Below are 57,671 nucleotides of genomic sequence, written 5' to 3' on the forward strand. Positions count from 1 at the left end.
TCCGTCATCTCTCGCTGAAAGCGCGATTTTAGTGCTTATTCACCTTCGCTCCTTTTACTCCCTTTCCTGTAAGCTCCGAAATCAGCCTCTCAGCTTTCAAGTGCCTTCCTCACCGCGACTCTCGCTCATCTTAAGCTCGCTTTCCTACCCTATTTCCGTCACCACTAGCCGAAAGCTCCGTTTCGGTGCTTATTCACCTTCGCTCCCCATCTTCTTCTCCTTATACTTTGAATCACAGTAGCATTGTGCCAACTTCTACGCATATCAATGTCAAAAAAGGCACTCACCCCTTAGAAGGGTAAGCGCCATTGCTCTTAATTTGTTACATTTTTATAGTTTTCACTAAGCGTTTAGCGTCACCGTTAGGTGTTGCAACCACTTCGTACACGTTGATGCTAACATCGGAACTCAATTGTTCGGATTTGATACTGCCGAAATCAATGAATTGAACGCCGGACATGATCTTCTGCTGCCCTGTGAAGGTCATTGTTTTGGAGCTTAACAGTCGCCCTTCCGAGTCAACAACTTCAAATGCAAGTGTTGAGAAGTTCGCATCCGTAATCACTTGTTCCTGCCTCTTCACGTCCAAATCCAAACGTAACCTGTAAGCATAGGATGAATCTTTACTATATGTAGCACTCACAGAGTAATCCTTCAAGTCGATGGTATAAGGGTACAAGGAGATAGCGCCTGTACTTGGTATTGGTTGAATAGCTGTTTTGTATGACCCTACCGCTAGACGATTGGCATCATACACATTAAGTGCAAGCTGGTCGGCTTTCTCACCGGCAGGCAGCATGTAAGAATAACTCATCACATAACTAGTGTTGGGTGCGATGGTTTTCGCTACAGCTGACTGTCGAACGCCAGAGTATGTGTAGCCTTCAGCGCTTGTCAAATCCGTTTGGAAATCCGGAACGGTCAAAGACGTTGTCCCTTTATTCGTCAGCTTATACTTCGCAACAACCGTCTTAAACCCGAAGTCCGAATTCTCACTCATCCCAAACTCCACAAGGGATACATCGACATTCGAATCAATGAGATTACTTGCCGTAAGCTTGAATGGTGTGCCTAAGGTGTATGCTTGAGCAGCTGCGTAAGAGGAAACCTCTCCACCGTTTCCTGCACCGGCAAGTGTCGTAACCGAAACCGGCAAAGTTGCCGCTAGCTTACTGCTGTTTGTGTCCGCATTCCCGGTTCCTGTACTCGGCTGAGTCGTCGTAGAAGCAACCGTCTGCTTCTCAAGTACAACCAACTGCAGTGCATCTGTGTTCAGCCCTGCAGGCAAAATGCCAGAGAAACGGAATGTCGTAGACTCATTCGGAGATAAATACGACGTGCGTACGGCGTTATCACTAGAGGTAACAGCCACACTGCCACGAAGTGCTTGGAACTCCGCCGATAAAGTTGGTATGGTCACAATTCCATCGCTTTGATTTGTTAAGGTCACGTTGGCTTGCAAGTGCAGTCCGTCCGATTGCTTACTTGCCGCTGCCCATGAAGTTGAGATCGCTAGGCCGTTAACATCCAGGTTTGGATACTCTGTCTTGTCACCGATTTTTCCAATGGAAAAAGACTTCGCAACATTCAGTGAACCCAAAACGGTTGTCTTCACCTTGCCTTTTGGAGAGAATATCAACGCCAAATCTTTGGTCTCAAGCGCTGCTGGAACCGCAGCTTGTAAGGTGGCTTTAACAGGCTGCTGAGGAAGCAAGGATTGCCCTTCCACTTTGGCAAACTGGGCACTGTATGTCAGCCCTTTACTGTCCTGGAAATTGTATTCAAGTCCATCTGGCAGCTTAAGCGTTGAACTACTTAGATTTTCAAGCAGCAAGTCGGTATACACCATCCATGCCCCGTCTTTATATACTTTATAGCTTTTGCCTAATTGGGCCGTTAGTAACGCATCATCAGCAAGTGTGGAGTCCAGTTCCTTCAAATTAAGAACCGCTTGTTGAAGCACCGATTGTCCCGACTCCGCCAATGCAGCCTCTACGGACAAAGCGCCAATATCTTCCATCGCGTTATAGTTCCATTCGAAAATATCGACCTTTAACTGGGACGGATTCAAATTCGCAGGAATTTCAGAAGTAAATTTGAACGTGCCGGTTTCTCCCGCTTTCACACGCGCCGTTACTTTCTCACTCAGCTTCGCCGTGTAAGACACACCGTTAGTGTCTATAACTTTGACCCCATAGTTATTGAAATCAACCGGTGAGCTGCTGTTATTGTTTAGGCCTAATGAGAAGCGTAGCGAGCCATCCTCAGCCCCCGCAGACAAGGTAACTTTGTCCAATGTAAAGTAGACGGAATCACTGAGAAACACGCCTTCCTTCCCAGCAAAAGCCGATGTTGCAAAGGGGAATGTTAGGAAGCTTGCTGCGGTTAGCATTAAAGCCGAACGACTGAGCAAGCGTTTCATCTTTCGTTGTTGGTTCACAGGTAGTCCTCCTCAGAGTTTTGCTTTAGCAAAACTGGCATCGTAAGCATAATCTAGAGTTTTCGTAGAAAACTTACTTCGTAAGCATCTACTGAGTTTTGCTTTAGCAAAACTGGCATCGTAAGCACAATCTTGAGTTTTCGTTCAATTAGTGTCTCAAATCAATCAGACCGCAACGCGTCAATTGGACGCAATTTGGACGCTTTGTTCGCCGGATATAAACCAAAAATAACACCGACAAGCACCGAAAATAAAAAGGCATACAAACTAATATCAAAAGATAAACTGGTTGTTTGCTTGGGGCTAAAATAAGGCAGCGCATAGGATAATCCGATTCCAAGCGCAAGTCCGATTAATCCGCCCATACCGCTTATGACGACGGCTTCCACGAGAAATTGCAGCAAAATATTTCTGCGCTTGGCGCCAATCGATTTGCGAATCCCAATTTCACGAGTTCGTTCACTCACCGTAACCAACATAATATTCATGATTCCGATGCCGCCGACGAGAAGAGAGATTAACGCAACAGCCACTAATTGATTCGTAAGTGTATTCGTTGCTTCAGTCCGTGCTTTAAGCAGTTCATCTTGGTTCGTTAAAATGAAGCCTGTATCGCTTTTGAACTTGTACGTCAAATACTGCTTCATTGTCTCTTGAGCAGTATAAATATCATCCTTCGTCGGCGCTTCAACGTAGGTTGTGCGAATTTGCCCCAGCTTGAATTGTCGTCTTGCTGTTTCCAAAGGCATAATCACTGCACTGTCAACAGAAGCCCCGCCGATGTTAGAGCCCTTCTCTTTCAGAGTTCCAATAACATTGAACACGACTCCGTCGATATTGATATCTTCACCTACAGGGTTTAACTGACCAAAGAACGTTTTAGCCACTTCACTACCCAATATTACGACATTCGAGCGAAACTCAAGATCAGCTGGAGCGAGATTGCGCCCCTTGTCAATACTTGCTTTAATTATGTTAAAATAGCGATCGTTCGTTCCAATAACATTGTACTTCTCCTGCGTTCGATCATATTTAATGTTGGATCCGTTCTTCGTCATCGTTGGCGCAATCGACTGGAACTCCGGAAAATTCTCGAAATTCATCAGCTCATCATAATTCAATTGCGTTGCACGTCCGTTACCGGTCGCGGTGACAACAAGCAGATTCGTCCCCATGTTCTCGTATTGCTTGGCGATTTGCTCGGAAGTGCCTTGACCAATCGATACCAAGGTTACGACTGAGCTCACTCCAATAATGACGCCTAGCATGGTTAAAAATGTTCGCAGCGGACTCGATATGATCGTACGAAGTGACATTCGAATGAGTTCACTTAGCTTCATACGCTCACCTCATGCTGTGCAACCATATGAATGTTATTCCGATAGTCATCAATAATGACGCCATCCTTAAGGGAAACGACACGTTTGGCATTGTCGGCAATGTGATGATCATGCGTAATCAATACGATGGTATTTCCTTGAGCATTCAGCTGCAGGATTAACTCCAATACTTCTTCACCCGTTCTGGAGTCCAGCGCACCGGTTGGTTCATCCGCTAAGATGAGCGAAGGTGATATCGCAAGCGCCCGGGCGATGGCTACACGCTGCTGCTGGCCGCCTGATAGCTCACTCGGCTTATGATGACCACGCTCCCCCATCCCGAGCATCTTCAACATATTGTGTGCCCGCTCCCGCCGTTCCTTCCTTGGTATGCCAGCATAGATCATCGGAAGCTCCACATTTTCCATAGCTGACAAACGAGGCAATAAATTAAATTGTTGGAAAATGAAGCCGATCTTCTGGTTTCGCAGTTCAGCAAGGGCATTATCACCCATATTTTCGGTCACAACGCCATCCAACGTATAACTGCCTGTCGTAGGCACATCCAATAAGCCAATCGTGTTCATGAGTGTCGATTTCCCTGATCCACTCGGTCCGATAATGGCGACAAAATCACCCTCGGCAACGGAAAGCGATATGCTGCGCAGAACATGAAGATCTTCTTCCCCGCGTTTATATGTTTTGGTAATCTCTTTCAGTTCAATGATATTCATACCGCAATAACTCCTTTCCCGGCCGTATTATCTGGTACCGCCACCGCCGTTAGTCCGAGTAGCCCCCGTATTGCCCCCAGCACCTCCGTTACCGCCTGCACCTGCTCCACCAGCTCCGCCTTGGAATCCAGCACCAGCGCCTCCAGCGCCACCGTTTTGCTGGAACTGCTGTCTCAAACGATTAATTTCATCTTGGCTTAAATTCTGCTGTCTCTTCACGACAGGGAGAACAACTTTATCGCCTTCTTTAAGACCTTCGGTGATTTCGATTTGCGTTTTGGAGCGAATTCCAATTTTAACCTCGTGTTCATTATCCACCGTACCATCGGCTTTCTTCAGAGAAACAACACGCTTCCCTTTTTGTGATTGCAGCGCTTCTGGCGGTAAATAAATAACGTCTTTTTTATCTTGAATTAAAATTTCGCCAGTTGCCGTCATCCCATATTTCAACATATTGTCTTTATTTTCAGCAGCTAGGACAACATCATAGAAGGTTACGCCATTCGTTGTCGTTCCCACAGAAGAGATTTGAGTTACTTCTGCCGGGAATATGCGTCCAGGGTATGAATCAACCTTGATTTCAGCTTTCATCCCCGTCTTAATATTGGGTAAATCCAGCTCATCCACTTGCACCGGCAGCTGCATTTTCGCTAGGCTAGCAACAGCTCCGAACTGCGTACCATTGGTTACCTTACTTCCGACCCTGAAATTACTCAAAATATCATTTTTCTTATTCACAAAGTCGGTTGAAAATACACCGTCAAAGGGAGCAACGATTTTGAGGGAGTCCACCTTGTCCTTAGCCGAGTCCACTTTAAGCTTCTGCCGTTCAAGAGCAGACTGTTTCGTCAGAATATCATCGGCCAGCGTATCATTCACGAAGGTTGCGATCGTATCGCCTTGATGTACCATGTTCCCCGTTTTGAAAGGTAATACGGATATACTCCCCGTCGTCCCAGCCAAAATCGTCGTCACCTTCAGATACTGCAAGGCACTCTTGCCTTGTGAATCGACGGTTCGACCACCGATGGTAACTGAACCCGACACATTCGTTCCTGCATCCATGGAATTGTCATTCGGGACAGCAACTTCGATGTCGATCAGTTTACCGCCTTTTCCATCCGATTTTGGATCTTTGGAGATACTTTGAATCGATCCTGTTTTCGTGATCATAAATCCATCTAACGTAATATCCACCGGATCTCCCTTATGAAGCTGCGAAGCATCTTCCACAAAGAAAGGAAGCGTTACGGTTAAAGTACTTAAATCACCAATCGTGGCAATTTTGGTCGATTTATTGATTGTCGACCCTAAATCGATGTTATTCGCGTATGTAAGTTTACCGGAAATAGGCGCTTTAACACCCATTAATCCTTCCTGCTGCTGTAAGGCATTCAGATCTTTCTCAAGCTGTTCATATGTCAAAAGCGCATCTTGCAAATCGCTTTCCAAGCTTGTACTCGTTAGTTCAATAAGCACATCTCCAGCTTTAACCGCTTGGTTTCGCGTTAAATTAATTGATTTAATATTCGCATTTTCTGTAGATGAAATCGTTTGTGTATCTTTGGGCTCGAACTGTGCCGTGCCGGAAACGGAGAAGCGGATATTTCCTTTTTTGGCATCGACCGTCACCTCTTTAACGGCAGCAGCTTTTGCTTTCTTCCCTTTTCCACCGAAGTAAGCATACGAACCACCTGCACAAACGCTTACTGCGACAATCACAATGAACCACTTACTGCGATACCATTTCATGAAGTGACTACCCCCCTTAGAATTTACGCCAGAAAACTGGCTTCGAAAGCATATGCTCAACTTTTTTGCTCAACCAAAACTTGCAACGTAAGCTTAAAAGTGTTCTACATCGCTTGCCACTTAAATTTAATCATGTTTGGACGTAAGCAGCTCCATTAGCTGCTGTTCTACACTGATTCCCATACTTCTTTGGTCAAAAAGCTGAAATTCACCGTTTCCACGGTCCGTCATCATACCTGCTTCAACCTGGCGCTCCGCCTTTCTTTTTTGAATAAACGCATTGATTCGCTTTTCCCGTTCTTCTGAGGATACCTCTTCACCCAGATTGTCCATCCGCTCCGCCATACGTTTCTTCATTTGCTTGGATTGTTCATCCAGAAAAGTTCGCTGCGAAAGCGTTAAGCCATTAATGACTTGTTTTTGTTCGGACTCGGTAATGCTTCCTTCATCCATACTTTTGCGAACATAAGGCAGAATAGCCTCAGCCTGCTTGGCCGTAATGGTTAGGGAGTCAAGCCGATCCATTCGAATTAACCCCTGAAACAGCATAACGAGCTGCATCTCTCTAAGGTTTTGGACATCTTCAGCGAGGGGGGCTTCCTGTGGAGTTTTCCCAGATGATGGAGAAGGCGATGTCAATGCCGAAGTGCTGTCAAGCAGAGGCATGTGCCCACTGCAACCACTTAGCAGGAAGGAAATGAGCGTTAAACGCAGCACCATTTTCCGTGTGTATTTCACCTTGCATACACCTCCAAAACAAAAAATCCTGTCCAACAGCAACAGGATACAAAATAATGATGAATTAAGTTAGCTTTAGATGTAAAATTATTGTGAATTATCTACGAAATACGAGGAAAAGTAACACGAAATTCGGTGCCTTCGCCTACCCGACTGCGAACATGTATCGTTCCATTCATTCCAGTAACCAAATGCTTCACAATCGTAAGTCCAAGACCCGTTCCTGTCTTAACGTCTGACCGCGAAGTTCTTGCTTCGTCTGCTTTGTAGAAACGATCCCAAATGCGTTCTAACTCGGAATCTGTCATCCCTTCCCCGGTATCACGAACATACATATGGACCTCGCGCTCCTGCTCTTCTAGAGCTACCGTTATCGTTCCGCCCTTTTGTGTGAATTTCAACGAATTATAGATTAAATTTTGTACAATTTGAGCAAATCGATCAGGGTCTAAGTGAACCTGGGAGGACACCTTGTCTGGCTCAGGAAGAATGAGGTGAAAGTTTATTTCCTTCGCTGCTATCGGTGCCTTCAGCAGTTCCAACGATTCTTCAAGTGTTTCTGCGATGGATACAGGCCTAAGTCGGAACACATCTACCCCATTTTGAATCTGTGCCAAATCTAATAGATCGGTCACAAGACGCTGCAGCCGCTGAACTTCTTGGTCACAGATACGCAGGTAATGCGAATATTTCTCTTCCGGAATGACCTTATCATTCATTGCCACAATAAAACCGCGAAGTGTCGTTAACGGAGAACGAAGCTCATGGGATACATTCGTCAAAAACTCCTGCCTTGTGCCTTCCCATTCCTCCAGCTGTTCGACCATGAAGTTGAAGCTAGCAGCGAGCTGCCCTACCTCATCCTTTGAAGTTACCGGAACCCGTGTAGTGAAATCACCATGCGCAAGCTCGATTGCGGCTCGATTCATCTGTTGAAGCGGTCCTGCAAGTTTGCGAGAAATGAAAAACAGAATGAAACCAACAGCTACCAGTGAAAATAGGAGCGGAACCAGAATGTTAACGCGAACTGCTGAAATGGCTTCACTGATATCTCCAGCTGGAAAATGAAGAATGATGACCATAGGTTGTCCGTTTAGTTGATACGGGGCGTGATACGTAAACAGATTTATGGTTCGTCCATCCGGTGTCGTTAAGCCAACCATGCCATAGCCGGTATGACCGTGAAGACCATCGATAAAGAGCGTATCCATCTGTTTAGGAATAGCTCTCCCTTCACTATCCGAGGAGCCATTCAGAATGTTGCCCTTATCATCAACAAGCCAAACTTGTCCATTAATGCTTCTAGCCAAAATACGTACCGTATATTTCAGCTCTCGAGTTGAGATCGTCCCATCCTGTAAAGAATTCATTAAGCGCGTGACTTCCACATTACGCTTCTCCATCAGTTCGATCTTATCTTTATAAAATAAATCCGTAAAATAGTAGTTCCAGAACAGGAAAAGACCAACAAAAAAAAGCACACAAGTCGCAAGAAAAGACAGGAAAATTTTCAAATATAAGCTGTTGCTCTTTCCCGTCAACCACCGCTTAAACATGCTGAACCACCTCAAAGGAGTAGCCAATTCCCCACAGGGTCTGGATGCACCACATGTCATGCTGCCCTAATTTTTTACGCAAATTTTTCACATGGGCATCAACCGTGCGTGTGCCGCCTGTAAAATCAAAATTCCACACATAGCCAAGAAGATCCTCTCGTGTAAAAACACGGCTTGGATGGCTGGTCAGGAAATACAACAGCTCAATCTCCTTCGGCGTAAGCTCAACCCGTTTCCCACCGACTGTGACCCGATACTGCTCAAGATCAATAACAATATTGCCGATCTCCAGCCATTTACGGGATGTATTCTGGGTTTGAGACAGTTCCATAGGGACTTGAATCGTGCGGCGCAGCACGGCCTTAATACGGGCAATGAGCTCATTCGGATCGAAAGGCTTGACCAAATAATCGTCAACCCCCAGATTAAACCCTCTCAGCTTATCGATGGACTCCCCTTTTGCCGTGAGGAATATGATTGGCGTTTGATGATAGGGGGCCTCCATTTTGCGAATTTGCTCACATAACTCGTAACCGGATATATCAGGGAGCATGATATCCAGTAGAACCAAGTTTGGTTTCTCGTTTATTATCGTACGAAGCACTTCCTGCCCTCGCGGCAATATAATCGCCTCATAGTTGGAATGCTCCAAGTACAGTCTGACGACTTCAGCAATATTCGGTTCGTCATCTACAACTAGAACTTTGCCTTCCGAACTCATCTAGCGCCACCCTTTTCCTTGCGAATCTGCTGCTGCCTTGCTCTTTCATTAATTACCTCTGAACGATCTCTCCGCGTATGTTTTTGGATGAGATGCTCATCTTCCATCAGGCTTGGCGACTGCCATATCAGCCCTCTTCTGTCGCACTCTTTTAAGCAGAAATCTATAAGTTCCGGGTCAGTAATAGGCAAATTAATATCCTCATATAGAAATTCATTTTGCTCTATGGAAGACCAAACCTGGTTAAGAAGCTCTTGAAGCTTATCGGGGTTAAGCCCCAATGAAAGGACATGAGGAGCTTCTGCATTCCTTCCCGCGCTTTGCAGCATTTTCACAGCACCAGTGCGGTTGCCTCTACGAATATGATACATACCTACTGCTATTTGAATAAGAGCGACATAGGTTCTGCTGCGTGCATCCCCAGGATGTTCCTTCCAGAACTCCTCCATCACTTCATGGCATTCAAAATAATCTCGTTGTGCATGGAAATAAAGTAAATAATCGATATATGCCTCCGGATACGGCTTCATGATTCGTTCCCCTCACCTTGTTGTGATCACGGTAATGCCTAATTACTTCTCATGTTACTCGAAAGTTGTGCCATCGTCCAACATCAACGAGGGGTCACTAACTTTCATACATTTTCCAACGCAACCAAACTATCATATCTTACGTCCAATTAAGTAGTTTAGTAGAAAGAGGCGTGATGGATGAAAATTGGGAAATGGATGCTCACAGGCACCCTGATACTATCGATGAGCGTACCAACTGCTGTTCATGCTGCAGGTACGGTTCAATCAAGTCCGGACAAAACAACGAAATACCGCGTCTATCAGTACAATCATGTACTCATGGAATTTGCGGCTTATGGGCAAGCAGAAGCATTTGCAAAAGGTTTTACGAATAGTCATGTTGAAGAAATAAGCACTCGCAAATGGTTGTGGAACAATTTCCCACGCTATCAAGTTTTTCAGTTGGATGTATCATTGCCAGAGTGGCAATTTGCCTCACTGGACGCAGCCATCGCTGAAGCAAAAAAATGGACCAACGCTAGTGTTCGGGACCTGCAATCCTCAGGTTGGGTGTGGAACAATTATCCTAATTTCCAAGTCTACCAAAATGAAATCACGCAGGATTCATGGAAGTTTCTAACGTTGAACGAAGCCGTTGCCGAAGCGAAGAAATGGGGCGGCGCCCATATTATTGATTTAAACAGCAATAAGTGGGTTTGGGACAATATCTCAAATGAGGAAAAGAAATCACTCCGCTCTGGTGAGCTTATTTACAAGGTGTATCAAGGTACATTTTCAGCAGACAACTGGGCCTTTGCATCCTTAGAGGACGCCATTAATGAAGCTCTCAAATGGGGAAATTCAACCGTAGTCAATAAAAATACGAAAAAAACGGTGTATAGCAATCTTAAAATTTATAAAGTATTTCAAAATGACACATTTTTGCAGGACTTTGCTTCCTTGAATGAAGCACAAGATTACGCACACCTATGGGGACACAGCTCTATCTTCCTAGATGGCCGCAAAATTTGGAACAACTACGCCTCTTATCAAGTGTTTCAGAATACAGCTCTCATAGGCGAATTTAAGACGATTCCCGAAGCCTTAAGTTACAGTGTGCAGTACAGTAATTCTTCTGTTCAAACGCTCGATCATCGCTTCCTTTGGGATAACTTCAAAAAGCTCCAGGTATGGGGCTGGAACGGCATGGCCGGTGGTGATGCGATTAAAGCGCATGTGAATAATACAGTCGGACTTGATGTTGATTCTCCAAGCTATTTCGAGCTTGCGGATGCAGCAGGTAATTTGAAGGATCAATCCAATGCCGATACCGTCACATGGCTCCAAAAGAATGGATACACCGTATATCCGCTAGTCAGCAACCAATTTAACTCGACCTTGACAACTCAATTCCTTGCGGATAGCGCTGCCCAAGACAAATTCGTTAAGGCCTTGGTAGACCGCTCTGTGCAGCTTGGAGTTCCGGGAATCAATGTGGATTTCGAAAGCCTGGCTGGTTCGGATCGTAACGCTTTTACAGCCTTCATAGCCAAATTAACCTCATACGCTCACTTGAACAGCCTAGCTGTATCCATTGATCTGCCACGTGGGAGTGTCAAATGGAACCATCTTTCTGCATTCGATCATGAGAAGCTGGGGAGTCTGGTTGATTACGTCGTCATCATGGCCTACGATCAGTTCTGGCGGGGCAGTACTTCTGCTGGGTCTGTAGCCGGACTTCCTTGGACAGATGGCGGTATTCAAGAATTCCTTTCCTATGGCATTCCGCGGGACAAAATCATTCTAGGTATCCCCTACTATGTGCGTGAATGGAAGCTGGATGCAGCCGGAGCCTTGCAAAGTAATCGAACCTTGCTGATGAAAGACATCCCTGCTTTATTAGCTTCCAAATCAACCAAACAAACTTGGGACAAAACCTTCGAACAATATCGGATCGAGTACCAAGAGGATGGCTTCACCTATGTATTCTGGTTGGAAGATGAGGCTACGGTCAAAGCTCGTCTGGACATGGCGAAAAAGTACGACATCGCTGGTGTCGCAGCATGGCGGCTTGGTTATGATCAAGCGGACTTATGGAAATTGATTTTGCAGAATAAATAATAAGAGGAAAAAAGGACTTCCGCCAATGTGGGGAGGTCCTTTTGGTGTCAATGTTATTCTTAACGGAACGACAAGCCGCTAAAGTGGATGAAATGAGCTAAACATTGAATTAGCGGAACGAGAGGGCGTTATTCGATGAAATTTGAGCTATTCGATGCAGATCAGATAAGACCCCATTCGCTAAAAATGGTTTCAGTACCGCAGCCCGAACAATATTTGGCGTCCGGCTTGTTAACTTTATAGCACCCTTTGTGCAATAAGGTTTTCTCTTTGGTACATTTATTCTTAAGCGGCGCTCCACAACGAATGCAGTAGTTATCTTCTTTATCAGCGACATATTTACACCTGACACATTGTTGCAACTCATCCTTAGCCATAGGTTCAACCCCTTGAAGTTTGTAGCTACTCCATTTATATGTGGGTAATCATTGTTAAGGTGAATAATAAACCCTTCCAGCCTATGTATAAAAATAGGCCTCTTTCGCCCACCCTAAATAAGAGAGACTTTGTTCTCCGAACAAAGATCCCTATATTAAATGGAGGAGGCGAAAAAGGCATGGCTAAAGATGTTCTTTGTGAAGTGAATTCCTGCAAATATTGGGCAACCGAAAACAAATGCAATGCAAGCTCGATTTATGTCGTGAGTCACCGCGGCAGTAACCAAGCGCGTAATTCCGAGGAAACGGATTGTAAGACGTTTGAGTCTAAGATTTAGATCGTTAGAGTTAGTGCATTAGAGCTAGAGCGTAACTTTTTGTGCGTAAGAGCTAGAGCGTATGAGCTAAAACGTAACATTTAGAGCATTGAGCTAGAGCCTAACATTTAGAGCGTTGAGCTAGAGCGTACTTTTAGTGCGAAAGAGTTAGAGTGAAAATTCAGAGCGTTAAAAGAGGCCCTGTCGGGGGCCTCTTCTCTTTTTCCTTGCCCTTATTCTCATTGTAACCAATAATGATAATTATTATCAGTGTTTCGAGGAGAGATTTTCAAGCTCCTCCAGATCCTGAGTTGGCGCTTGGCAGGCAAAGTTTTGGCACACGTAGGCTGTTGCCTGCCCTCCAAGCGGCAGCTTGTCTTGCACGAGCGGAATGAGCTTGCGCACTTCTTCGCCCGCCTCTCCCGGCGGATGAAGAATCAGCAGCGCATTCGGCAGATACTGCCGCTGCACCGTGCGCAGCATGTGCTGCGTCTCTGGTTTCGCCGGGTCGCCGGCGATGACAATTTCGCTGGCTTCGCCATAAGCGAAATCGAGCGCGGCCAGCGTGAGCGCATGGCCCGGCGGGTAGGACGCAACAGCTCCGGCGAACGCCTGGAGCTGCACTTCTGCTGCCTGCGACAGCTTCGCGTCGTAGGTCAGCCTGGACAGCCGCAGCAGGTTCAGCGCGGCTGCACCGTTGCCCGACGGCATCGCGCCGTCGTAGATCTCTTTGGGGCGGGTGAGCAGCTGCTCGGCATCGCTGCCGTAGAAGAAGAGCCCGCCCTTCTCTTCGTCTCCGAAGAGGCGAAGCATCTCTGCGTTCAGCTGGACAGCTTCACGGAGATAGCGCAGCTCGAACGTGGTTTCGTACAGCTCGATGAGGCCCCAGACGAGGAACGCGTAGTCGTCCACGTAGCCGAGGAAAGCCGCTTCGCCATCGCGGTAGCGGGCGAGCAACCGCCCGTCCTCGCGGTGCAGCTCGCGCAGGAGGAATTCCGCGGCTTTCGCGGCTGCCTCCGCGTAAGAAGGCTTGTCCAAGGCACGTGCCGCCTTGGACAGCGCAGCTATCATCAGACCGTTCCACGCGGTCAGAATCTTGTCATCCTTGCCCGGATGGATACGCTGCTCGCGATGCGCGAACAGCTTAACGCGGGCAGCCTCAATCCGCTGCTTCAGCTCATCCAATGGGATTTGCTTACGCCTCGCAAAAGATTCCATCGTCGTTCCAATTAAATTCGGGATATTATGCCCCTCAAAATTACCCGACTCCGTAATATCATACAGTTCGGAAAATAGATCGCCTTCTTCAATCCCTAATACGTCCTCCACTTCATCCGGCGTCCAGACATAGAATTTGCCTTCCACACCTTCTGAATCCGCATCCTCAGCGGAATAGAAAGCTCCACCCTCATCTGTCATATCCCGAAGAACGTAAGTAATAATTTGCTCAGCGACCTCTGCATACTTCTCTTTTCCAGTCACTTGGTAGGCCTCTATGTAAGTCATAATTAATAGAGCATTATCGTAAAGCATCTTTTCAAAATGCGGCACTAACCATTTTTCATCCACCGAATACCGGGAAAAACCGAATCCAATGTGGTCAAACATACCTCCACGATGCATGGAATCTAGCGTTTTTTCCACAATCTCAAGCGCACGTGCATTGCCCGTTTTTTGATAGTATCTCAGGAGGAAAGATAAATTGTGAGATGTCGGAAACTTCGGAGAGCTGCCAAATCCGCCATGTTCAGCATCAAAATTACTCTCATATATACGAAAAGCTTCATGAAGCGTTTCCTCTGACACCACTCCGCCTGAGCGATTCTCCAGCAATCGACTGGTCGTTTCCGTGATCACCTGATCAGCAGCCTCGCGAATTCGATCAGGATCTTCCTTCCACTTCCCTGCTAGCTGTGCGATGATCTCAACCATCCCTGCTCGATTATACTTCCGACTGCGTGGGAAATACGTCCCAGCGAAGAAAGGTTTTTTCTCAGGTGTCAAAAACACCGTAAGCGGCCATCCCCCTTGCCCTGTCATCGCCTGACAAACAGCCATATAGATATGGTCGACATCCGGGCGTTCTTCGCGGTCCACTTTGATCGAGATGAAATCTTTATTCAGCATGTCTGCAACGATTTGGTCTTCGAATGACTCGTGTGCCATGACATGACACCAATGGCAACAACTATATCCGATACTAAGAAATATTGGTTTATTCTCTCTTTTAGCAATCTCAAAAGCTTCACTATTCCACGAATGCCAATTGATCGGATTGTATGCGTGTTGAAGTAGATATGGAGATTTTTCGTTTATAAGTAAATTTGGTTTCCGTTCAGGCATTTTACATTTCCTTCCTACTTTTGGATTGTTATTATTATATTTCTAATACAATAGAAAAGAAAAACGCCTTGCAAGGCGTTCAATACAAAAAGAAAGCAATTTCTATGTTAACCTTACCTCAATAGGGGTTGTCCAACTTAATGAAACTTCTCTTTTATTAGTTCTTAGAATCCCAATCTACATGATTTCTCCAATCAATCCAAACTGACTTTAATTTGCTAACCAGCCATTCTCCACCAAACGTTATTGTACCTTCATGGGAAGCATAAATAATCCAGTCCATTTTATCTGAACACCAAAAGCCTTCTCCCCCTATAGCACCATAGTAACCATAGAAAGGATGCAAGTCTGATATTTGTATTCTATACGTCTCACCTGTTTCAAGAAATTCATATATCTGCTCTATTCCATGTTCCTTTAAGACGGTTAGAATAAATTCATGCTTACTCTTATCATCCTCAATATAATCAGCATTAAAAGCAATTAGGTCGCTTCTTTTACATTCGTTTAACGGATACCAGTAGCGTCTATTTATATCCCATACACTTTCCATTTCATTTCTCAATGATAAAGAAACTTCATCATGGATTTGTTCTTTGTCCAATTGATAACCTCCAATCGACTACTTTAATGAAATCCATGTTTTAGCTACTCTCTTGCTCCATATCTTAAATCTTTACCCATCCAATCACTCGCATCACGCCAACTCACTTTTTTTGCAGATAACCAGCTTGACTTCTTTTCTGAATGTTGTTCCGGCTTCCAGCCACCAATATCAGCCCAATAAAACATACTCTCATTATATATAAATGTTGCTTCCCATATTATCGAATCATAGTTTTGAGGACTTGGGATTATGTTAATTTCTGTTACTTCCTCAAACATAAGTTCAATAGCTGACGGACTCGTATCTTGCCTGTGAAAGAGAATACGAACTTTATGGTCTAGTTCGGCAGAAAGATACATCGAAAGGTCTTCATGTACATAATGTTCACTCCACATATGTAATTCTTTCATACAACTGTCATGGAAATATCCAAAAGAAATTAATAATTCATTTACATCTTTCATATTCCTTAATTCTTTCCACTCCATATAGTCACCTGACCTCAAATGAAATTGCTCTTTTAATTAGATGCTATAATAACATCAAAGCGACTTGATAACTTCTTGTATTCATTGCTCCAGCCACTACATATGGATATTTCTTGTATTGAACCTGTTGGGGCAAAAAGAAGTTCTATTTCAGAAATGACTGCATTATCAAGCTGATTAAGTCTTTTAATGTATGTATCCAGTGTAGACAATACTTCTTCTACGGTATTAAATCTCGACCAAGTAATATTAGTATTTGAGGAATTAATCAGATTACTTACTTCCCACAGTATATCAACCAAGAGTTTATAACTTTCCAAGTTTTAATGCACCTTCTTAACAATAAAATCGTGCTTTCATCTAACCTAGCTTGAATTATTATGAGAAATGACTAACAAAAAGATCGTAAAGATAACCGCTTGAGCAATTGCAATAGTTAACTCCTTTTTCCAATAAGTCTTTGACCAAGGACTGAGCAGTCGTAAAATAAGAAAACTACCAATAAAAAAACTGAACCAAGTTACAAATACTGCTTGCATTTATTCACTCCCACTAATAAATCATTCGTTATTATAAATCTATTACTTTATCTATGTGGAAGTTGCAGGGTACTCCATGATAAATAAAGAAATACAATAGCTAAGATACAAAAAAATACAGTATAAAATCGATTAGTTTTTCTTTCTTTAATTGAGTAAGAAATAGAAAAAATAGCCATTGTAAACTGACATAAGCTTCGATAGTATTGGTTTTGTATATGGTACAGTCCAATGATCTGGATGATTACAGTTAGAGCAATGACTATATTAAACCATGCTGGATTATTATTGAATTTAAATTTCAATGTCATTAGCCACCTTTTTTTAATGAACGTGATAAGTTTAAAATATTACCCAATAAAATCATTCTTTTATCAATAATTTAATATTTATGAATTACCATTTTCTTCTTGTTATTATACAACAAAAAAGCCAACTATTAGCTGGCAAATATTTTAGAAAACTGTATTCACTTTTTCCAGAATTCAATAATCTTAATGCTAAAACAAGCTCTTCGGTTGTATATTGAAAACTACAAATAAGCATCCTTTCGGATGCTTATTTGTAGTCAAGAGGAGCTGCGGTAAACCAGGTTGGCACACTAGGCGATTCATCTCAACCCTATCTTAATCTTTTAAAAAACCGATCTGGCGGCAGTATGCCAGCATCCGCGAGATATGAGCCAGCCCGATCATAGGCCACTGAACATTTAATTGATTCATTAGAGCAACCGATTTGTTCGATCGGAGGAATATCGGTGTCGAGGCTTCGAGCTGCGTTGTATGAAACTCCAGCATAACATTCTCCAGATCCTCCCTTGCTTCCGAGGATAACTGCGGCTGTTCGCGGTAAGCAGCCTCGGTCACTCGGAGGAATTCGTGAAGCGGATAAAGCTGAATTCTCTGTTCCCCGCAAGCCTGATTGATGAGATTCGCAAGCATGCGAAAGCTTACCTTGTATGGATTAGCCACGTGAATCACAGCATCCGTTATACGACTCGCAATGAGCTTGGCCGCTGCGTCGCCTGCACGGTCGACGAAAGAGAAATCCAGCGTGCGTCCAGATAAATCCGGCATGATCTTTAACCGGTAAAAGGCGCGGAAGAGCCCGTAAAACGCATTGTCGTCTATATTCTTTTGGAATTTTCCGGTACCGGAGTGGAACAGCACATTGCCAAGCCGTACGATGGTGGCCGGATAGCCCTGCTCGCTGTGCTGTTGAACCATTTTCTCAGCTTCCAGCTTGGTTCTGATATAATAATTGCCTGAAGTCTGACCCGCATCGACGTCATATTCAGAAAATATCGAGAAGAGACGGTCTGGCATAAACCCCGATGCAACGCTTAGGGTGGAAATGTAATAAACGTGCTTACTACGACCTGTAGCGGACAAGCGCAGGACTTCCTCGGTCCCCTTCACGTTCTGCCGCTCGAACTCTTCGATGAAACCGTAATGCTTGGTCTTAGCCGCAGCATGAACGATACAGTCGATATCTGCCGCTAGCCGCCCGTACATCTCTTCGCATAAGCCCAAACGGTCCTCCGTAATGTCTCCGGCGTACACCCGCACTCTGTCCCCTTCGGGAGGAAACGGCTCTTCGAAATAAAAACGCCACATTTCGGCTGCTTTAGTCGCTGCTTTGCCATCGCTTTCGGCGCGCACAAGCAGATGGACGCGGCTGTCCGTGGTCGCAAGCAGTGCGTGTAGGAAATACATACCGAAGTACCCCGTACTACCCGTAAGCAGTATTTCATGGAATGGGACATCAGATTCGTCTACTTCCGTTTTTTCCGAAGAGATTCGACGTTTGTATTCGCGCAGCTCGTGCTTCATATCCGATAAGCTCATGTGTTCCTTGGAAGCGATGTTCTCGTTCATCCTAACGCTTTCGCTTCGGAGTCGAATGTTCGCTTTTAATCGTGCAATGGTGGGATGTTCAAATAAATCGTTGATGCCCAGCTCAAAATGTTCTGTCAATTGAGACATAACCCGAATAGCCTTGATCGAATCCCCGCCGTGCTCGAAAAAATGGTCGTGAACTCCAAGCCGTGACCCAAGCACATCCTGAAAAGCCTCGGCAATGCGCGTTTCGATTCGATCACTCGGCTCCACTATCGTTGCAGCGGTGCTAGGCAAATTTCGCTTTGCTTCTTCCGCCAGCTCCAATAACCGCTTTCGATCTATTTTTCCATTGGTGTTTAACGGAATGGCCTCAACCTTCACAAACATGGAAGGAACCATATATCCGGGCAACCGGGCTGAACAATAAGTAAGCCATTCTTCTCGGGATATCTCCCGATCGGCTAGGTAAAACGCGCACAACGATTTATCGTGCATGTTATCTTCGATATCTAGCACAACCGCCGCGCTTGTTGCCGGATGTTCGATAACAATCCGCTCCACCTCGCCTAATTCGACCCTGTTACCGCGTATTTTCACCTGATTGTCGATCCTGCCGATGTATTCGAGCGTTCCATCGGTTCTCCATCTGGCCAAATCGCCCGTCCGGTACAGCTTTCCGTCTGGGACGAGCGGGTGTGTTACAAATTGCTGTTCCGTAAGTTCAGGCCTATTCCAGTACCCTAAGGCCAGACCTTCTCCGGCGATACACAACTCGCCGGTCAAGCCAGTCGGCAGCAGCTTCCCATGCGGATCCAGGATATAGATCCGGGCGTTTGCTACGGGTTTCCCGATTGGAATGTTCGGCTCGCTTTCCCGCACGAGATGACATGTGGCTACCACGGTGTTTTCCGTCGGACCGTAGTTGTTGTATACCGAATAGCGCTGCGGCGTGAATGAACGGAGCTTATCTCCAGCCGTCAACAGCAGACGCAGCGAACGATTCGGCAAGTTCATAAACGACTCCGCAATCTGTGTCGGCAAAAAACTTACGGTAATGCCGTGCTGCTCGAAGTAGTCGTTTAAACGATACATGTCAAGCTTGATAGGTTCCGGAACGATATGGAGCGTCGCCCCGGCAATGAGATAAGGGAAAATTTCCAGAATCGATGCATCAAAGCCGAGGGAAGCATACTGGGTGCTCCGGTCGTCTTCGACGATCCGGTAAAACCGGCGATGCCATTCCACTGCGTTGGCGAAAGAACGCTCTCCTATCATTACACCCTTCGGAGTTCCCGTGGAGCCCGATGTGAAGATGAGATAAGCCAGGTCGCCACATTGCCGTGAAGACGGCACATCACTGGCGTCCGGTTCATGCAGAAGTTCCGCCATATCGAGAGGCACACCCTTGAATGTCACGGAAGAACGCATATCGGTCGACATGATTGCTGCCACGGCGTTCGACTCCGCCAATATCTGTTCCATACGTTGCGGTGGAATCATACAGTCGATGGGAAGATAGACTGCCCCGCTTTTGAAAATTCCAATCATAGCAATGATCGCCTCAATCGATCTTTCCATGGTCAAAGCCACTACATCGCCGATGCGGATTCCCTTGCTCCTGAGCGCATGGGCAACACGATTGGATTGAATATGGAGCTCGTTGTAACTGAGCCTCCTGCCGTCATAAACAACTGCATGTTTCCCGCTAAACTTGTCGCAGCTTTCTTCTACCATCTGGATAACTGTCTGCCCGTAGTAATAAGAAGATTCCTCCGGATTATCATTCAGAATCGCGGCTTTCTCATCTTCCGTAACGAGTTCAATATCCACCAAACAGATCTGCGGATCGGCGATCGCCGTGCGGACGACATGAAGGAAGTGGGCTGCCATTCTTACGGCTGTCTCATACTCGAACAAATCGGCATCGTATTCCAGATGAAACGTCAAGCTGCCGCCGCTTTCTACCGCTTCAAGCAGCAAATCGAATTTGGCTTTATGCACATCGAGTAGCTCCGGATGAAACTTTCTTGCTCTGTGCAAGTCATTGACACTTTGCATGACGAACATCGTATCGAAAAGCGGATTCCGAATGAACTGCTCTCGTGAGACTGCAGCATGTTTGACAAGCAGCTCCAGCGGATAAGCTTGGTGATCAAGGGCAAGCAGGATGTTCGTCTTCGTTTCTCCCAGAAATTGCTGAAAGCTCATCTTGGGTAGCGGAAAGCTGCGAATCGCCAGTGTATTAACGAACATACCCATTGTTCCTTGAAACTCGGCGTGCCATCTGTCGGAAACGGGCGTGCCGATCACGAGATCTGTTTGGTCTGCATATTTCGACAACCACACACTGTAAAGACTGAACAAAGCCATATAGAGGGTGACCTGATGCTCTTTGGAGAACTGCTGCAGCTTCAAGACTGTTTCCGGATCGGCCTGTATGCTTACCCTATCCCCTTTGCCGGTCGACTTTCCTCGCCTTGGCTTATCGAAAGGCAACTGAAGCAGCTTCACCTGTTCCTTGAACTGCGCTTGCCAATAAGCTTCCTGGTTGCGGAAATCAGGCGAATTCACATAGTACATCTGCCAAACCGCATAGTCTTTCATCTGCCTCACGGGCCAGACCGGGGTCCCCCCCTCGTACAAAACCGTCAATTCATCCATAAATCGTTCGACAGAAACGCCGTCGGAAATGATATGGTGCATATCCAGCAGCAAATATTGCGCCGTCCTATCGGAATCCTCTACATGGACAAGCTTCATTCGCAAAAGCGGAGACTGCGCAAGATCGAACGGCTGCAGGAAGGCATGTACAACTTGCGGCAGTTTATCGAAACCATGAAGTATCTCTTCGTCGATATGCAGATCAACGCTGGGATGGATACATTGTACCGGCTCGCCATCGTGCAAGTGAAAGGAAGTCCGAAACGCTTCATGTCGCCGCACCAGCTCTTGAGCCGCAGCTTCCAGCTTGCCATGATCTAGCTCCGGTTCACAACGCCACAACATCGGCATGTTATAGATACACCCATCCGGATGCTGCCGGTGCTCGATGTAAATATGCCGCTGGGAATAGGCAAGCGGGTACGAATCAGCTTGTTCAACTTCCGGAAGAGCACAGGCTATGGCGGCTGCAGTCTCAATGACAGCCGCAAAATGCCGCAAAATCGGCTGCTCGAATAAAGCGCGAATCGGAAGATCGGTGCCGAAAGATGCGTTCACTGCAGCAATCAATCTCATGGCCGCTAGCGAATGCCCCCCCATTTCAAAGAAATGGTCATCTATGCCCGCGCTGCCGGATTGCAGAACTTCCTGCCATAGCTTCAGCAGCCGCTTCTCCATTTCGCTTTCCGGCGCACCATCCCGCCATTGCTGTTCTTGCTCCATAATATCGCCAGCCTCAGGGTCCGGAAGCGCTCCGCTATCGATTTTGCCATTGATGGTAAGGGGCATCTGCTTCAATTGAATATAATCGCTAGGAAGCATATACTCCGGTAAAGAAGCGCCAAGAAACGCTCTTACTTCCTCTGCCGTCAACCTCGAGCTTGCAGTAAAATAGGCGCAGATGAGTTTCGCGTAACCGCGTTCCCTGACCCGTACAACGGCTTCACGCACCGCTTCATGGCGCAGCAGCACCCGCTCGATTTCCGGCAACTCGATACGATAGCCCCTTATTTTCACCTGATTATCTTTCCGTCCGAGAAACTCTATCGTACCATCTTCAAGCCAAAGAGCCATATCCCCAGTTTTGTAAAGGCGTTCTCCTCGCCTAAACGGACTCTGCATAAATTTATCCGCCGTCAGCTCCGGATTGTTTATATACCCACGCGCAACGCCGTCTCCTCCTACCCACAGTTCGCCTACCTCGCCGACGTCGAGCAGCTGACCATCTTCCCCTACGATATACGCAGTAGAATTGCTGATCGGACGACCGATCGGAATGGATTGCTCAAATGGTTTATCGATCGGAAAAGTGGTAGAAAATGTGGCATTTTCGGTCGGTCCATATACATTGATCAGTTGCACACTGGGGCAGCATTTCACTACATGATCCGCAATTTTCGGAAAGATAACGTCGCCGCCAACTAGCAAACACCGCAGCGAAGCGAACAAATCCGCCTGCTCGATGGCCAATTGATGAAACAGAGGCGATGTCAGGAGAAGCATCGTGATACCGTGGCGATTGAGCAGTCGCTTCAAGCTTACGGCGCTGAGCAGATCGTATTTATCCGTCAGCACAAGTGTACCGCCGTTCAGAAGAGCACCCCATATTTCGAAGGTCGAAGCGTCGAAGCCTAACGCGCCAGCCTGCAGCACCTTATCTTGGCCAGGAACAAATGTAACGTAGTCTGCGCCTCTAACTAGACGTACGACGCCTCTATGCTCGATCATTACGCCCTTCGGCAGTCCGGTAGAGCCGGAGGTGTACATCACATATGCCAAATCAGTCGGACCGCCCCCCTCTTCTAGCTGTGGGTTAAATGCCTGCTCACTAGCGGCTCCCATTTTGACTTCCTCGAGCTGCATCGTTTTCAAATGCATGGACGATAAAGCCATTCGGTCCCTTGAACTGGAGTCAGTAAGAACAACATCCGCCCCCGAATTCTCCAGCATATAACGAATTCGTTCGTCCGGAAGCTCGGGATCCAGGGGTAAATAGGCTCCTCCGGCCTTGAGAACTCCAAGCACACCGGCGATATAATCGATAGATCGTGAGAGCATTACACCGACGACCCTGTCTTTTCTCACCCCGCGATCTCTCAGCTTCATAGCGATTGCCTGCGACCGGCTGTTGAGCTGTTGGTATGAAATCGACTCTTCCCCGCAAATAACCGCTGTATGTTCAGGAAACAGTTTCGCCTGCTCTTCGAAAAGTTCGTTCACCTTTCTATCGCGAGGGTAAACGGTGGCTGTATCATTAAACCTCCGTATGATATCCTTCCGTCCCGATAGACGGGGAAGCACAAACGAATCGACCCGCGTTTCGGGCTCCGACGCAAGCGCCCAATCTATCAGAGCGAAGAAGTCGGACGCCAGGCTTTCGATCGTTTCCGGACGAAATCGATCTTGAAGGTATTCGAATCGAAAGTGCAGCTCACCGGCTGTCTCCTTGCCTTCGAGCAGCAAGTCAAACTTCGCATCTTGCTGCGGCACAAGAACGTCTGAAACGATCATCTGAGGCAGTGTCAGCGTTAATGGATCGGCGTTTTGCCAAACAAAAGCCGTATTGAATAACGGATTGCGGTTGGAATCACGGTGACGCTGCACATAACGGACAAGCTTATCGAAAGGGAACAGTTCGTGCTCAAACGCATCTATCAAGTTATGGTTAATTTGCCGTACCCAGTCCTCCAGTTTGATGCCAGCATCCATTCGGCATCGGACCGCCAATGTGCTGACGAACATGCCGACAACGGACTGCATCTCCACATGCTGCCGGGATGCCGTTACCGTGCCGATTACAAGATCGGTTTGCCCGGAATAGCGGTGCCACAGCAGGTTATAAAGCGCGAACAAGGCAGTAAACATTGTCGTTGAATGTTTGTCTGCCCATCGTTTAAGCCGGGCGCTCCGGGCGACATCGAGCGAGAAGTTGTATTGCCCGGCTTTTGCGGGACGTGCCGAAGTCATTGGAGCATCGTACGGCAGTCGAATAGGAACGAACGGTTCGCGGTATAGCTCCTTCCAGTATAATTCGTGCTTCTGGCCTTCCGGCGATTCCAAATAGAGCCGCTCCCATTCCGCGTAATCCGTAACTGTAAACTGAGGAGCGGGAAGTCGGTCGTTGTTATATAAAAACGATAAATCGCTCAATATCACAGACAGCGAGGTACCGTCACATACGATATGATGGACGTCCAGCAGCAGCATCCAAGCAGATTCGCCGGTGCGTACAACTGCGGCGCGTAAGAGCGGTGCCTTCGCCAAATCAAACGAGCGAATAAAGTTATGTATACTTGGTTGATAGTCCAGACCTTGCCCCCGCTCCTGACCGGAAATATCTCCGTGCACCAGTTCCACCTCTACCCGCTCGAGTACCTGCTGCATCGGTTGCCCGTCAAACAGCACGAAAAAAGTGCGCAGCGAAGCATGCCGTTCAACCAGCTTCTGCAGTGCTGCCCGGAGGCGATCCACTTCGAGAAGCCCTTCGATATGCCAGCACATAGGGATATTGTACGCCGTACTGGACGGTTCAAAGTGCTGCTCCATAAACATGCGGGTTTGCGCTGAAGACAGTGAATGCCACTCTTTTCTGCCGACAAGCTGCAACTGCGGCACTTCGGCCGAGGCTTGCGCCAGCTGTTGTTCCAGCAAGCAGGCGGCAGACTCCACGGTAGGATGCATATATAAAGCTTTGATCGAGAATGGTACGGCGAATGATTTTTTGATACGGGCGATCAACGCCATCGCTTTGATCGAATGACCACCACAAGCGAAGAAATTATCCTTCGTTCCGATGTGTTCGTTTTGAAGCGTGCTTCTCCAAAGTTCAAGCAAAGCTTCCTCCACTTTATTTCCCGTCCCCGTTTCTCTTCCGGACGGCAAGTCGGTTCTTACTCTGCGGACCGGCTCCGGAAGCATGGAGCGGTCTATTTTTCCGTTAGCGCCCAGCGGCAATTTATCCAATTTCACAAATAAGTCCGGGACCATATAATCCGGCAGTACTCGGCTTAAACTGGATTTCACTTCTTCTGCCGTCAAATCGGGTCCTGAGCAGTAATAAGCGCATAATTGTTTATCTGCCTCCTGCCCGCGAAGCAGCACGGCGACCTCTTTGATCCCGCCCAGCCGCAACAAATGCTGTTCGATCTCGGCTATCTCGATCCGGTATCCGCGAATCTTGATCTGACTATCCACACGGCCAAGGAATTCGATTTTGCCGTCCGAACGGCGTCGAGCAAGGTCTCCCGTTCGGTACAGCCGCTCTCCCTGCCGAAACGGGCTGGAAATGAACTTCTCCACCGTCAGCTCTTGCCGGTGAATGTAACCTCGGGCAACGCCATCGCCGCCTACCCACAGCTCGCCGGCTTCGTCGTCCGGCCTAAGATTTCCCACTTCATCCACAATATAAGCTGTGGAGTTGCTGATAGGCAGTCCGATTGGAATCGTGTTTTCGTCATCCCGATCGATTACGTGATACGTCGAGAATGTCGTATTCTCCGTTGGACCGTAGCCATTTATCAGCTTTACCAGAGGACAATGTTTCCTGACGCTGTTGATGATCTTTGGTTGGAGTACGTCTCCGCCGATGATCATTTGGTTCAGCGGGGCAAACATTCCCGGCCGCTCCAGTGCGAGCTGGTGAAACAGCGGAGCGGTAAGCCATAGGATCGTGATGCCGTGATGAGTCAGCAAGCTCTCTAGACGCTCCGCATCTAGCACGTCGTGTTTATCTTCCACTACCAAGGCGGCGCCGTTAAGGAGTGCGCCCCAAATTTCAAACGTGGAGGCATCGAAGCCGAGAGCGCCCGTTTGCAGAATCCGGTCCGTACCGGAATGAAACTTGATATAGTTCGTGTTCTTGACTAACCGAATGATACCCTTATGCTCCACCATAACGCCTTTGGGCTGCCCTGTAGAGCCGGATGTATACATTACATAAGCGAGACTAGAAGAAGACCGCTCCCCATTCCCCGAAATCGAAGGGAAGGAGGTTTCAAGGAACGCCTCTTGCCCGGTTAACACTGCCTCGGATTCCCAGCCTGGCATTTGATCGTCGATAAATACCATTTTGCCGGCAAAGAAAGTCAAATTACGGGAGAGTTGGCGTGTCGTCACGACAACTGAAGTGCCGCTATCCTGCAGCAGTAATCGAATACGTTCATCCGGAAGATCCGCATCAAGCGGAAGATAAGCGCCGCCAGCTTGCAAAACCGAAAGCAGGCAAGCCGTAAAGTCGAAGGAACGATCGAGCAATATCCCGACGAGCTGTTCAGACTGCAAGCCCTGTTTGCGCAGCTCCTTCTCTAGGGCGAGCGCACGTTCGTTCAATTCCTCGTAGGTGTACACCTGTCCTCTATCCACAACAGCCGGAAATTCGGCGTACTGCTCCAACTGCATCCCGAACAATTCCGGTATCGTAGCCTCGTGAGGATACTCCGATGTCGTATCATTCCACCGGCTTACTTCATTATTATCCATCCATCCGTCCCTCAGCGGGGTCGACCGATCATTCATGATAAACACCTCTTATGTTAAATCTCATTTGCAGGTATCAAGGAATGTCCGCAAGAACGTTAGCGTATCTATCCTTTGGATATTATCTGGAAACGAGTTCCTCTTTCCGCAAACGGCGATCTGATAATCCTCTATCCCCTCATAGGAGCGAATAAACCAACTATTGGCTCCGGTGACCATTTCATCAAGTACGGAAAACGTATGCAACGAGTCGGAAAGCCCTGCGCCTATCGTCTTGATGTAGCTCTCCTTCCTTGTCCAGAGCCTGTAAAAAAGCAAGCGGCGCTCTTCCCTGCTTGCCTCCCGAAGAAACTGACGTTCTTCCCCGGAGAACACCAGTGCGGCAACGTCCATATCTGCCTCCTGAATCAATTCAATATCACATCCGACAGCATTGTCGGCTACGGCGCATAATACGAATCGACCGGAATGGGAGCAATTGAAATGAAAAGGAGCTGCCATGGACAAAAACGGCTTACCCATGGAACCGATCCCAAAACGGATTTCCTGATTCCGTAATCCGAACCGGCGAATTGCGGCTTCACGGATAAAAATATCCGCAATTAAGCTTCTATCGACATCGTCGGGTTGGCGAAATCGAAGTAGACGTTGTCGTTTCTCCGTATCGATACAAGCTAGCAAGTGCTCTCTAAATTCCTCCATGCTGGCTGGGAGGGGTAACAGGTAAATATCCATCGGAATACTCCCATCTATTTTTAGACCCTTTTATTGTGATATAAACTCGTTCGCCAAAAAAATGTCGAATACTGTAGAATATTATACTTTTCATTGCGAAATTTTTCCAAGTTATTTTATTTGAAAAATGCAACCCACAGTTGTCACATCCGTTAACCCGTGATGGTAGAAAAACCTAGATGAAATCGATATTCTATAATCAAGAGGTGTAGAGCATGAAATTTCAAGATAAACTGCAAATCTTGCGGCTCTTCGCTTAATTTGATGTTAGCTTAATTTTATCTGTCGTCAAAAAACACATACCAGAGGGGCATGTGTTCACTAAAACTATTATTCATTGTTAAATCTTTTACCAGAAATCCAAAAGACCGTTACAACAATTGTCAGTACAATCCATATAAGTACCACTAAAACATTCCATATTACACTGGGGTTAACTGCTCCTGTAATTAAAACTTCCATGGCTTGTTTACTCATACTTGCTGGATTCAAATAATCTGTAAGAGAACTCAAACCTAGTACAATTCTACAACCCAGAAGGAATACAATTGAAATTAATGCAATAATGCCTTGGCTATTAAAAATAGTACTTATCATCGTAGTGAAGGATACCATAAACAGAACCCATAACAAATAAAACAACGAAGCTATTATCGCATCCACAAAATTAACATTTGTAAACAACAAATTAACATATACATACGAAATCAAGTAACCTAACACTACAGAACAAGCAACAAATATGTAATTGGCAATTATTTTCCCACCTATGTACGATACTACTGTAACCGGTCTTGTAAGAATAAAAGCCAACATACCGTTAACTTTATCTGTCTGTAAGACCCCCATCATCGAAATTGCAATAATGATAACCCCTAACTGATCAAATTGAGCAGCTAAAGTACTTGCGAGTACTTCCCCACCTTGCTGAGCAGCCATACTAGGATCAATTGTGATACCTTGTGCTCCACCGAGTGCTTTTAATATGGAGGGTAAATAATGGCTAACAACGGGTTGAGTTATTCCTAAAAATATAAAAACTAGCGGCAGCCAAATAACTTTAAATTCACGTACCATTTGTACAAATTCTTTTTTCATTAGCACATTAAAATTATTCATTTTTCCACCACCAATTTCATGAATATCTCTTCTAATGTATCGCTATTGATTTCAAACTTTACGAGGTCAACCTGATGTTCCAGAGCACTTCTTAGTAGCTTATTCTTGTTCAAGCCTATATTTTCAACTTGTATTTTTATTTTATTTCCTACTGCCTCTACATCCTTTACATAGTTCAAATTTTTCAAAACTTCCATCCATTCTTGATCAATAGAAGTAACTTCAAAAATCAATTTATTTTGGCTATTGCTGTTTAACAAGTCGGAGATGGTTGTATCTTCAATTTTTTGCCCATTTTTGATGATAATGAATCTTTCACATATTTCTTCTGCATCACTTAAAATATGCGTCGACAATAAAATCGTCGTCTCTCTCTTGATTTCTTCGATTAGATTCAGTACTTCTCTTCGACCAATTGGGTCTAATGCCGATACCGGCTCATCCATTACAATCAATGATGGCTTGTGTAACAACGCCTGTGCAATGCCAAGTCTCTGTTTCATTCCACCTGAAAATGTTCCAACTTTTGAATTCTCTTCTCCACTTAACCCTACTTTCGATAATATCTCTGGGATCGCCTTTGTTAATTCTTCTTTTCCTAATCCTGATAGTTCCCCCATGAAAGCAAGAGTTTCTTGTGCAGTCATCCAATGATAAAAGTTAGGGTACTGTGGTAAGTAGCCAATTTCCTTTTTCATTTGCGAAATTTTCTTTCCGTTAAGCAATACTTCTCCCATTGTAGGATTAATAATATCTGAAATAACTTTGATGAGTGTCGATTTACCAGCCCCATTCGGCCCTATCAATCCCACACATTCTCCAGATTGCAGAACCATTGAAAAGTTATGTACAGCCGTTTTTTCTTTATATGTTTTAGTAATATTTTTGACTTCTAATTTCATGTTCTTTCACGGTCCTTTCTGCCAATAACAAAGTATAGAATCGGACCAAACGTGTTTAGAAAAATAATAATGAAACTCCATAGCAACACATTTTTCCTCGTTTTTCTGTGCTTGTATAAATCCATTAATGCTATTAGGATCAAAATCATTCCTACAGCAAGTACCGGTAAAATAATCGGCAACACAGACATGAAATCAAAATCTTTTAATTCGTTCCACCCATAATGCATTTGCAAATTAATCACTCCCCTAAAAGTCATTATTAATTGAATAATGTTATCATTATCAATAATGATAACATAGGAAAGTAAAATGTAACACTTATTTTTTCTTTAAAGAATATTGTTTTAGGTCTTATTGTTATTTACAATGATAATATTATCATTATAGATAATAACGAGATCTTTTATGATTGGGGAGATAAAAATGGTTAATAAAGCTGAAATTATCCTGCACCCAGTAAGAATGAAGATTTCTCAAGCTTTAATGAGAAACAAAGAAAATGGACTGACTTCACTTGAAATGGTAAAAATCATTAAAGATGTGCCTCAGGCAACGCTATATAGACATATACAAGTTTTGTTAGATGCTGGAGTTATCCGCATTATGAAAGAAAAAAAAGTGAGATCCATTTCCGAAAAATACTACACTTTAAATGAAGAAGAAGCCCGACTTAGTGCAGATGAGTGGAAAAAGTCTTCTACTAAGGAAAAGCTGAATTATATTTCGCATTACCAATTGTCGATTATGACTCAATATCAAAACTATCTTACCAAATTAGAAGAACAAGATAGCTCAAATGATGGTGCTACTTTTTCACTTGTAGAATTAAAGCTTGATGATGAAAATTTTATAAAGTTTCAAAATGAATTAAACGACCTAATGATAAAATACTACAACACTTCTAACAACGTTAATGATCTGGATGCACCAATTCGAACTATTGCCTTTACTATTATTCCAGAATCTTAAAACAGAAAAATCAAAGCGATTAGCATACCTTACAACAAAAAGAAATGGCATCGTTCCATTACTCTAAGCGAATTACTAAATCATTTTGTCAAGTGACAGCAGAAAAGCCGGTTTTTCCCTACTATAAGGAACACCGGCTTTCATGTCGTTTCTACTCTTTTCCTATATACTTATCCATAAAGCGATCTACTCTTTGGAAATATTCAGTGGGGTAATGATTGATGGCATCGATATGCTCCGTATTATGCGGGTACCATGCTTCTGCATATGGGTCATCTTTTAATGACTCAAAAATTGCTTCTGTATTTTTATAACTAATTTGCTGATCTCCAGTTCCATGAATCAGCATAACTGGCTTGTCTTTCATCTTCTTTACTGCATCCATAGGAGATACGGAATCAAGATCAATCTTAATGACCCATTTACCCACCCATATCGATGTATAACTAAATGGAAACGCAGGTAAACCTGAAAAGAAGGGCAAACCCTCTCTCAGAAATAGACCAGCATTACGAAAAGGACTATCCGCAATTACGGCTTTGATGTCATCACTTTCACTTGCGGCTAGCAAAGAAGTAGCAGCACCCATTGAAAAGCCGATAACTCCAATGCTATCACCCGTATGGTCTCTAGATTTTAAATAGCTTACTGCTCCTAGCAAATCGTATTTTTCATTGAGGCCTAGTGTAATCAAATCACCATCGGATTTAGCTTGCGAGCTGAGGTCAAATGCCAATACATTGTAGCCTTTCGGAACGAAATGCTCTACTAACTTTGGGGTCCGCCCTTTGACTAAACGATTGCTCGTATATCCATGGACGACAATAATCGTCTTATTACTTGCTTTTCCAGAAAGACCACTTGCAGGAAAGAAGGAACCTCTAATCGTATTATCATTTTTCAAACTCTTGAACTCGACCTCTTCGTAGGGAGTTTTATCGATATTCAATTCGTAGCTGACATTCGTGTCTCTAGGATGGTGCAACAAGGTGTCTATTACTTTATAGGATATAAAAAATACAAAACCAATCAGAAGCAATAGCATGATCCCTAGGATCAATAATATTTTCCTCCGTTTTTTCGAACGGACGTTTAATGTCAAATTTGGTTGTAATGATGTTTGACTCATTTAGATTCCCCCGCTTTTTCTTTAGGTTGTGTGGGTGCGAACAAATATAAGGCATGCTCCTTCAAATTTCCCCACTCGGGGTGATGGATAATACTTTCTCCAAGAGTTAAGGCTACCCCATTTAAGAAAGAGATATAGGCACGAGAGATCATAGCTGGTGAAAAGTTTTTGTTGAATTCTCCCATCAACTGTCCCTTGGCATAGACGCATTCGATAGTATCTGTCATTACTTTTGTACTTTCAAGGACCTTCTGTGTAAGTTCAGGAAATCTTATCCGTTGTCCCAAGACATATTGAACAAGCCGCAATTCATTTGTATAGCAATAGATATGATTGAATTGTTCTTCTACCATGTTCTTAATTAATACGCCCGGCGTCCCCTCTTGTTTTAGACATGCAAGCGACTTCACCTGAATATCAGCAAGCGGCTCAAGGACAGCGGCGTAGAATAAGGCTTCTTTACTTGGGAAATATTGAAAAATGGTTCCAGCAGTCACTCCCACACTCTGCGCAATGAGAGCCGTTGTGGTATTAGAATATCCATTTTCTGCGAACAGGACAACGGCTTCTTTTAGGATACAACTACGCCGCTCCTGTCTTTTTTCTTCATTGATTGGTCTTGCCAAATTCATTCCCACTCTCTGTAGATTTAATTATTATTAATTAAATGATCAATCATTTAATTAATAATATATCTCTAATTACTCATAATAGCAAGAGTGAATTCATCTTACTCATGAGTAGGATGAAACTTCACAAATAAAAACAAGCCAGAGCGCTGCCCAACATGCGCTCCGGCTTGTTTTTATATATTACTTTGTACGAGTACACGCTTCGACTTCTTCCGCTGCGCTCTCCTGCATTTGTCACCACTTACATAGACTTAGCAAGTCGGAATCCAAGGTCATCAATGGTAAATGTCGGGTGACTGCGACGACGACACGTTGCCCCACAACCTCTGGCCTCCTCAGCCCAGCTGCCACCACGAAAAATTCGGTAGGAGCCATATACATTCTGATCGTATAAATCCCAGCACCACTCCCAAACATTACCTAACATATCATACAGCCCCCACGCATTCGGTTCTTTTCTTCCTACTTCATGGGTCGTGCCAGCTGAATTTTCGTTGTACCAGGCAATCTTTTCAATCTCTCCGTATCTGTATCCTATAGTTCCTGCTTTACATGCGTACTGCCATTCCGCTTCAGAAGGGAGGCGATAGCCATCTGCTTCCCAATCACAAATGATAGTTTCACCATCATGACTTATCGAATAACACTCCTTCAAACCAACTTCCTGAGAAAGTAGATTGCAAAAAGAAATGGCATCATTCCATGATATATTCACAACCGGATTTTGATCTCCGTCATAAGAAATAGATGATTTTTGTGAAATGGCAAAATAAACTTCCTTTGTGACAGGATACCGGGCAAGAAGAAACGGTTGTATGTTGACCTTCCATTTAGAGCTTGTTCGATCGTCCCTTAAATCGATTTCTCCACCAGGAATTTTTACCATCGGATAATCAACAAGACGCTGTAATTCATTTGACACCCCATCTTCCTCCTAGTCTATCTGTGTTAAGCTTTGCTCAATTTATCAATAGCTTCTTCTTCATTTGACAAGAAAAAGATATCCTTCCCTTTGTTACATTCATAGATGAAATCCTTCAAGCTTTCACTTGAAAAGACAGAAAAATCACCAACGATTGCAACTTTCTTTCGATAATTTATGAATTTTTGTAATATTTCTCCTGCAAGCCGTGTTTTTAAATCGAAAAAGTCCTCACTTAATGCCGACCGATTTAAAATTATACGATCACATCCTGTTTCGTATTGTACAGTTGCCATCAGATCTAAAGCCGACTGAACATCAGTTATCAATATTTCGTTGCTTTCAACGACGGCCATTTCTACATCATTCTTTTTGATTGTCACTAATTTCATATTCGTCCTCCATTCGTCGTTCAACCTTTAATTAATCTTCCGACATAATCCTCACAGATATATCGATTATCCTCATTATTCAGTGGAGGAATATTCGCTACTCTAAAGAAGCTTAGTCCAACCACCATCGCCAGAAGGCCGTAAGCGGCGCTTTTGGAATCGTCCACTCTCATTTGCCCTGACATGTTACCGTAATCAAAGATCCTCGCAATGCCGTGAAGATCTTCCAAATAGCTCTTGGATACTACCTCCTGTAAATTACGATCCAATACAGCTTTGGAGAAGAACTGAAGAAAAAGCTTGGCTTGATCTTCATGCGGGATAAACATCCTTTCAATCCCATCAAGTTCCGAAACATTGATCGTCTTTTGCCTATCATCGCTATATGGCGGGAGGATGTGCTTCAGCGTGACATCGATCATTTCCTCTGCTGTCATTGTTTTCTGGATTTCTGATTGGATTTTTAAACCATAATAGGCTAAGAACGACTTAAATGCTTCTATGATCAAGTTATCTTTATTCTTAAAATAATATGTCACAACGCCCTTCGAGCAGTCCGCATATTCAGCGACCTTATCTAGCGTCATGCCATCAATCCCGTGTCTGCTAATACAAATTAGTGTCGCATTAACTACGTCCGCTCGACGCTTCGGCTCCATTCCTACTTTAGGCATGTTTCTCCTCCTCATTCCTTTGAGTTTTTTTATACCGTACAGTCGGAATAAATAAAATATAAACATTATCTCTTATTATGTCAACTCGAAAAGGACAACCTAGAATGTTTCTATGCAAGTAAAAGTGCTATAATTATTATGATTCAAGATGTCATTCAGTCCACGAAAGGGAAGGAGAAACACTCATGAATACCACGCAATTGGATCGTATCCGTACGGGAAAGGGCTTTATAGCAGCCTTGGATCAAAGCGGCGGAAGTACGCCGAATGCTCTGCTGCAGTATGGCATTAAGCAAGATAGCTATTCAAATGAAGAAGAGATGTACGCATTGGTGCATGAGATGAGAACGCGTATTATTAAGAGTTTCGCGTTTGATTCCCAGTACATTTTGGGTGCGATTTTATTTGAGAACACAATGGATCGTTCCATTGACGGGCAATTTACAGCCGATTATCTTTGGGAGAAGAAAGGCATTGTGCCTTTTCTAAAAGTCGATAAAGGGCTTGCCGACCTTGAAAACGGGGTTCAGCTCATGAAGCCCTTTTCCGGTTTAAACGACCTTCTGAAGCGTGCGGCTGAGCGAAACATCTTCGGGACGAAAATGCGCTCGCTTATTAAGGAAGCCAATCCTGCCGGAATCAAACAAGTCGTTGAGCAACAGTTTGCCATCGGTAACCAAATCGCCCAGATGGGGCTGGTTCCGATTATCGAACCGGAAGTAGATATCCACAGCGCAGATAAGGAAACATCGGAGAAACTATTAAAAGATGAGATTTTCGACCAATTATCCAAACTTGGCAAAGACGTAAAAGTTATGTTAAAACTATCCATACCGACGGAAAACAATTTCTACAGCGATTTAATGAAGGATCCGCATGTTGTACGGGTTGTGGCTTTATCAGGCGGCTACACGCAAGCGGAAGCAAACAACAAGCTGGCACATAATCATGGATTGATCGCTAGTTTCTCGCGTGCCTTATCGCAGGGACTAACCGCCGAGCAAACAGACGATGAATTCAACACGATGCTGTCCAAAACCATTCTTGACATTTATGAAGCCTCCATCACATAAGGGAGTTCACTTGACCATTCAAGCGAATCCAACTAAAAAACGACTCCGAACTTTTTGAAAGCTCGGGGTCGTTGCTTAATTTTCCACACGTTCTTATTGTTCATCGAATTTCACACAACCACTTTACTGTTCATTTATGATGATGGCGCCCTATTATATCCTCTGTCTCCGTATGGCTGCAGTTTCTCCACCCACCGCTTTTCCAATTGCTTAAGTTCCCAGCGCACGTCGGTGACTCCGTCAGCTTCCTTTTCCTCTAGCACCTCATAGGTGAAAGTTTCTGCCCCTAGTTCCTTCCAATCTTTTTGCAATTGGGCATTTGCGAATCTTCCCATGTCCAATTGCATCTGTAAGGTCATCCATTTGTTTTTAAGGTTGGGAAAGCTATCTACGTAAATTTTGCCATTGGCCTTGTTTGTTATTTGTATGGCACCCATGTAGGTCTTAATCTGCTTGTATTCTTCCTGAAGCTCCTTGCGCTTGTTCTTATCCATGCCTTTTTCTCCTTTCGGGTCTTATAAATGATTACAACAATCACAAATACCGAGCGATAATCCGAACCAATTTAGCAGGAAACTCTGTTAGATTTGTTATATCCAAAAACTTCTCATTCCCATAGATTTGATTAATCACATCCTTGTCCTGACCTATTGCGGCTGCAAGAAATGTAATTCCTTTCCGTTCATATTCGGCTATAGTCTGTTGCATGTCTTTAATTGCATAGTTTCCGGTATAATCATCCATGGCTTTGGGTTGCCCATCACTTATGCTGATCAATAATTTTGTCTGCCCAGGTGCAACAGCTAATCGGTCAGCCATAATTCTAAGCGCCATCCCATCGCGATTATTACTTCTGGCACGAATCCCCATTAGTCTGAATCGATCATTAGAATCTGTTTTATCAAAATCGGTATAAGCATAAATCGACATTTGCTCCAGTTTGGAAGCATCCGCTGTATCCCCGTAGATCTGTATAGGAATATGACAAATTTGACAAAATTCATACACGGCTATCACCGCTCGCTTTGCAGCTTCTAATCTACCAAAAGCTGACATGGAAGCTGACTCATCAACTCTTAGACCGACCACAAGGGAGGGGGATTCTGTTGGAGGACGTTTCTTGGCAAAATACCTAAAATCCTGATAAGCAATACTATCCGCTTGAAATTTGCTGCCATAATACTGATTCTTTGCAAATTCAGAAGAAGTCTCATGTTCCAACAGCGGAAGTGTCTTTCTAGCAATTTCCCGTACGACAGGCATGAGTTCTTTACTTAGATTGAGATATTCCTGCTCAGATTCAATATCGTAATCCGGACGGTGAACGATGAGTTTAACCTTTTTATGAATAGAATCGGACACAACCTCCCTTGCGTCGTGATTCAGCTTTTTACGGAAATCCCGATCTTTTTGTTTCGCTTCTTCTAACATAGTTTCAGGTTTTCCCTGATGATATTTGGGAGTACCATCCTCTCCCATATCTGAACTTTCCATATCGGTAGAATCATCAGAAACGTCGGATGTACTTTCGTCACTATCCGCAGATTTTTTTAATGTAATCCCCTGTTCCTCCACCTTCTTGTCGTGGTCAAAATCAGAGTCGTCGATATTTCCGCATGTTCTTATCTCTACTTCATCAAAAATTCTTTTTTTTAATTCAATCTCAACCTGATCTAAGCCGGCTATCAAACCTTGGCTTTTTAGTGCTTCTTCCAATAGTTTGATTTCTTCGGAATCGGTTGTTATCTTGTAGATGACTTTATGATAAAGAGATTCTTTTGCTGAAGCACCTCCGGCAACCGAATCCGCCCAATAGAAAAATGAACGCATACCCGCCACACCTTTAATTGCATTGGCACGGGCTATTTTGTCCAAGATAATAATGATATCCGCTAAAACATCCAACACCATTTCATCCTTATAACCGGTTTTGGCCATTGCCCGTTCAATCATGATTTCTTTGGTTGGCAGATCCATCTTTTCTGAATGCTGGACCCTGTCACGCAGTGCTTCATTTAGCGGTCTGGTCCCTGCATAACTGCGGTTTGTTGTGATGACTGCTATGAAATCCGGGTGTCTGCGTATGATTTCTGTGGGAAGGTTAATGCTGCCATCCAGCTCTAAGGCAGAGTTGAGTGCCATTAGCACCGCGGCATCCCGAATAACGGTTGGTTCTTGGATTTCCAGAAGAAAGCCTTTTTGATAGGCTCTGACGATTTCGGAGGGGTAAAATCGATACTCCACCACTTCGTCCACGGTATTTTCCGTAACCATCTTCAGTAATTGCTTCATCTTTAAGGCAGCCTGTTCCTGTGTAATCCCCAGCACGTTTATCAATATTTCATTTGTACTTTGAAAACCATCGCTCTCATATAAAGCTTTCAAAACGGTTTGCTCCGCAGGCTCCATCTGTTCTAATCGCTCTGATGAAATCACCGGCAAAATAGCGCCAATAATATCTGATTTATCCATATCGGCAAAACAGGTCACTTTCGTATAGGGCAGCCCGAATTCCGCCGACAATGCTTTGGCAAGTTGTGTTTTACCGGAACCAGCGTCACCTTCTAACAAAATATTGGCGATTTTCATTTCCCCTCGATGCCAGTTGCGCTTAATTTCTTTGCAAATACGCAGTTCTTCTTCACTTACCTTATGAGATAACGGCTTTTTCCAAATAAGCCCTTTTTCTATATCCGATAGTTGTCTTGTTGGCGACAATTTATATTCTTCCTGATTGTTCATACCTTTTCACCTTTCCTAAATTGGTTAATACCCCATTTCTTTCAGCAGACTGGATAAGACACGAAGACGTTCTCCCATCATTTCGCCATCATCAGAAAGAGCCTGAGCAAATAACTTAATATCATTATCAATCATGGGATTTTCTGTACAAACGGATACGCTCATCGCATCCCCTTGCAGCCCAATTCGGTCAATCGTCGTGTTATCTGGGTCATACAGTTTCGGGAAACGATAAGCATCCTGAAAATGCAAGCTGCTTCTGCAAATTAAAATGGCAAGGTCAATTACGCGGTGCATGGGAAGCTCTTCTGATTGACGGGACCATTTTTCCCCGGTGTATCTCCATACTTTGGCCGAGATATCGACCTTTCCCCTATCATTCCACTGGGCCAATCCCAAGGATAGACCTTTTGCATCCGTATTCCGGGCGTACCGGCCATCAACCTGCTCATAATTTTCTGAAACGATAACAGGCTTATGTTTTAAAGTAGTTGGTATTTTCATTTTTTCACACTCTCCATTTTATGAATTACTAATTTACTAATTTACTAAATTACTAAATGTAAAATCATCTTACCCTGCATTTCATCATCTGTCAATCCGGTTAATTGACCACAAGTTGTTCTTGCGAAGAGATATTTTCTATCACCCACTACTAGCTTTGCTCAATGCAATTATGAACGTTGAAGTGTCTGGTGCGTCCTGTTTCGGTGCTTGGGTATTAGAAATCGCTCAAAAAAAAGAGAAGGCACATTTGCCTTCCCTTACTTCAAACTAAACTTACTTGTTGTTGCTTCCGCCAAGTTCTTCGTTAGATCCCGCTTCTACATACTATAAAGGGTAACCTCCGCCAGGCGGCGGCCAGGCTCCATTCATTCGGCGGAGCAAAACTATTTCTCCCAAGTGATAGGAATTATGTGAGGCAATGTTGCGCAAAATCCCCGCTTTCGTCTCCGTCGGAAACTTTTCAAGAATTTCATCCAGTTGTGACGTTCGAGCAATTTCACAAGCTCTCTCGACTCCTTGCAAAAAAGATTGAACAATTGACTCCCAATCCTCTTCACTCTCCGGACGTTCTGCGCTAGGCCAACTGTCCATGACACTAGAAGGCAATTCAGGCTTGCCTCCCTCAAGGTAAGTCAACAAAAATTCCTGCCAGTAGCTCATATGCTTCAATAGCTGATAAATATTATATGGCGCACCCGTGGTACGAGTCCCTGCAAGCTCAGCATTAATATCGAGCAATGCTCTGGTTATCGGAATATGTCCGCGCTCTCCAACTAATGATTTCACAAGAGCTTCACCAAATGCTCGATTGGATTCATTCATAGACATGGCTGTCATCTCCAACCTCCTCCATTCATTTATTATTATGCTTTTAATTTGCTAATCTCAAATTTAATTGCGTGAAATATAATTGCATAAACTATATTATCCTAAATTTATTCAAAATGTCAAATCGGTCAATTTTCAGTGGACATGCGTTCCTACCGCCGAAATTCATATAATTTTTATATTTGTTCAGAAGCAGGTATATTGGTTTTAGAACAGTTAAATGATACAATATGGAAATGATAGACAATCAAACCTAAGGAGTGAAATTAATGGCTATTGATGTATATCTTAATTTTAATGGAAACACTCGTGAAGTCATTGAGTTTTACGCAGACGTATTTGGACTGGACAAGCCACAAATCATGACCTTTGGAGATACACCACCCGACCCATCCTTCCCTCTTCCTGAGGAAGCCAAAAATTTAGTTATGCATGCACGTCTTAGCATTTCTGGAAGTACTGTAATGTTCTCCGATGTTTTCCCAGGAATGCCTTACGTTGCCGGGAACAACATTAGCCTTTCCTTAGTCAGCAAAGATATCGATGAAGTGAAGTCAGCCTTTCATAAGTTGAAAGAAGGCGGCAAAGTAGGCATGGAGCTTCAAGAAACTTTCTGGAGCAAATGCTACGGCAACTTAGAAGATAAATTCGGTATTCAATGGCAGTTTAATTATGACAATGGTGAAACGGTTTATTAATTAATCTTTTCACAATACAAAAAGGATATTCAATCTTTCTTTCTCAAGAAATGATTGGATATCCTTTTTTTTGCATAGATTATACCTTCGTTTACAATATGGGAGAAACCAATTTCGATATGGACTCCAGAAACCGAATCCGTAAGGAACGTTTATCATATTCCTCCAACGTCAACTCCATACTGCCCTCCATATCCTTCCAGAAAGTGTTTTCCAGCTTCTTCGCCGTCTCTGCATGATACATCAAGGCGTTAGTCTCGAAATTAAGCCGGAGGCTGCGAATATCGAAGTTGGCCGTCCCAACAGAGGCAACCTGCCCATCGACGATGATCGTTTTCGCATGAAGAAAGCCTTGATCATATAAGTAGCATTTCACTCCAGCTCGCAGCAATTCACCTACATAATACAAGGAAGCCCAATGAACAAACATATGATCTGCTTTCTCAGGGATCATGATTCTAACGTCAATGCCCGATAGAGCGGCAATGCGCAGCGCATTCAACATACTCTCTTCAGGGATAAAATAAGGAGTCTGCAGGAGGATTCTGCTCTTGGCCATGTGAATCATTTTAAGGAATGTAAACACGAAATGCGGCCATGCTTCATTAGGTCCACTTGCCACAATCTGCATAGGTACGTGTTCCAGGCTGTTGGCCTCCACCATAGTATCGGGAAAATACTCAGGCGCAACTTCCATTTGCTGCACGGATGCTAAGTTCCAATCCAGAATAAATCTCGACTGCAAAGCGCGAACGACGCTTCCAGTCAAACGAAGGTGCGTATCTCGCCAGTACCCAAATCGCGGATCTAAACCCAGATATTCATTACCGACATTGAATCCACCCATGTACCCAATCTGACCATCTATAATAACCAATTTACGATGATTGCGATAATTGACCCGATAGTTCAGAAATGGAATTCGCGATGGGAAAAATGCTGCTTTTTGCCCGCCAGCCTTTAGGAAATTTCGAAAAAAGGAGTCCTTCAAGGACCTTGAACCAATATCGTCATATAAGAATTTAACGTGGACACCTTGCTCCGCTTTCCTCGTGAGAGCTTCCATGACCTTGTGACCTAACGAATCATTCTTAACGATATAATACTGCATATGTATATGTGACTCAGCAGCTTCAATTTTCATCAGTAAATCACTGAATTTAGCCACGCCGTCTGTGAAAATATGTACACCATTATCTTGCGTGAGGAACGCATCATTCGTTGCGACATTCATATAAATCAAATCTCGATACTGACTTACCATCGGATCAATATACGGCAGCGTCCCGTCGATCAGCTGTTCCCGCTGCTCTGAAATGACGGTCTGCACTCTTTCCAGCATACGGCGGTTCCATTTATACAACTTTCTGCGGCTCAAATTTTGTCCAAGCATCACATAGAGAAGGAAACCGAGAATCGGAATGAATAAGAGCACCATGAGCCATGACCATGTTGCCGCCACGTTTCGACGTTCTAAGAACACAACCGTTATGGCGAGTAAAATATTAATCACAAAGACGACAGATAGTACATGCGATATCCAGTCCATAACACCACTCCAAACCATTTATATCAACTCATTGCTATTATACCTGAAATTCGACAAATTAGGAAAAGACCCCCTATTCACAAGGTGAATAAGAGGTCATTGACAAGCTACCCTTTATGCTATTTTCTTAATTAGGCACAGTTTTCGCAAATAATAAACGCCGCCTACTTTAATGACATCATCCGAATAAGCTTCAATCAATGAACCCGCGTCTTCCAATTCACCATCAAACCATACCTCTACAGGTGTTTGAAACAACATGCAGTGGTACATATCTGCATCCGTTAAACATACCTCAGTCCGGCTCATTATGAACAACTGCCTCTCCTAAAAAATTTCACCCGGTAATGTCTTTATCGACACTATCAAGAATAAAATGAAGAGGAATTAGATAAAAGAGACTGGAAGCAAAATGCCCCCAGTCTCCTTTTAATCGTTGTTATTAACCATTACTTTATAAAGTGCGATATACTGCTGGGCTGACTTTTTCCAGCTGAAATCGCCTTTTTTCATATTTTGCTGAATTTTTAACCATGACTCTCTATCATTCTTGTAGAAAAACACAGCACGGCGAATGATATGCAGCATGTCATGCGCATTATAGTTGCTAAATGTGAATCCGGTACCCTCACCCGTGAACTCATTATAAGGATGCACGGTATCTTTCAGTCCGCCTGTTTCTCTAACAATGGGTACAGATCGATAACGTAATGCTATCAACTGCCCAATCCCACAAGGCTCGAACTGTGACGGCATCAAGAATAAGTCAGATGCGGCATAGATTTGATGTGCAAGAGATTCATCGAAATAGATTTGAGCAGACACCTTATCGGGATGCGTTTGAGCCGCATATCGGAACATTTGTTCAAACCCATAGTCGCCTGTACCGAGAACGACAAGTTGAATGTCCAAAGCGAGAAGCTCTGATATGACATGCTGGATGAGATCAAGTCCTTTTTGCTGCACCAAGCGAGTGACCAACGCAATCATCGGTACATCACCATTCACAGGCAGACCCAAGCGCTCCTGAAGAGCTAGCTTATTCTGCTGTTTCTTCGGTAAGGAATCTCGATAATTCACAGCCAGATGTGGATCGGTCATTGGATCGAACACGTCGTAATCAATGCCATTCACAATGCCCGTTAACTGATCTTTGCGATGACGCAGCAGGCTGTCCAAAAATTCACCATAAAAGGGAGTTTGTATTTCCTCCGCATAGGTCTGACTTACCGTTGTTATCCGATCCGAATAGAGAAGCCCGCCTTTGAGAAAGCTTGCGCCACCATGCAATTCAAGTGCAGTTCCTGTGAAATGATCGTCTGATAAACCGAACAAATCTTTTAATAGAGATTGATCAAACACACCTTGGTATTTCAAGTTATGAACGGTAGACATTGTCTTCATCTCGCTATAGAAAGGGAGGTGTTGATAATGTGCCTTCAGCAGCACAGGAATCATACCCGTTTGCCAATCATGGCAATGAATCACATCCGGCTGGAAATCAAGTAACGGGAGCGCCTCAATAATCCCTCTGCAGAAGAACCCAAAACGCTCCGCCTCGTCTCCGTAACCATAAATGCCTGGACGCTTGAAATAAAACTCATTATCCACGAAATAAAAGGTGACTCCCTCATGCTGAAGCATCTCAATTCCGATGTATTGCTTTCTCCAACCGATGTACACATCAAATGTGGCTACCTTCGTCATTGCTTCCCGATAAACAGCAGGGATATCGCCATACTTAGGTAAAATAACCCGCACATCCAGTCCTTGACGAGTAAGCTCCTTCGGTAAGGAGCCAATTACGTCAGCTAGACCGCCTGTTTTAATAAAAGGTACAGCCTCAGATGCAGCAAATAGTACTTTCATCTTCCTACTCCTTTTATTTGATCTAGATCACTTTCGTTTTCGCAGCAATGAATGGTGCTTTGTTATCTCCTGTTAAGACACGTCCACGACTAATGAAGACATCCTTATCCAGGATTGCGTTCTCAATGATAACATTCTCCTCAATCTCACAGTTTTGGAGAATGATGCTGTTCTTCACGTACGCGCCTTTCCGGATTTTAACACCACGGAACAGGATACTATTTTCCACTTTACCTTCGATGACACAGCCGTTGGCGATGAGTGCGTTTTTAGCTGCTGCGGTATCCAAGTACTTCGCAGGCGGTTCATCTTTAACCTTCGTGTAAATCAGGTTTTTCTGGAAGAAGAGCTCTCTCCAGATCGCCGGATTAAGCAGCTGCATACTGTGCTTGTAGTAGCCTTGAATCGAGTTCACAATTCCTACATGGCCTTCAAATTTATAGCCATACACACTGAGCTTATCAATATTTTTCATAATGCCATCGCGAACCAAATGATCGTAACCTTGCGCTAAGCAAGATTCAACCATATCCAGCAGCAGCGCTTTGCTCATGATGTACATTTCCATTGAAATGTTGTTTGTACGCAATCTTCCTGTGTGATCCTCCATGAGAGTCACTTGCCCGCTATCCTTGACCGCTAACCGACGGAATTTCCCTTGAATATCCTCATCTGTTTGCTTATAGATAACCGTAATGTCTGCTTGTGAATCCTCGTGATAACGCACAGCGTCACGCAGATCGAGGTTGCATACCATATGGCTTCGTGAAATAATGACAAGCTCTTCTTTACCACGATAGAAATAATCTCTATGGCTATAGAACTGGTATAAATCACCACGTGAAATGCCAGTTGGTTCATTGAGCACAGAAGGGAGAACGAACAAGCCACCCCGCTTCCGATCCAAATCCCATTCTTTCCCAGAACCAAGGTGATCCATGAGCGAACGATATTTATGTTGAGTGAATACAGCAACATTATCAATGCCGGAATTCACCATATTTGACAATGTAAAATCAATTAGTCGATAACGACCGCCGAACGGCACGGATGCTGGGCAACGAAAGTAGGTCAGTTCCTCCAAATCATCCGGTTCATTCACTAAATTAATGACACCCATCACATGTTTCACTCGACATCATCCCTTCTGATTGGCATTCGCTGATATCCGTTCATTGCCACCAATAAGTACAATTTCCCCTTTGCCATCTACCACAGCACCGTCTTCAACGACCGTGTTTTCGCCGATAATCGCTTTGTTGATCGTTACGTTATTACCAATTTTGGCATTAGGCATAATGACGGAATCGCGAATCTGGCTTCCTTCGCCAACCTGTACACCGAAGAACAATACCGAGTGATCGACATCTCCGAATATCGCGCAGCCTTCATTAACGAGTGAACGCTTAATATTCGCAGTTGGTGCCACATATTGAGCCGGCTGGTAAGGATTCTGGGAGTAAACCCGCCAGTCCTTATCATTTAAATTAAGCTCATTATTGTCATCCAGCAGGTCCATGTTTGCTTCCCACAGACTATCGATCGTACCTACATCTTTCCAGTAGCCTTCAAAAGGATAAGCGAACATTCTCGCCTCATCTTTCAGCATCATTGGAATAATATCTTTCCCAAAATCTTTGCTGGAGTTAGGATTTTCCTCATCCTCGATCAGATAAGATTTCAATACGCTCCAATTAAAAATATAAATACCCATCGAAGCCAAATTACTGTTCGCTTCTTTCGGTTTTTCTGCAAATTCAGTTATTTCTTGTTTGTCATTGACGCTCATGATGCCGAATCGATTCGTTTCCTCCCATTTAACTTCAATGACAGCAATCGTTGCGTCGGCTTTCTTCTCTTTGTGGTAAGACAGCATCAGATCATAGTCCATTTTATAGATGTGATCACCCGAGATGACCAAAACATATTCGGGATCATATTGCTCAATAAAGCCGATATTGCGATAAATGGCATTCGCTGTTCCTTTGTACCAATCCCCGCCTTTTTGCTCCATGAACGGTGGTAACACTGTCACACCGCCATATTTGCGGTCAAGGTCCCATGAACTTCCAATCCCAATGTAAGTATTTAGTACGAGAGGTTGATACTGGGTTAGGACACCAACGGTGTCGATCCCTGAATTCGTACAATTGCTGAGGGTAAAATCAATGATACGATACTTCCCGCCAAAATGAACGGCTGGCTTGGCTAAATTGTTCGTCAGAACGCCTAATCTTCGTCCTTCTCCTCCAGCGAGGAGCATGGCAACACATTCTTTACTGCGCATATCTGATTTCCCCCTTCAACTTCGTCAATCACAGTTTGGAATTCACTCACACATTTTATATAAACAGCCGCAAGCGGCGGAATACACAACGCTAAACTATTCGACAGCCCGTGCCATGAACGCTCTTCACTGGATATTGGCCCTGAGTTACCTTGACCAGAACCGCCAAATTCGGTTGCATCGCTGTTAAATACGACTTCGTACACGCCAAGCCTCGGAACGCCAATTCGGTAATCCGGGTGCACCACAGGGGTGAAATTACATACGAGAATCAAGTCATCCTCAGGTAATTTCCCTTTGCGCATAAAGGTCACAACGCTCTGGCTCTCATCATGAGGGTTGATCCACTCGAAACCATCCTGATGATGATCCAACTGCCACAACGCCGGTTGGTCCAAATAAAATTGATTAAGTGATTTGACATAATGATGCATTTGAATATGCTTTTCATAGCCTTCAAGTAAAAACCAATCAAGTTCTTCAAGATCTTTCCATTCGTCGAATTGCCCAAATTCACTGCCCATAAACAGCAGTTTTTTACCAGGGTGACCCGTCATATATCCATATAGAACGCGAAGGTTTGCAAATTTCTGCCAATAATCGCCTGGCATCTTATGAAGAAGTGAACGTTTGCCATGCACCACTTCGTCGTGCGAAAGCGGCAGTACATAATTTTCACTAAAGGCATACATGAATGAGAACGTGATCAGCTTATGATGATACTTGCGGTTAATCGGATCTAATTTCATATAACGCAGCATATCGTTCATCCAGCCCATGTTCCACTTATAATTAAATCCGAGTCCTCCATCGTGGACAGGCGCAGTAACTAGCGGCCAATCGGTAGAATCCTCAGCCATCATCAGCGCATCAGGGTAGAAGGAGAAGACAGCCTGATTCAGCTTGCGCAGGAATGCGATCGCTTCGGGATTATCATCCCCACCCCATTGATTCTTGATCGGTTCCTCGCTCCATCTGCCAAAATTCAAATGCAGCATAGAAGCCACAGCATCCACTCTAATCCCATCAATATGATACATGTCCATCCAAAATACAGCATTTGAGATTAAGAAACTTTGAACCTCAGGTCGACCAAAATCAAAAGTAAGTGTGCCCCATTCCAGCTTCTCGGCTTTGCGTGGGTCTTCATATTCATACAGAGGCTTCCCATCAAACTGCCTGAGTCCATGACTGTCCTTACAGAAATGGCCAGGGACCCAATCCATAATGACCCCAATCCCCTTCTGGTGACATCGGTCAACGAAATGCATGAATTCCTTCGGAGTACCATGGCGGCTAGTAACGGAGAAATAGCCTGTTGCTTGGTAGCCCCAAGAACGGTCAAACGGATGCTCTGCGAGCGGCATTAATTCAATGTGCGTATATCCCATTTCAACTGCGTAATCGACTAGCTCTTCAGCAAGCTGATCATAGGTATACAAGTCTTCACTATGTCGATCCTTTTTGCGCCACGTACCCAGATGAACCTCATAAATAGATAGTGGCTTATTATAAGCAGGGTTTTCCTTTTTCTGCTGCTGCCATGCCTGATCCTTCCATTCATAACCTTCTAGATCAACAACACGCGACGCGGTACCCGGACGTAATTCCGAATAAAAAGCATACGGGTCTGCTTTCAACAAAATCTGGCCCGTCTCGCTATGAATTTCAAATTTGTAATAATCGCCTTCACTTGCTTCTGGAACGAACAATATCCATAAGCCAAGTGTACTAAACTTCTCCAAACGATGTGTCCCAGATTGCCAACTGTTGAAATCACCAAGCAAGTAAACCTGTTTGGCATGAGGTGCCCATACGGCAAAACGAACACCCTCTTGCCCTTTTGTTTTGCTTACATGCGCCCCTAAGATGCGATAACTGTGGTAAAGGGATCCTTCATGAAGCAGAAACAAGTCTTCTGAGCTAGGTATACCAACATTTGCCCCCACGTTATCCCTCCTTAATTCAACCTGAATTCGTCAAAACTGGATTTTACTTATAATCGCCTTACGTTACAAATACAACAACCAGGCAAAGAATCCTTCATTTTTACATTAAAAAAAAAAAGGAAATTACTCAACCCTTGGTGAATTATTTGAGGGAGATTATATCGAGAGGTGGAACGCAAATAATGAAAGATAAAGTAAAGGGACTTATCGTTGGTCTAACGATCGGTTCCGTATTAAGCGGGACAGTAGCATTTGCAGCAAACAGTCAAATTGAAGTCGCATTCCGAAGTCTTAAGTATATGTTTGACGGTGTTGAGAAAGCACCTTCTGAAGCGAAAGGATTTATTTACGAAGGCTCAACCTATGTACCACTTAGATTTGTAAGTGAAGCGCTTGGGAAAAAGGTCGCGTGGGACGAAGAAAATGAAACCATTTGGATCGGTAACAATCCTAAACAAGTGGTTGCAACCTACAAGGGTGGAACAGTGACCAAGGGTGAATTTGATACCTTCTTTGCTTTGCAAGCTCTCTTCAATGGAAGCCATGCTGCTTCTAAAGATGAACCGGAGTATCAAAAAAAGGTGATCACACAACTCATTCAAAACCGAATTCTTTTCGGTAAAGCATCTGAGGCTGACCAGAACGCTGCCAAAGACGGTGCTGTTAAACAAATCGCTGCTTGGAAAAGCCAATTTGGCGAAGCGAAGTTCCTTGACGATTTGAAAAAGGTAAACACAACAGTTACTGATCTTCAGTACTTTCTAGTGGGCAGCATCGGTGCACAAAATTATATCAAGTCCAGCATTTCCGATGCCCAGTTAAAAGCCAAATATGATGAAACTCTTAAAGTCGATAAAGATGCTTATACTATTGCCTCCGTGCGCCACATCTTGATTGGATTGAATGACCCATCAAGTTCTGATAACAAAGTTCTTCGTACGAAAGAGGAAGCGCTCAAACGGGCAAAAGAAGTTCAGCAGAAGCTTAAGAACGGTGAAGATTTCACTAAATTGGCCAAAGAATTCTCAGATGACCCGGGTTCCAAAGATGCTGGCGGTCTTTATGCGGATGCCGATGTAAGTCAATGGGTACCTGAATTTAAGAAAGCAGCTATCGAGCAGACGATTGGAACAATTGGTGATCCCATCGCGACAGATTTCGGCTATCACGTTATCAAAGTAGAAGCTAGATCTGTTAAATCCTTTGATTCTGTGAAAGAGCAGCTGAAAGCTTCGCTTGAACAAGAGCAATTTCAACAATTTGCAGAAAAAGAACTGACTGGTTTGATTGAAAAGATCGATTTAGGTCAATAAATGGTGTACAATGAATGTTTGTTAAAGTATACAAGTTGAAGGATGGAATGCAGCATGTTTTATGCAAAAGACTGGGTTGATTATGAGCTCCTCGATACCGGCGGCGGCGAAAAGCTCGAACGTTGGGGCACGATCGTCCTAAGAAGACCAGACCCACAAATCATTTGGCCGTTACAAAAAGAAACACCGGCATGGCGTCAAGCTGACGCCCATTATCACCGCAGCGCAAGTGGCGGCGGACAATGGGAGCAGCACGCTGAGCTTCCAGAACGCTGGACGATTAACTATGACCAGAAGTTGTCCTTCTATATTAAGCCAACCAGCTTCAAACATACGGGCTTATTCCCTGAGCAAGCAGTCAACTGGAAATGGATGATGGACAAGATCCAAGGAGCTGGACGTCCTATCAAGGTACTAAACCTGTTTGCTTATACAGGTGGAGCCTCACTGGCTTGTGCTTACGCAGGTGCCGAAGTTTGCCATGTGGATGCCTCCAAAGGAGTCGTTCAATGGGCAAAGGAAAATCTGCATCTGAGTGGCCTAGGCAGCCGTCCTGTTCGATTTATCACGGATGACGTGTTCAAATTCGTACAGAGAGAACAGCGCCGCGGAAGCAAATACGATGCGATTATCATGGATCCTCCTTCCTACGGACGCGGACCTAATGGTGAGACTTGGAAATTAGAAGATGATCTCTTCCCTTTCATTGAAACCTGCCAATCGATTCTGACGGACAATCCGTTGTTCCTGTTGATCAACTCTTATACAACGGGGATCTCGGCAACTGTGCTCCAGAACGTCTTGAGCATGGCGATGAAATCCAAGCATGGCGGTACGATCTCCAGTGGCGAAATCGGCCTGCCGATCACCCATTCCGGCTTGATGCTCCCTTGCGGTATTCTGGGACGCTGGGAGGCGTAACGGTGGCAGCATCTAGAGATGGCTCGGGAGCATCACAAATTCCGATACTGTTCGAAGACAACCACATTCTTGTGGTTGAGAAGCCCGTCAACATGCCTACGCAGGAAGACGATTCACGTGATCCTGATCTGCTGAATGTGCTGAAGGCAGATCTGAAGCACCGTCATAACAAGCCCGGCAATGTGTACCTCGGGCTTGTACACCGGCTTGACCGTCCCGTTGGCGGCGTGATGGTATTCGCCAAAACGTCAAAAGCCGCGTCCAGGCTATCTGACGCGGTAAGAACGAGGCAGCTCGACAAGACGTACGTCGCCGTCGTGCATGGCAAGCCGCCACAGCCGTCCGCTACGCTGCGTCACTGGCTCTGGAAGGACACGCGTACGAATACCGTCAGCGTGGTCAGAGAAGGCCAGCAGGACGCCAAGGAGGCTGTGCTGGACTATAAGCTGCTCGGCAGCCAAGACGGGTTCAGCTTGATCCAGATCAAGCTGCACACCGGGCGGCCGCATCAAATCCGCGTGCAGCTGGCAGCCATCGGCTGCACGCTCTACGGCGACCAGCGCTACGGCAGCGCGGTCAACAAGCCCGGCCAGCAGCTTGCGCTGTGGGCCACGGCTCTTGCCTTTGAGCATCCAACGCTCAAAGAGACGCTGCGCTTCCGGTCGCTGCCGCCGATGCAGCGGCCCTGGAGCGAATTTACACTCCCAGAGTTGTAAATTCGCCTCAAACCGTTGGGTCGCTATTAATTGGCGACCTTCCCAAGCAAATAAATAAGCAATTTCTGATTATGGGCGGAAACGCGACTCAGGTACGAATCCAAAAGTTGTTCCCGGATTCTCATACCTCTCTCGCATTCCGCCTTTCCTTTTTCCGTGACGTTGACCCAAACGATACGGCGGTCCTTCTCATCCCGCTCCCTTGCGATCAATTCACTTTTCTCCATCCGATCTAACAATGTTGTCACAGCTGCAGGCGTTGTGGATAAATATTCGATTAAATCAGAAGGCTTCATCCGTTCATTCGTCATAAGCAGCTCCAACACGTTAAGCTGTCCTTCTGTAATGGTAGGTGCTAATCCTACCTCCATCTGGTTTTTCAATTCCTTAGACAATTTCAACCATAGCTTCCCAAATTCATCGGAATACAACCTCATCAACTCGCTTCCAACATCTCCTAAGGCAAGTATAGCACGCCTTTTCTTTGGTTTAAAGGTTAATGCCATTAATATTTTCAGACAAAAGCTGCACCGTTTGAGACATGCTGTGGCTTGCTGTCGATCCCTCCATTACTTTGTCCGATTAGCAAGAAATCGCCCAAGCTTCTCGACTTCTTTTAACACCTCGCCCACTTCTTACATATACTGTGATGCAGGTATGTACAGTTTTTTTTCAAAAGAAAACTCAAAGGAGTGGTTTATGGTGGAAGCTTGGAAAATAGAGCTTGGTAAAAAGGCACTAGAGGCTGGCATAATGAAAGACCCACAGTGGCTGGATCGATTAGACGAACCGATGCCCCTGTGGGTCCTATTGGAGTTAGCTTTTATGCTCATTGAGAAGCTGGATCCACCTACAGTCAGCTATGATTGAGGGAATCTCAAGATCTCTACAATCGCTTCTGTTTTGGAAACAGGTATAAGTTGTTTACCTTGTGCTTTTCGATCCTCCAGAGGTGCTGTCTCTGTTGAGAAACGCAGCTTCTCCCCATTACTCATGACAGCCGTAATGAGATAATCCATTTTCACGATAAATGTGCGTATTAACGCTGAACCATTAGGTCTCACACGCTTGCCTTCTTTAAATTCGAAGGTAAGTATGCCCTTCCCGCCGCGTCCTTGGATGGGATAATCCACAACTAGGGAACGCTTCGCATACCCGAGGTCCGAGATCACCAACACTTCTCCCTCATCCCCATAAATCCACTCGGCCGAGACGACTTCATCGTCTTCCTTGAGCTGGATGCCGCGCACACCCGCGGCCCCACGGCCCATCGGGTTCACTTCCTCCTCGCGGAAACGGATACTCATGCCCTGCTTCGAAACAAGCAATATTTCTTTCGTATTGTCACTTAGGTGTACATGAAGGACATCGTCATTCTCACCAAGCTTACAAGCAACGATTCCGTTTGAGCGGTTCGTCATATATTCTTTCAGCTCTGTACGCTTCACTTGTCCTTTGCGTGTGACGAACACAAGCGATTTAGTCGGATCCTCAAAGCCCTTCACCGGAATAACGTTTACAATGCGATCTTCCTTGGCAATAGGAATGACATTCACAATCGCGGTTCCGTTCTCTTTCCACTTATACTCCGGCACTTGATGGACAGGCAATAAGTAATATTGCCCCTTCTTCGTGAAGATCAACAAGCTTTCGATCGTATTCACGTCGAGCAGGAAGCGTAAGTAATCGCCATCCTTCAGTCCTGTATTCTCTAGCTCTCCACCTGATCGTGTGAACGAAAGCTTGCTCGTCCGTTTCAAGTAACCTTCATTGGACAACGTAACCAGGACGTCTTCCGCGTTCACGAGTACCTCAAGATTAACTTTCAGTTCCTCTACTTCACCTTGGATATCCGAGCGGCGGTCGATGCCATACTTCTTACGGATTTCGCCCATTTCATCTTTAATTACACCTAACAGCTTCTTCAAGCTGCCAAGAATTCCACGTAAATAAGCAATCGTTTTCTCTACATCTTTCAACTCTTTTTCAAGCGTTGTGATTTCTAAATTCGTTAATCGGTATAATTGCAAAACAAGAATAGCATCTGCTTGACGCTCTGAGAATCCAAACTTCTCAACAAGGTTGTTTTGCGCATCCTGACGATTCTTGGAAGCCTTAATCGTTGCGATAACTTCGTCCAAAATGTTAAGGGCTTTGACAAGTCCCTCTAATACATGTGCGCGGTCTTCGGCTTTCTCGAGCTCATATTGGGAACGGAACGTAACAACTTCCTTCTGATGTCCAATGTAAGCTTCAAGAATTTCACGAATACCCAATTGACGTGGCGCTTTATTCACAATCGCAACCATATTGAAATTGTAGGTTACTTGCAAGTCCGTCTTCTTCAGTAAGTAAGCCAAAATACCCTTGGCATCGGCTTCTTTCTTAAGCTCCACGACAATTCGCAATCCATTACGACCGCTTTCATCGCGTACTTCGGCAATTCCTTCGATTTTCTTCTCAAGCCGAATATTCTCCATCGCTGTAACCAGACGAGATTTGACAACTTGATAAGGGATCTCCGTGATTACAATTTGTTGTCTGCCGCCGCGCATATCTTCTATCGCTGTTTTGGAACGTATGTAAATACGGCCTTTTCCCGTGCGATAAGCTTCGCGAATGCCTTCTTCACCCATGATAATGCCGGAAGTCGGGAAATCCGGTCCTTTGACGATCGTCATTAACTCATCGACTGTGATCTCAGGCTTGTCAATCATGGCTGTGCAGGCATCAATAATTTCACGTAAATTATGCGGTGGAATTTCTGTTGCGAACCCAGCTGAAATCCCGCTGACACCATTCACGAGTAAGTTCGGATACCGTGCAGGGAGCACAACGGGCTCCTTCGTGGAATTATCGAAGTTATCCTTAAACATGACTGTACGTTTCTCAATATCACGCAGAAGTTCCATCGCGATCTCAGAAAGTCTAGCCTCTGTGTAACGCATTGCTGCCGGCGGATCATCATCTAGTGATCCCCAGTTACCATGGCCATCCACGAGTGTGTGGCCCATCTTCCACGGCTGCGCCATACGAACCATACCATCATAAATGGAGGCATCTCCATGTGGATGGTAATTCCCCATGACATCACCGACGGTTTTGGCTGATTTGCGATAAGGTTTATCAGGGGTATTGCCAGAGTCGTACATTGCGTACAATACACGTCGTTGTACTGGCTTTAAACCATCCCTTACATCTGGAATCGCGCGATCCTGAATAATATATTTAGAATAACGCCCGAAACGATCGCCAACGATCTCCTCCAGAAATGCGGGTAAAAATTCTTCTAATATGTTCAACTTCCATTCACCACTCTTTTTGGTCTACTCTACATATTCGGTAAAATCGACGTTCTCGATAATCCAACGCTTGCGTGGATCTACCTTATCGCCCATTAATGTTGTTACACGTCGTTCCGCTTTAGCAGGATCTTCAATCTGTACCTGCAGCAAGGTACGGCTTTCCGGATTCATCGTCGTTTCCCACAACTGCTCCGGATTCATCTCACCAAGACCTTTATAACGCTGCAGCTCGGTGTTCTTACCAAGTTCTTTGACAACAACCTGTAGTTGATCGTCGGTCCAGGCGTACTTGTATCCGCCATTCTTGCCTTTTCTTGTCACTTTATAAAGCGGTGGTTGTGCGATGAACACTTTACCCTGATCAATCAATGGCTTCATATAGCGGTAAAAGAAGGTCAAAAGCAGGACCTGAATGTGAGCACCATCCGTATCTGCATCTGTCATAATAATAATTTTACCGTAATTCATTTCTTCTGCTTCGAATTCAGAGCCAACTCCAGCCCCAATGGCGGCGATGATCGCTTTGTATTCATCATTTTTCATGATATCGAGAAGCTTGGATTTCTCGGGATTCATCGGTTTTCCTTTGAGCGGTAAAATAGCCTGGTGCTTGGAATCACGTCCTTGCTTCGCTGAACCGCCGGCGGAATCTCCTTCGACAATGAACAGCTCATTGCGCTGCAAATCCTTCGATTGTGCAGGGGTTAGCTTACCATTCAGGTTCGAGCTCTCACTCTTCCCTTTTTTACCGCTGCGAATTTCTTCACGCGCTTTACGAGCAGCTTCCCGTGCTTTGGAAGCTTGTACAGCCTTCTTCAGCATCATTTGCGCGATTTGCGGATTTTCCTCCAAGAAAACAGTCATTTTATCAGAAACAACCGCATCCACTGCACTTCTTGCATTAGCGCTTCCAAGCTGATCTTTCGTTTGCCCAACGAACTCAACATCGCCCATCTTGATATTGATAACAACCATCATTCCTTCACGAAGGTCGGTACCATCAAGATTTTTTTCTTTTTCTTTGATAATGCCCCCTTTACGGGCATATTCATTCATGACGCGTGTATAAGCAGTCTTAAAGCCGGTCTCATGGGTACCGCCGCCGCGAGTAGGGATTGAGTTTACGAAGGAAGCGATCGTTTCCGTGTAGCCATCATTGTATTGCAGGGCCACCTCTACTTCGATTTCATCCTTTTCTGAAGCAAAGTGAATCACAGGATGAAGAACTGTTTTCTCCTCATTCAGGAATTCAACAAATTGACTTGCGCCACCCTCATATTGAAAAGTATCTAGCTTATCCGACCGTTCGTCTTTCAAGTTTACGAGAAGTCCTGAGTTGAGGAAAGCAATTTCTTGCAGACGTTCAGCTAAAGTATCGTAGTTTATGGTTGTTCCGCCTTGAAATACGCGTTTGTCAGGCTTGAAAGTTACTTTCGTTCCTGTGCGATTGGTATTTCCTACGACTTCAAGTCCAGTAACCGGTTCACCAACATGCTCGATTCCTGCATCGTCAACCCAATACTCAAAGCGCATTTTGTGCACCTTGCTATCTCGGTAAATTTCTACTTCCAGCCATTCGGATAGAGCATTTGTTACCGATGCGCCAACACCATGAAGTCCGCCAGACTTCTTGTAGCCTGTTCCACCAAATTTACCACCAGCATGTAAGATCGTAAATACAACTTGAGGCGTGGGCACGCCGGTCTTATGCATACCGGTTGGAATCCCCCTACCATTATCCTGAACCGTAATGGACTGATCTTTATGTATCGTCACATTAATCTTGGAACAATGTTTGGCAAGATGCTCGTCAACCGCATTGTCCACGATCTCCCAAATCAAGTGATGTAGACCCGATGCACTTGTACTACCAATATACATCCCTGGTCTTTTACGAACCGCTACAAGACCTTCCAGGACTTGTATATCATCAGCCTCATAATTCGATGTTGGGGCTATTCCTTTCGCAAATTCTAGCTGCTCGGACATTGAAGCCCTCCTTTATCTAAGTTAACCGTTAATTCAAAACATCTTTTCGTGAAAATACCGTAAATGAAACAATGAGTGAAGCGATCGCCCACACACTTAAAACGCTTAGTGAGAAGGTCAAGTCCATCCCTTTAATTGGCGGAAGGCCTCCTGTTAAATATTTGGTTAAGTCCAAATTGACCATAAACAAATATTTCGCAGTTTCCCAAGATGACACCATGTTCGAAAGAATGGTTCCTGATATTAATACGGCAAGCATGACCCCCATACCTGCTGCTGTGGAACGAATGAGAACAGAGAGCATCAGCGACATAAGTGCTACGACTAATGCTGAGAACCAAACTAATCCAAACTCCATGATAAGAAAGAACCATTGATCAACTGCACGTACAAGGCTGAAATCCACTTCTGTGCCTGTCAGTTGAATACCTGTAAAAACAGGCATCGTCCATCCGTTATAGCCGAAAACAACACCAGAAATCAAATAACATAAGACACCAGTGGACAATACGGTTAGCGAAGTAAAGAAGACAACCGTAATTAATTTACTCAATAGGATTTTCCATCGCCGGACCGGTCTTGTCAACAATAATTTAATAGTCCCCGTAGAATGCTCAGATGATACGATGTCAGCGGAAATGACCATGATAATGAGCGGAATGAACAAACCAACCGCATTTTTCACGAACTCGCGTGTAAAAGTAACCGCATTCGGTGTACTCGGATCTACATCCTTTTCAAGATAATAGTTAGCGATTTGAATTTGTACCCTAAGTTGTTGTTTCCACTCATCCGGCGTTCGAGCTGAGCTTAAACGCTTTTCCCAGTCGGCAATTTTCTGCCGTTGGTCCGCCTTCCAGTCTGTTGTACCAAACTGCTTTTGTGTATTTTGAGCAACTCGCATTTGAGCATAAGTGAACATAGGGATTAATGCAAGAAGTATAAGTAGGATAACATAAAAGCGTTTTTTCTTAATCATTTTAATACATTCATTCTTAACAAGGGCATATAAACTAAGCAATTCTTTCACCTTCCCCTACTCAATTCTTTCACCTTCGGTTAGGCTCAAGAACAAATCTTCCAGTGTTGGATTTTTGATTTCTACAGCAAAGAGGCTAATTCCTGCTTCCATCAAATGCTGACTTACCTGCGGGACGTTTTCCTTATCCATTTGTGTAACGATTTGTTTCACTGCCAAGGGTAAGCCTATTGGACTTTCTTCAGAAATTTCCTCAATGGCATGCACGAGTGGCGACGCCTCTAAAAGCCCCTCGGCCTTGTCGGCCGGAGACACGGACCACACGACTTTGCCGCCTTGAGCGACCAAATCATCGACGGCTCCCACTTGTATGACTTCACCATGACTAATAATGGCTACACGATGGCACATTTGCTGAATCTCGCTAAGCAAGTGACTGGACACGAACAAGCTAAGTCCACCCGCGGCCAAACGTTGAATGAACTCCCTCATTTCCTTAATCCCTTGTGGATCGAGACCATTCGTCGGCTCGTCCAATATCAATAAACTAGGTCGCCCAAGCAGTGCCTGTGCAATACCAAGCCGTTGACGCATACCAAGGGAATAAGTTCGTACCTTATCGTGAATACGTTGATCCATGGAGACGATCTCAACAACCTCTTGGATTCGTTTCTCATCGACATTCGGCAGCATTCTTGCAAAATGCTCGAGATTTTCCCAACCTGTTAAATAGGAATATAACTCGGGATTCTCGACGATGCAACCGACATGCCTCATCGCTTGATTATGCTCCTTGTGAACATCGTGCCCACAAATCTGAATAGACCCTTCAGTCGGACGTATTAGATCAACGAGCATGCGAATCGTCGTTGTTTTGCCCGATCCATTGGGTCCTAGGAAACCAAAGATCTCACCCGCGTATACATCA

Annotated in this window: 48 protein-coding genes (1 of these 48 running past the window's edge); 10 read left to right on the top strand and 38 right to left on the bottom strand. The window is 44.6% G+C overall.

Annotated elements, in window-relative coordinates; genetic code table 11:
* Nucleotides 1-241, top strand: a 241-nt coding sequence (locus GC102_RS39170; RefSeq protein WP_216628205.1) for a hypothetical protein, incomplete at its 5' end; no start/stop codon positions are given.
* Between the two features lie 81 nt (nt 242-322).
* On the opposite strand, the gene GC102_RS29165 is transcribed toward GC102_RS39170, so the two are convergent.
* The 8 genes from GC102_RS29165 to GC102_RS29200 form a co-directional block, all read right to left on the bottom strand.
* Entirely contained in the window at nt 323-2,440 is a 2,118-nt protein-coding gene (locus GC102_RS29165; protein ID WP_171692631.1) for a hypothetical protein, read from the bottom strand.
* Between the two features lie 161 nt (nt 2,441-2,601).
* Entirely contained in the window at nt 2,602-3,780 is a 1,179-nt protein-coding gene (locus GC102_RS29170; protein ID WP_171649306.1) for an ABC transporter permease, read from the bottom strand.
* Nucleotides 3,777-4,493 (bottom strand): ABC transporter ATP-binding protein, encoded by a 717-nt coding sequence (locus GC102_RS29175; protein ID WP_216628206.1) that lies wholly within the window; start codon nt 4,491-4,493, stop codon nt 3,777-3,779. The genes GC102_RS29170 and GC102_RS29175 overlap by 4 nt, the downstream gene beginning before the upstream one ends.
* A 27-nt stretch (nt 4,494-4,520) precedes the next feature.
* Nucleotides 4,521-6,245: an efflux RND transporter periplasmic adaptor subunit gene (locus tag GC102_RS29180; protein WP_171692632.1), complete on the bottom strand. Its 1,725-nt coding sequence runs from the start codon at nt 6,243-6,245 to the stop codon at nt 4,521-4,523.
* Between the two features lie 126 nt (nt 6,246-6,371).
* Nucleotides 6,372-6,983, bottom strand: coding sequence for a hypothetical protein (locus GC102_RS29185; RefSeq protein ID WP_171692633.1), 612 nt, complete (start codon nt 6,981-6,983; stop codon nt 6,372-6,374).
* Between the two features lie 101 nt (nt 6,984-7,084).
* A complete protein-coding gene (locus GC102_RS29190) occupies nt 7,085-8,539 on the bottom strand; it encodes a sensor histidine kinase (RefSeq protein ID WP_171692634.1) in 1,455 nt (484 codons plus the stop codon).
* Nucleotides 8,532-9,260, bottom strand: coding sequence for a response regulator transcription factor (locus GC102_RS29195; RefSeq protein WP_171692635.1), 729 nt, complete (start codon nt 9,258-9,260; stop codon nt 8,532-8,534). The genes GC102_RS29190 and GC102_RS29195 overlap by 8 nt, the downstream gene beginning before the upstream one ends.
* Nucleotides 9,257-9,790 carry a DUF309 domain-containing protein gene (locus tag GC102_RS29200; RefSeq protein WP_171692636.1) on the bottom strand — a complete coding sequence of 178 codons (534 nt, stop codon included), beginning with the start codon at nt 9,788-9,790 and terminating at the stop codon, nt 9,257-9,259. The genes GC102_RS29195 and GC102_RS29200 overlap by 4 nt, the downstream gene beginning before the upstream one ends.
* A gap of 180 nt (nt 9,791-9,970) precedes the next feature.
* Here GC102_RS29200 and GC102_RS29205 point away from each other — a divergent pair, with 180 nt between their 5' ends.
* A complete protein-coding gene (locus tag GC102_RS29205; RefSeq protein ID WP_171692637.1) occupies nt 9,971-11,893 on the top strand; it encodes a glycosyl hydrolase family 18 protein in 1,923 nt (640 codons plus the stop codon).
* Nucleotides 11,894-12,054: 161 nt separating this feature from the next.
* Here the strand turns inward: GC102_RS29205 and GC102_RS29210 are convergent, their stop codons facing one another.
* Entirely contained in the window at nt 12,055-12,270 is a 216-nt protein-coding gene (locus tag GC102_RS29210) for a hypothetical protein (RefSeq protein ID WP_029193210.1), read from the bottom strand.
* A gap of 179 nt (nt 12,271-12,449) precedes the next feature.
* On the opposite strand from GC102_RS29210, the gene GC102_RS29215 reads away from it, so the two are divergent.
* A complete protein-coding gene (locus tag GC102_RS29215; RefSeq protein ID WP_084159967.1) occupies nt 12,450-12,608 on the top strand; it encodes a DUF1540 domain-containing protein in 159 nt (52 codons plus the stop codon).
* Between the two features lie 246 nt (nt 12,609-12,854).
* Here the strand turns inward: GC102_RS29215 and GC102_RS29220 are convergent, their stop codons facing one another.
* The 9 genes from GC102_RS29220 to GC102_RS29260 form a co-directional block, all read right to left on the bottom strand.
* Entirely contained in the window at nt 12,855-14,930 is a 2,076-nt protein-coding gene (locus GC102_RS29220) for a thioredoxin domain-containing protein (RefSeq protein WP_171692638.1), read from the bottom strand.
* Between the two features lie 157 nt (nt 14,931-15,087).
* Nucleotides 15,088-15,534 (bottom strand): hypothetical protein, encoded by a 447-nt coding sequence (locus tag GC102_RS29225; protein ID WP_171692639.1) that lies wholly within the window; start codon nt 15,532-15,534, stop codon nt 15,088-15,090.
* A 44-nt stretch (nt 15,535-15,578) separates the two neighbouring features.
* Nucleotides 15,579-16,025: a hypothetical protein gene (locus GC102_RS29230; RefSeq protein WP_171692640.1), complete on the bottom strand. Its 447-nt coding sequence runs from the start codon at nt 16,023-16,025 to the stop codon at nt 15,579-15,581.
* Nucleotides 16,026-16,057: 32 nt separating this feature from the next.
* A complete protein-coding gene (locus GC102_RS29235; protein ID WP_171692641.1) occupies nt 16,058-16,345 on the bottom strand; it encodes a hypothetical protein in 288 nt (95 codons plus the stop codon).
* An 845-nt stretch (nt 16,346-17,190) separates the two neighbouring features.
* Nucleotides 17,191-26,580, bottom strand: a complete 9,390-nt coding sequence (locus tag GC102_RS29240) for a non-ribosomal peptide synthetase (RefSeq protein WP_171692642.1) — start codon at nt 26,578-26,580, stop codon at nt 17,191-17,193.
* A gap of 24 nt (nt 26,581-26,604) precedes the next feature.
* Complete coding sequence (locus tag GC102_RS29245; protein ID WP_171692643.1) at nt 26,605-27,276, bottom strand: 4'-phosphopantetheinyl transferase family protein; 672 nt, start codon at nt 27,274-27,276, stop codon at nt 26,605-26,607.
* A gap of 330 nt (nt 27,277-27,606) precedes the next feature.
* Nucleotides 27,607-28,395, bottom strand: coding sequence for a DUF2705 family protein (locus GC102_RS29250; protein ID WP_171692644.1), 789 nt, complete (start codon nt 28,393-28,395; stop codon nt 27,607-27,609).
* Complete coding sequence (locus tag GC102_RS29255; RefSeq protein ID WP_171692645.1) at nt 28,392-29,297, bottom strand: ABC transporter ATP-binding protein; 906 nt, start codon at nt 29,295-29,297, stop codon at nt 28,392-28,394. Before GC102_RS29255 ends, GC102_RS29250 begins: the two co-directional genes overlap by 4 nt.
* Nucleotides 29,294-29,533, bottom strand: a complete 240-nt coding sequence (locus tag GC102_RS29260; RefSeq protein WP_171692646.1) for a PLD nuclease N-terminal domain-containing protein — start codon at nt 29,531-29,533, stop codon at nt 29,294-29,296. The genes GC102_RS29255 and GC102_RS29260 overlap by 4 nt, the downstream gene beginning before the upstream one ends.
* A gap of 190 nt (nt 29,534-29,723) precedes the next feature.
* Here GC102_RS29260 and GC102_RS29265 point away from each other — a divergent pair, with 190 nt between their 5' ends.
* A complete protein-coding gene (locus tag GC102_RS29265) occupies nt 29,724-30,269 on the top strand; it encodes a helix-turn-helix domain-containing protein (RefSeq protein WP_171692647.1) in 546 nt (181 codons plus the stop codon).
* A 151-nt stretch (nt 30,270-30,420) separates the two neighbouring features.
* Here GC102_RS29265 and GC102_RS29270 read toward each other — a convergent pair whose 3' ends face one another.
* From GC102_RS29270 to GC102_RS29290, 5 genes are all read right to left on the bottom strand, one after another.
* A complete protein-coding gene (locus GC102_RS29270) occupies nt 30,421-31,398 on the bottom strand; it encodes an alpha/beta hydrolase (RefSeq protein WP_171692648.1) in 978 nt (325 codons plus the stop codon).
* Entirely contained in the window at nt 31,395-32,030 is a 636-nt protein-coding gene (locus GC102_RS29275; RefSeq protein WP_246321181.1) for a TetR/AcrR family transcriptional regulator, read from the bottom strand. Before GC102_RS29275 ends, GC102_RS29270 begins: the two co-directional genes overlap by 4 nt.
* Nucleotides 32,031-32,271: 241 nt before the next feature.
* Nucleotides 32,272-32,916 carry a formylglycine-generating enzyme family protein gene (locus tag GC102_RS29280; RefSeq protein ID WP_171692687.1) on the bottom strand — a complete coding sequence of 215 codons (645 nt, stop codon included), beginning with the start codon at nt 32,914-32,916 and terminating at the stop codon, nt 32,272-32,274.
* 62 nt (nt 32,917-32,978) lie between these two features.
* Nucleotides 32,979-33,344, bottom strand: a complete 366-nt coding sequence (locus GC102_RS29285) for a DUF4180 domain-containing protein (RefSeq protein ID WP_171692650.1) — start codon at nt 33,342-33,344, stop codon at nt 32,979-32,981.
* A gap of 20 nt (nt 33,345-33,364) precedes the next feature.
* Nucleotides 33,365-34,018 carry a TetR/AcrR family transcriptional regulator gene (locus GC102_RS29290; protein WP_171692651.1) on the bottom strand — a complete coding sequence of 218 codons (654 nt, stop codon included), beginning with the start codon at nt 34,016-34,018 and terminating at the stop codon, nt 33,365-33,367.
* A 185-nt stretch (nt 34,019-34,203) separates the two neighbouring features.
* Here GC102_RS29290 and GC102_RS29295 point away from each other — a divergent pair, with 185 nt between their 5' ends.
* Nucleotides 34,204-35,091, top strand: a complete 888-nt coding sequence (locus GC102_RS29295; protein WP_171692652.1) for a fructose bisphosphate aldolase — start codon at nt 34,204-34,206, stop codon at nt 35,089-35,091.
* A 134-nt stretch (nt 35,092-35,225) separates the two neighbouring features.
* Here GC102_RS29295 and GC102_RS29300 read toward each other — a convergent pair whose 3' ends face one another.
* From GC102_RS29300 to GC102_RS29315, 4 genes are all read right to left on the bottom strand, one after another.
* Nucleotides 35,226-35,585 (bottom strand): GIY-YIG nuclease family protein, encoded by a 360-nt coding sequence (locus GC102_RS29300; protein ID WP_171692653.1) that lies wholly within the window; start codon nt 35,583-35,585, stop codon nt 35,226-35,228.
* A gap of 40 nt (nt 35,586-35,625) precedes the next feature.
* Nucleotides 35,626-37,833 carry an AAA family ATPase gene (locus GC102_RS29305; RefSeq protein ID WP_171692654.1) on the bottom strand — a complete coding sequence of 736 codons (2,208 nt, stop codon included), beginning with the start codon at nt 37,831-37,833 and terminating at the stop codon, nt 35,626-35,628.
* Nucleotides 37,834-37,857: 24 nt separating this feature from the next.
* Entirely contained in the window at nt 37,858-38,337 is a 480-nt protein-coding gene (locus GC102_RS29310; RefSeq protein WP_171692655.1) for a DUF6530 family protein, read from the bottom strand.
* A gap of 327 nt (nt 38,338-38,664) precedes the next feature.
* Complete coding sequence (locus GC102_RS29315; RefSeq protein WP_171692688.1) at nt 38,665-39,162, bottom strand: DinB family protein; 498 nt, start codon at nt 39,160-39,162, stop codon at nt 38,665-38,667.
* 275 nt (nt 39,163-39,437) lie between these two features.
* Here GC102_RS29315 and GC102_RS29320 point away from each other — a divergent pair, with 275 nt between their 5' ends.
* A complete protein-coding gene (locus tag GC102_RS29320) occupies nt 39,438-39,866 on the top strand; it encodes a VOC family protein (RefSeq protein ID WP_171692656.1) in 429 nt (142 codons plus the stop codon).
* Between the two features lie 91 nt (nt 39,867-39,957).
* On the opposite strand, the gene cls is transcribed toward GC102_RS29320, so the two are convergent.
* The 6 genes from cls to glgB form a co-directional block, all read right to left on the bottom strand.
* Entirely contained in the window at nt 39,958-41,415 is a 1,458-nt protein-coding gene (gene cls, locus GC102_RS29325) for a cardiolipin synthase (protein WP_171692657.1), read from the bottom strand.
* Between the two features lie 114 nt (nt 41,416-41,529).
* Nucleotides 41,530-41,724, bottom strand: a complete 195-nt coding sequence (locus GC102_RS29330) for a hypothetical protein (RefSeq protein ID WP_171692658.1) — start codon at nt 41,722-41,724, stop codon at nt 41,530-41,532.
* A gap of 120 nt (nt 41,725-41,844) precedes the next feature.
* Entirely contained in the window at nt 41,845-43,284 is a 1,440-nt protein-coding gene (gene glgA, locus GC102_RS29335; protein ID WP_171692659.1) for a glycogen synthase GlgA, read from the bottom strand.
* A gap of 22 nt (nt 43,285-43,306) precedes the next feature.
* Complete coding sequence (glgD, locus tag GC102_RS29340; RefSeq protein ID WP_171692660.1) at nt 43,307-44,416, bottom strand: glucose-1-phosphate adenylyltransferase subunit GlgD; 1,110 nt, start codon at nt 44,414-44,416, stop codon at nt 43,307-43,309.
* A 6-nt stretch (nt 44,417-44,422) separates the two neighbouring features.
* A complete protein-coding gene (locus GC102_RS29345) occupies nt 44,423-45,571 on the bottom strand; it encodes a glucose-1-phosphate adenylyltransferase (RefSeq protein WP_029193101.1) in 1,149 nt (382 codons plus the stop codon).
* On the bottom strand, nt 45,514-47,520 hold the full coding sequence (gene glgB / locus GC102_RS29350) for a 1,4-alpha-glucan branching protein GlgB (RefSeq protein ID WP_171692661.1): 2,007 nt from the start codon (nt 47,518-47,520) through the stop codon (nt 45,514-45,516). The genes GC102_RS29345 and glgB overlap by 58 nt, the downstream gene beginning before the upstream one ends.
* A 182-nt stretch (nt 47,521-47,702) precedes the next feature.
* Between glgB and GC102_RS29355 the strand changes: the two genes are divergently transcribed.
* The 3 genes from GC102_RS29355 to GC102_RS29365 are packed head-to-tail and all read left to right on the top strand — an operon-like array spanning nt 47,703 to nt 50,470.
* On the top strand, nt 47,703-48,833 hold the full coding sequence (locus GC102_RS29355; RefSeq protein ID WP_171692662.1) for a peptidylprolyl isomerase: 1,131 nt from the start codon (nt 47,703-47,705) through the stop codon (nt 48,831-48,833).
* A gap of 54 nt (nt 48,834-48,887) precedes the next feature.
* Entirely contained in the window at nt 48,888-49,754 is an 867-nt protein-coding gene (locus GC102_RS29360; RefSeq protein ID WP_171649332.1) for a class I SAM-dependent methyltransferase, read from the top strand.
* A 2-nt stretch (nt 49,755-49,756) separates the two neighbouring features.
* Nucleotides 49,757-50,470, top strand: coding sequence for an RluA family pseudouridine synthase (locus GC102_RS29365; protein WP_312883402.1), 714 nt, complete (start codon nt 49,757-49,759; stop codon nt 50,468-50,470).
* Between the two features lie 26 nt (nt 50,471-50,496).
* On the opposite strand, the gene GC102_RS29370 is transcribed toward GC102_RS29365, so the two are convergent.
* Complete coding sequence (locus GC102_RS29370; protein ID WP_057301854.1) at nt 50,497-50,901, bottom strand: MarR family winged helix-turn-helix transcriptional regulator; 405 nt, start codon at nt 50,899-50,901, stop codon at nt 50,497-50,499.
* Nucleotides 50,902-51,169: 268 nt separating this feature from the next.
* Between GC102_RS29370 and GC102_RS29375 the strand changes: the two genes are divergently transcribed.
* Complete coding sequence (locus GC102_RS29375) at nt 51,170-51,340, top strand: hypothetical protein (RefSeq protein ID WP_171692663.1); 171 nt, start codon at nt 51,170-51,172, stop codon at nt 51,338-51,340.
* On the opposite strand, the gene gyrA is transcribed toward GC102_RS29375, so the two are convergent.
* The 4 genes in view from gyrA to GC102_RS29395 are tightly spaced (at most 28 nt apart) and all read right to left on the bottom strand, a layout consistent with a single transcriptional unit that may run on beyond the window.
* Nucleotides 51,331-53,772 carry a DNA gyrase subunit A gene (gene gyrA / locus GC102_RS29380; RefSeq protein WP_171692664.1) on the bottom strand — a complete coding sequence of 814 codons (2,442 nt, stop codon included), beginning with the start codon at nt 53,770-53,772 and terminating at the stop codon, nt 51,331-51,333. The two genes, GC102_RS29375 and gyrA, sit on opposite strands and share 10 nt — an antisense overlap.
* A 24-nt stretch (nt 53,773-53,796) precedes the next feature.
* Nucleotides 53,797-55,764, bottom strand: coding sequence for a DNA topoisomerase IV subunit B (gene parE / locus GC102_RS29385; RefSeq protein ID WP_171692665.1), 1,968 nt, complete (start codon nt 55,762-55,764; stop codon nt 53,797-53,799).
* 28 nt (nt 55,765-55,792) lie between these two features.
* Complete coding sequence (locus GC102_RS29390) at nt 55,793-56,785, bottom strand: DUF2705 family protein (protein ID WP_029193094.1); 993 nt, start codon at nt 56,783-56,785, stop codon at nt 55,793-55,795.
* 15 nt (nt 56,786-56,800) lie between these two features.
* Nucleotides 56,801-57,671, bottom strand: partial view of an ABC transporter ATP-binding protein gene (locus GC102_RS29395; protein ID WP_171692666.1) — the 3' portion only. 92 nt of this gene lie beyond the right edge of the window; the window shows 871 of its 963 coding nt (coding positions 93-963); the start codon falls outside the window, past its right edge; the stop codon is at nt 56,801-56,803.

The organism is Paenibacillus germinis (assembly GCF_013141785.1).
In the GTDB taxonomy this organism is placed as follows: domain Bacteria; phylum Bacillota; class Bacilli; order Paenibacillales; family NBRC-103111; genus Paenibacillus_E; species Paenibacillus_E phytorum.

Coding starts and splice junctions, on each gene's coding strand:
- GC102_RS29170 (WP_171649306.1), bottom strand. CDS start 3,780: ATGAAGCTAAGTGAACTCATTCGAATGTCACTTCGTACGATCATATCG.
- GC102_RS29175 (WP_216628206.1), bottom strand. CDS start 4,493: ATGAATATCATTGAACTGAAAGAGATTACCAAAACATATAAACGCGGG.
- GC102_RS29180 (WP_171692632.1), bottom strand. CDS start 6,245: ATGAAATGGTATCGCAGTAAGTGGTTCATTGTGATTGTCGCAGTAAGC.
- GC102_RS29190 (WP_171692634.1), bottom strand. CDS start 8,539: ATGTTTAAGCGGTGGTTGACGGGAAAGAGCAACAGCTTATATTTGAAA.
- GC102_RS29195 (WP_171692635.1), bottom strand. CDS start 9,260: ATGAGTTCGGAAGGCAAAGTTCTAGTTGTAGATGACGAACCGAATATT.
- GC102_RS29200 (WP_171692636.1), bottom strand. CDS start 9,790: ATGAAGCCGTATCCGGAGGCATATATCGATTATTTACTTTATTTCCAT.
- GC102_RS29205 (WP_171692637.1), top strand. CDS start 9,971: ATGAAAATTGGGAAATGGATGCTCACAGGCACCCTGATACTATCGATG.
- GC102_RS29210 (WP_029193210.1), bottom strand. CDS start 12,270: ATGGCTAAGGATGAGTTGCAACAATGTGTCAGGTGTAAATATGTCGCT.
- GC102_RS29215 (WP_084159967.1), top strand. CDS start 12,450: ATGGCTAAAGATGTTCTTTGTGAAGTGAATTCCTGCAAATATTGGGCA.
- GC102_RS29220 (WP_171692638.1), bottom strand. CDS start 14,930: ATGCCTGAACGGAAACCAAATTTACTTATAAACGAAAAATCTCCATAT.
- GC102_RS29230 (WP_171692640.1), bottom strand. CDS start 16,025: ATGGAGTGGAAAGAATTAAGGAATATGAAAGATGTAAATGAATTATTA.
- GC102_RS29240 (WP_171692642.1), bottom strand. CDS start 26,580: ATGAATGATCGGTCGACCCCGCTGAGGGACGGATGGATGGATAATAAT.
- GC102_RS29245 (WP_171692643.1), bottom strand. CDS start 27,276: ATGGATATTTACCTGTTACCCCTCCCAGCCAGCATGGAGGAATTTAGA.
- GC102_RS29250 (WP_171692644.1), bottom strand. CDS start 28,395: ATGAATAATTTTAATGTGCTAATGAAAAAAGAATTTGTACAAATGGTA.
- GC102_RS29255 (WP_171692645.1), bottom strand. CDS start 29,297: ATGAAATTAGAAGTCAAAAATATTACTAAAACATATAAAGAAAAAACG.
- GC102_RS29265 (WP_171692647.1), top strand. CDS start 29,724: ATGGTTAATAAAGCTGAAATTATCCTGCACCCAGTAAGAATGAAGATT.
- GC102_RS29270 (WP_171692648.1), bottom strand. CDS start 31,398: ATGAGTCAAACATCATTACAACCAAATTTGACATTAAACGTCCGTTCG.
- GC102_RS29275 (WP_246321181.1), bottom strand. CDS start 32,030: ATGAATTTGGCAAGACCAATCAATGAAGAAAAAAGACAGGAGCGGCGT.
- GC102_RS29280 (WP_171692687.1), bottom strand. CDS start 32,916: ATGGTAAAAATTCCTGGTGGAGAAATCGATTTAAGGGACGATCGAACA.
- GC102_RS29285 (WP_171692650.1), bottom strand. CDS start 33,344: ATGAAATTAGTGACAATCAAAAAGAATGATGTAGAAATGGCCGTCGTT.
- GC102_RS29290 (WP_171692651.1), bottom strand. CDS start 34,018: ATGCCTAAAGTAGGAATGGAGCCGAAGCGTCGAGCGGACGTAGTTAAT.
- GC102_RS29295 (WP_171692652.1), top strand. CDS start 34,204: ATGAATACCACGCAATTGGATCGTATCCGTACGGGAAAGGGCTTTATA.
- GC102_RS29300 (WP_171692653.1), bottom strand. CDS start 35,585: ATGGATAAGAACAAGCGCAAGGAGCTTCAGGAAGAATACAAGCAGATT.
- GC102_RS29305 (WP_171692654.1), bottom strand. CDS start 37,833: ATGAACAATCAGGAAGAATATAAATTGTCGCCAACAAGACAACTATCG.
- GC102_RS29310 (WP_171692655.1), bottom strand. CDS start 38,337: ATGAAAATACCAACTACTTTAAAACATAAGCCTGTTATCGTTTCAGAA.
- GC102_RS29315 (WP_171692688.1), bottom strand. CDS start 39,162: ATGAATGAATCCAATCGAGCATTTGGTGAAGCTCTTGTGAAATCATTA.
- GC102_RS29320 (WP_171692656.1), top strand. CDS start 39,438: ATGGCTATTGATGTATATCTTAATTTTAATGGAAACACTCGTGAAGTC.
- cls (WP_171692657.1), bottom strand. CDS start 41,415: ATGGACTGGATATCGCATGTACTATCTGTCGTCTTTGTGATTAATATT.
- GC102_RS29330 (WP_171692658.1), bottom strand. CDS start 41,724: ATGAGCCGGACTGAGGTATGTTTAACGGATGCAGATATGTACCACTGC.
- glgA (WP_171692659.1), bottom strand. CDS start 43,284: ATGAAAGTACTATTTGCTGCATCTGAGGCTGTACCTTTTATTAAAACA.
- GC102_RS29345 (WP_029193101.1), bottom strand. CDS start 45,571: ATGCGCAGTAAAGAATGTGTTGCCATGCTCCTCGCTGGAGGAGAAGGA.
- GC102_RS29355 (WP_171692662.1), top strand. CDS start 47,703: ATGAAAGATAAAGTAAAGGGACTTATCGTTGGTCTAACGATCGGTTCC.
- GC102_RS29360 (WP_171649332.1), top strand. CDS start 48,888: ATGTTTTATGCAAAAGACTGGGTTGATTATGAGCTCCTCGATACCGGC.
- GC102_RS29375 (WP_171692663.1), top strand. CDS start 51,170: ATGGTGGAAGCTTGGAAAATAGAGCTTGGTAAAAAGGCACTAGAGGCT.
- parE (WP_171692665.1), bottom strand. CDS start 55,764: ATGTCCGAGCAGCTAGAATTTGCGAAAGGAATAGCCCCAACATCGAAT.